This window comes from Rossellomorea vietnamensis, from assembly GCF_008180615.1.
Classification (GTDB): Bacteria; Bacillota; Bacilli; order Bacillales; family Bacillaceae_B; genus Rossellomorea; species Rossellomorea vietnamensis_D.
Genome location: NZ_VTEH01000013.1, coordinates 1 through 55320, shown reverse-complemented (window position 1 = coordinate 55320; position 55320 = coordinate 1). Strand labels below are relative to the sequence as shown.

At 39.6% G+C, this 55320-nt stretch carries 68 protein-coding genes (1 of these 68 only partly in view); 22 read left to right on the top strand and 46 right to left on the bottom strand.

The genetic code is table 11. From position 1 onward, the window contains the following. On the top strand, window positions 1-427 hold the final stretch of the coding sequence (locus FZC79_RS15580; RefSeq protein ID WP_148947758.1) for an NADH:flavin oxidoreductase/NADH oxidase family protein. Its footprint begins 833 nt before the window's first position; 427 of the gene's 1260 nt are visible here — the last part of the coding sequence; the start codon falls outside the window, past its left edge; its stop codon occupies window positions 425-427. A gap of 102 nt (window positions 428-529) precedes the next feature. On the opposite strand, the gene FZC79_RS15575 is transcribed toward FZC79_RS15580, so the two are convergent. The 3 genes from FZC79_RS15575 to lepB form a co-directional block, all read right to left on the bottom strand. Beyond that, window positions 530-1033, bottom strand: a complete 504-nt coding sequence (locus tag FZC79_RS15575; RefSeq protein WP_148947696.1) for a phosphoribosylanthranilate isomerase — start codon at window positions 1031-1033, stop codon at window positions 530-532. 47 nt (window positions 1034-1080) lie between these two features. Then, window positions 1081-1638, bottom strand: a complete 558-nt coding sequence (locus FZC79_RS15570; protein ID WP_148947695.1) for a hypothetical protein — start codon at window positions 1636-1638, stop codon at window positions 1081-1083. A gap of 465 nt (window positions 1639-2103) precedes the next feature. Then, window positions 2104-2646 carry a signal peptidase I gene (gene lepB / locus FZC79_RS15565; RefSeq protein WP_148947694.1) on the bottom strand — a complete coding sequence of 181 codons (543 nt, stop codon included), beginning with the start codon at window positions 2644-2646 and terminating at the stop codon, window positions 2104-2106. Window positions 2647-3234: 588 nt separating this feature from the next. Here lepB and FZC79_RS15560 point away from each other — a divergent pair. Continuing rightward, window positions 3235-4347: an AI-2E family transporter gene (locus FZC79_RS15560; RefSeq protein ID WP_148947693.1), complete on the top strand. Its 1113-nt coding sequence runs from the start codon at window positions 3235-3237 to the stop codon at window positions 4345-4347. A 52-nt stretch (window positions 4348-4399) separates the two neighbouring features. Here the strand turns inward: FZC79_RS15560 and FZC79_RS15555 are convergent, their stop codons facing one another. Continuing rightward, window positions 4400-4762: a winged helix-turn-helix transcriptional regulator gene (locus FZC79_RS15555; RefSeq protein ID WP_148947692.1), complete on the bottom strand. Its 363-nt coding sequence runs from the start codon at window positions 4760-4762 to the stop codon at window positions 4400-4402. A gap of 210 nt (window positions 4763-4972) precedes the next feature. Here FZC79_RS15555 and hxlA point away from each other — a divergent pair, with 210 nt between their 5' ends. The 3 genes from hxlA (at window position 4973) to FZC79_RS15540 (ending at window position 6951) form a co-directional block, all read left to right on the top strand. Further along, the gene (hxlA, locus tag FZC79_RS15550; protein WP_148947691.1) at window positions 4973-5605 is read left to right on the top strand and encodes a 3-hexulose-6-phosphate synthase; all 633 of its coding nucleotides are present in this window, start codon (window positions 4973-4975) and stop codon (window positions 5603-5605) included. Window positions 5606-5607: 2 nt separating this feature from the next. Then, window positions 5608-6165 (top strand): 6-phospho-3-hexuloisomerase, encoded by a 558-nt coding sequence (hxlB, locus tag FZC79_RS15545; RefSeq protein WP_148947690.1) that lies wholly within the window; start codon window positions 5608-5610, stop codon window positions 6163-6165. Window positions 6166-6456: 291 nt separating this feature from the next. Further along, window positions 6457-6951, top strand: coding sequence for a DUF4825 domain-containing protein (locus FZC79_RS15540; RefSeq protein ID WP_187442813.1), 495 nt, complete (start codon window positions 6457-6459; stop codon window positions 6949-6951). 213 nt (window positions 6952-7164) lie between these two features. On the opposite strand, the gene FZC79_RS15535 is transcribed toward FZC79_RS15540, so the two are convergent. Further along, window positions 7165-10230 carry an efflux RND transporter permease subunit gene (locus FZC79_RS15535; protein ID WP_148947688.1) on the bottom strand — a complete coding sequence of 1022 codons (3066 nt, stop codon included), beginning with the start codon at window positions 10228-10230 and terminating at the stop codon, window positions 7165-7167. A 512-nt stretch (window positions 10231-10742) separates the two neighbouring features. Here FZC79_RS15535 and FZC79_RS15530 point away from each other — a divergent pair. The 4 genes from FZC79_RS15530 to FZC79_RS15515 all read left to right on the top strand — a co-directional run bounded on the left by FZC79_RS15530 (window position 10743) and on the right by FZC79_RS15515 (window position 13456). Next, window positions 10743-11615, top strand: coding sequence for a TetR/AcrR family transcriptional regulator (locus FZC79_RS15530; RefSeq protein WP_148947687.1), 873 nt, complete (start codon window positions 10743-10745; stop codon window positions 11613-11615). 284 nt (window positions 11616-11899) lie between these two features. Continuing rightward, a complete protein-coding gene (locus FZC79_RS15525) occupies window positions 11900-12307 on the top strand; it encodes a hypothetical protein (RefSeq protein ID WP_148947686.1) in 408 nt (135 codons plus the stop codon). A gap of 306 nt (window positions 12308-12613) precedes the next feature. After that, window positions 12614-12817, top strand: a complete 204-nt coding sequence (locus tag FZC79_RS15520) for a hypothetical protein (RefSeq protein WP_148947685.1) — start codon at window positions 12614-12616, stop codon at window positions 12815-12817. A 6-nt stretch (window positions 12818-12823) separates the two neighbouring features. Further along, window positions 12824-13456, top strand: a complete 633-nt coding sequence (locus FZC79_RS15515) for an STAS domain-containing protein (protein WP_353733615.1) — start codon at window positions 12824-12826, stop codon at window positions 13454-13456. Between the two features lie 212 nt (window positions 13457-13668). Here FZC79_RS15515 and FZC79_RS15510 read toward each other — a convergent pair whose 3' ends face one another. The 8 genes from FZC79_RS15510 to FZC79_RS15475 all read right to left on the bottom strand — a co-directional run bounded on the left by FZC79_RS15510 (window position 13669) and on the right by FZC79_RS15475 (window position 21536). Continuing rightward, window positions 13669-14130, bottom strand: coding sequence for a hypothetical protein (locus FZC79_RS15510; RefSeq protein ID WP_148947683.1), 462 nt, complete (start codon window positions 14128-14130; stop codon window positions 13669-13671). Further along, window positions 14127-14678 carry a DUF3885 domain-containing protein gene (locus FZC79_RS15505; protein WP_426905293.1) on the bottom strand — a complete coding sequence of 184 codons (552 nt, stop codon included), beginning with the start codon at window positions 14676-14678 and terminating at the stop codon, window positions 14127-14129. The genes FZC79_RS15510 and FZC79_RS15505 overlap by 4 nt, the downstream gene beginning before the upstream one ends. A gap of 384 nt (window positions 14679-15062) precedes the next feature. Further along, window positions 15063-15527 (bottom strand): hypothetical protein, encoded by a 465-nt coding sequence (locus tag FZC79_RS15500; RefSeq protein ID WP_148991519.1) that lies wholly within the window; start codon window positions 15525-15527, stop codon window positions 15063-15065. Between the two features lie 152 nt (window positions 15528-15679). Continuing rightward, window positions 15680-16216: a hypothetical protein gene (locus FZC79_RS15495; RefSeq protein WP_148947681.1), complete on the bottom strand. Its 537-nt coding sequence runs from the start codon at window positions 16214-16216 to the stop codon at window positions 15680-15682. A gap of 236 nt (window positions 16217-16452) precedes the next feature. After that, window positions 16453-19038, bottom strand: coding sequence for an ABC transporter permease (locus FZC79_RS15490; protein ID WP_148947680.1), 2586 nt, complete (start codon window positions 19036-19038; stop codon window positions 16453-16455). Continuing rightward, on the bottom strand, window positions 19035-19718 hold the full coding sequence (locus FZC79_RS15485; protein ID WP_148947679.1) for an ABC transporter ATP-binding protein: 684 nt from the start codon (window positions 19716-19718) through the stop codon (window positions 19035-19037). The genes FZC79_RS15490 and FZC79_RS15485 overlap by 4 nt, the downstream gene beginning before the upstream one ends. A 122-nt stretch (window positions 19719-19840) precedes the next feature. Next, entirely contained in the window at window positions 19841-20848 is a 1008-nt protein-coding gene (locus FZC79_RS15480; RefSeq protein WP_148947678.1) for a sensor histidine kinase, read from the bottom strand. A gap of 1 nt (window position 20849) precedes the next feature. Beyond that, entirely contained in the window at window positions 20850-21536 is a 687-nt protein-coding gene (locus FZC79_RS15475) for a response regulator transcription factor (protein ID WP_148947677.1), read from the bottom strand. A 219-nt stretch (window positions 21537-21755) separates the two neighbouring features. Between FZC79_RS15475 and FZC79_RS15470 the strand changes: the two genes are divergently transcribed. Beyond that, window positions 21756-22136: a hypothetical protein gene (locus tag FZC79_RS15470; protein WP_148947676.1), complete on the top strand. Its 381-nt coding sequence runs from the start codon at window positions 21756-21758 to the stop codon at window positions 22134-22136. Window positions 22137-22554: 418 nt separating this feature from the next. On the opposite strand, the gene FZC79_RS15465 is transcribed toward FZC79_RS15470, so the two are convergent. The 6 genes from FZC79_RS15465 to FZC79_RS15440 form a co-directional block, all read right to left on the bottom strand. Continuing rightward, window positions 22555-22746 (bottom strand): hypothetical protein, encoded by a 192-nt coding sequence (locus tag FZC79_RS15465; RefSeq protein ID WP_148947675.1) that lies wholly within the window; start codon window positions 22744-22746, stop codon window positions 22555-22557. Between the two features lie 667 nt (window positions 22747-23413). After that, the gene (locus FZC79_RS15460) at window positions 23414-23629 is read right to left on the bottom strand and encodes a hypothetical protein (RefSeq protein WP_148947674.1); all 216 of its coding nucleotides are present in this window, start codon (window positions 23627-23629) and stop codon (window positions 23414-23416) included. 234 nt (window positions 23630-23863) lie between these two features. Next, window positions 23864-24211: an NUDIX domain-containing protein gene (locus FZC79_RS15455; RefSeq protein ID WP_252183352.1), complete on the bottom strand. Its 348-nt coding sequence runs from the start codon at window positions 24209-24211 to the stop codon at window positions 23864-23866. Window positions 24212-24259: 48 nt separating this feature from the next. Beyond that, a complete protein-coding gene (locus FZC79_RS15450) occupies window positions 24260-25066 on the bottom strand; it encodes a hypothetical protein (RefSeq protein ID WP_148947673.1) in 807 nt (268 codons plus the stop codon). 12 nt (window positions 25067-25078) lie between these two features. Further along, window positions 25079-25504 carry a hypothetical protein gene (locus FZC79_RS15445; RefSeq protein WP_148947672.1) on the bottom strand — a complete coding sequence of 142 codons (426 nt, stop codon included), beginning with the start codon at window positions 25502-25504 and terminating at the stop codon, window positions 25079-25081. A 2-nt stretch (window positions 25505-25506) separates the two neighbouring features. Next, the gene (locus tag FZC79_RS15440; protein ID WP_148947671.1) at window positions 25507-25710 is read right to left on the bottom strand and encodes a helix-turn-helix transcriptional regulator; all 204 of its coding nucleotides are present in this window, start codon (window positions 25708-25710) and stop codon (window positions 25507-25509) included. A gap of 621 nt (window positions 25711-26331) precedes the next feature. On the opposite strand from FZC79_RS15440, the gene FZC79_RS15435 reads away from it, so the two are divergent. Then, window positions 26332-26562 (top strand): DUF3953 domain-containing protein, encoded by a 231-nt coding sequence (locus FZC79_RS15435; protein WP_148947670.1) that lies wholly within the window; start codon window positions 26332-26334, stop codon window positions 26560-26562. A gap of 163 nt (window positions 26563-26725) precedes the next feature. On the opposite strand, the gene FZC79_RS15430 is transcribed toward FZC79_RS15435, so the two are convergent. Continuing rightward, complete coding sequence (locus FZC79_RS15430; RefSeq protein WP_148947669.1) at window positions 26726-27985, bottom strand: MDR family MFS transporter; 1260 nt, start codon at window positions 27983-27985, stop codon at window positions 26726-26728. 99 nt (window positions 27986-28084) lie between these two features. Between FZC79_RS15430 and FZC79_RS15425 the strand changes: the two genes are divergently transcribed. Both FZC79_RS15425 and FZC79_RS24020 read left to right on the top strand, forming a co-directional pair. Then, window positions 28085-29398 (top strand): ABC transporter substrate-binding protein, encoded by a 1314-nt coding sequence (locus tag FZC79_RS15425; protein WP_353733614.1) that lies wholly within the window; start codon window positions 28085-28087, stop codon window positions 29396-29398. A 122-nt stretch (window positions 29399-29520) separates the two neighbouring features. Beyond that, complete coding sequence (locus tag FZC79_RS24020) at window positions 29521-29724, top strand: hypothetical protein (protein WP_353733613.1); 204 nt, start codon at window positions 29521-29523, stop codon at window positions 29722-29724. A 414-nt stretch (window positions 29725-30138) separates the two neighbouring features. Here the strand turns inward: FZC79_RS24020 and FZC79_RS15420 are convergent, their stop codons facing one another. Continuing rightward, window positions 30139-30645, bottom strand: a complete 507-nt coding sequence (locus FZC79_RS15420) for a DUF1648 domain-containing protein (protein WP_148947668.1) — start codon at window positions 30643-30645, stop codon at window positions 30139-30141. Between the two features lie 411 nt (window positions 30646-31056). Further along, window positions 31057-32145: a citrate synthase/methylcitrate synthase gene (locus FZC79_RS15415; protein ID WP_148947667.1), complete on the bottom strand. Its 1089-nt coding sequence runs from the start codon at window positions 32143-32145 to the stop codon at window positions 31057-31059. A 113-nt stretch (window positions 32146-32258) separates the two neighbouring features. Here FZC79_RS15415 and FZC79_RS15410 point away from each other — a divergent pair, with 113 nt between their 5' ends. Beyond that, the gene (locus FZC79_RS15410; protein WP_148947666.1) at window positions 32259-33137 is read left to right on the top strand and encodes a LysR family transcriptional regulator; all 879 of its coding nucleotides are present in this window, start codon (window positions 32259-32261) and stop codon (window positions 33135-33137) included. 304 nt (window positions 33138-33441) lie between these two features. Here the strand turns inward: FZC79_RS15410 and FZC79_RS15405 are convergent, their stop codons facing one another. Both FZC79_RS15405 and FZC79_RS15400 read right to left on the bottom strand, forming a co-directional pair. Next, the gene (locus FZC79_RS15405) at window positions 33442-33747 is read right to left on the bottom strand and encodes a hypothetical protein (protein ID WP_148947665.1); all 306 of its coding nucleotides are present in this window, start codon (window positions 33745-33747) and stop codon (window positions 33442-33444) included. 192 nt (window positions 33748-33939) lie between these two features. Then, window positions 33940-34374: a cell wall hydrolase gene (locus FZC79_RS15400; protein ID WP_148947664.1), complete on the bottom strand. Its 435-nt coding sequence runs from the start codon at window positions 34372-34374 to the stop codon at window positions 33940-33942. A gap of 353 nt (window positions 34375-34727) precedes the next feature. Between FZC79_RS15400 and FZC79_RS15395 the strand changes: the two genes are divergently transcribed. Then, window positions 34728-34928, top strand: a complete 201-nt coding sequence (locus FZC79_RS15395) for a hypothetical protein (protein ID WP_148947663.1) — start codon at window positions 34728-34730, stop codon at window positions 34926-34928. Between the two features lie 126 nt (window positions 34929-35054). Here the strand turns inward: FZC79_RS15395 and FZC79_RS15390 are convergent, their stop codons facing one another. Beyond that, window positions 35055-35747 carry a polysaccharide deacetylase family protein gene (locus tag FZC79_RS15390; RefSeq protein WP_148947662.1) on the bottom strand — a complete coding sequence of 231 codons (693 nt, stop codon included), beginning with the start codon at window positions 35745-35747 and terminating at the stop codon, window positions 35055-35057. A gap of 213 nt (window positions 35748-35960) precedes the next feature. Continuing rightward, window positions 35961-36434 (bottom strand): hypothetical protein, encoded by a 474-nt coding sequence (locus tag FZC79_RS15385; RefSeq protein ID WP_148947661.1) that lies wholly within the window; start codon window positions 36432-36434, stop codon window positions 35961-35963. Between the two features lie 270 nt (window positions 36435-36704). Between FZC79_RS15385 and FZC79_RS15380 the strand changes: the two genes are divergently transcribed. Beyond that, window positions 36705-36953 (top strand): YueH family protein, encoded by a 249-nt coding sequence (locus FZC79_RS15380; protein WP_148947660.1) that lies wholly within the window; start codon window positions 36705-36707, stop codon window positions 36951-36953. A gap of 92 nt (window positions 36954-37045) precedes the next feature. Here FZC79_RS15380 and FZC79_RS15375 read toward each other — a convergent pair whose 3' ends face one another. Beyond that, window positions 37046-37333 carry a DUF5316 domain-containing protein gene (locus tag FZC79_RS15375; protein WP_148947659.1) on the bottom strand — a complete coding sequence of 96 codons (288 nt, stop codon included), beginning with the start codon at window positions 37331-37333 and terminating at the stop codon, window positions 37046-37048. Window positions 37334-37482: 149 nt separating this feature from the next. On the opposite strand from FZC79_RS15375, the gene FZC79_RS15370 reads away from it, so the two are divergent. Next, entirely contained in the window at window positions 37483-38487 is a 1005-nt protein-coding gene (locus FZC79_RS15370; protein WP_148947658.1) for a DUF3231 family protein, read from the top strand. Between the two features lie 376 nt (window positions 38488-38863). Here FZC79_RS15370 and FZC79_RS15365 read toward each other — a convergent pair whose 3' ends face one another. Beyond that, complete coding sequence (locus tag FZC79_RS15365) at window positions 38864-39172, bottom strand: hypothetical protein (RefSeq protein ID WP_148947657.1); 309 nt, start codon at window positions 39170-39172, stop codon at window positions 38864-38866. Window positions 39173-39358: 186 nt separating this feature from the next. On the opposite strand from FZC79_RS15365, the gene FZC79_RS15360 reads away from it, so the two are divergent. After that, window positions 39359-39949 carry an HAD-IA family hydrolase gene (locus tag FZC79_RS15360; protein ID WP_148947656.1) on the top strand — a complete coding sequence of 197 codons (591 nt, stop codon included), beginning with the start codon at window positions 39359-39361 and terminating at the stop codon, window positions 39947-39949. Between the two features lie 85 nt (window positions 39950-40034). Here the strand turns inward: FZC79_RS15360 and FZC79_RS15355 are convergent, their stop codons facing one another. After that, a complete protein-coding gene (locus tag FZC79_RS15355; RefSeq protein ID WP_148947655.1) occupies window positions 40035-40220 on the bottom strand; it encodes a hypothetical protein in 186 nt (61 codons plus the stop codon). Between the two features lie 164 nt (window positions 40221-40384). On the opposite strand from FZC79_RS15355, the gene FZC79_RS15350 reads away from it, so the two are divergent. Then, entirely contained in the window at window positions 40385-41125 is a 741-nt protein-coding gene (locus tag FZC79_RS15350; protein WP_148947757.1) for a phosphotransferase family protein, read from the top strand. A gap of 200 nt (window positions 41126-41325) precedes the next feature. Here the strand turns inward: FZC79_RS15350 and FZC79_RS15345 are convergent, their stop codons facing one another. From FZC79_RS15345 to FZC79_RS15335, 3 genes are all read right to left on the bottom strand, one after another. Continuing rightward, entirely contained in the window at window positions 41326-41907 is a 582-nt protein-coding gene (locus FZC79_RS15345; protein ID WP_148947654.1) for a histidine phosphatase family protein, read from the bottom strand. Between the two features lie 452 nt (window positions 41908-42359). Beyond that, on the bottom strand, window positions 42360-43073 hold the full coding sequence (locus tag FZC79_RS15340; protein WP_148947653.1) for a class I SAM-dependent methyltransferase: 714 nt from the start codon (window positions 43071-43073) through the stop codon (window positions 42360-42362). A gap of 47 nt (window positions 43074-43120) precedes the next feature. Then, entirely contained in the window at window positions 43121-43297 is a 177-nt protein-coding gene (locus FZC79_RS15335) for a serine kinase (protein ID WP_148947652.1), read from the bottom strand. A 312-nt stretch (window positions 43298-43609) separates the two neighbouring features. On the opposite strand from FZC79_RS15335, the gene FZC79_RS15330 reads away from it, so the two are divergent. Then, window positions 43610-43792: a DUF4083 domain-containing protein gene (locus FZC79_RS15330; protein ID WP_148947651.1), complete on the top strand. Its 183-nt coding sequence runs from the start codon at window positions 43610-43612 to the stop codon at window positions 43790-43792. 34 nt (window positions 43793-43826) lie between these two features. On the opposite strand, the gene FZC79_RS15325 is transcribed toward FZC79_RS15330, so the two are convergent. The 7 genes from FZC79_RS15325 to FZC79_RS15295 all read right to left on the bottom strand — a co-directional run bounded on the left by FZC79_RS15325 (window position 43827) and on the right by FZC79_RS15295 (window position 47333). Then, window positions 43827-44105: a hypothetical protein gene (locus tag FZC79_RS15325; protein WP_148947650.1), complete on the bottom strand. Its 279-nt coding sequence runs from the start codon at window positions 44103-44105 to the stop codon at window positions 43827-43829. A gap of 63 nt (window positions 44106-44168) precedes the next feature. Beyond that, the gene (locus FZC79_RS15320) at window positions 44169-44822 is read right to left on the bottom strand and encodes a hypothetical protein (RefSeq protein WP_148947649.1); all 654 of its coding nucleotides are present in this window, start codon (window positions 44820-44822) and stop codon (window positions 44169-44171) included. Between the two features lie 75 nt (window positions 44823-44897). Continuing rightward, entirely contained in the window at window positions 44898-45131 is a 234-nt protein-coding gene (locus tag FZC79_RS15315) for a DUF3953 domain-containing protein (protein ID WP_187442812.1), read from the bottom strand. A gap of 56 nt (window positions 45132-45187) precedes the next feature. Next, window positions 45188-45511, bottom strand: a complete 324-nt coding sequence (locus FZC79_RS15310; RefSeq protein WP_148947647.1) for a hypothetical protein — start codon at window positions 45509-45511, stop codon at window positions 45188-45190. 74 nt (window positions 45512-45585) lie between these two features. Beyond that, the gene (locus tag FZC79_RS15305) at window positions 45586-46314 is read right to left on the bottom strand and encodes a hypothetical protein (protein WP_148947646.1); all 729 of its coding nucleotides are present in this window, start codon (window positions 46312-46314) and stop codon (window positions 45586-45588) included. Between the two features lie 77 nt (window positions 46315-46391). Next, window positions 46392-46658 (bottom strand): 2-acyl-glycerophospho-ethanolamine acyltransferase, encoded by a 267-nt coding sequence (locus FZC79_RS15300; protein WP_252183351.1) that lies wholly within the window; start codon window positions 46656-46658, stop codon window positions 46392-46394. 57 nt (window positions 46659-46715) lie between these two features. Beyond that, window positions 46716-47333 (bottom strand): hypothetical protein, encoded by a 618-nt coding sequence (locus tag FZC79_RS15295; protein WP_148947645.1) that lies wholly within the window; start codon window positions 47331-47333, stop codon window positions 46716-46718. Window positions 47334-47704: 371 nt separating this feature from the next. On the opposite strand from FZC79_RS15295, the gene FZC79_RS15290 reads away from it, so the two are divergent. Beyond that, window positions 47705-47959, top strand: a complete 255-nt coding sequence (locus FZC79_RS15290) for a helix-turn-helix transcriptional regulator (protein ID WP_148947644.1) — start codon at window positions 47705-47707, stop codon at window positions 47957-47959. Further along, the gene (locus FZC79_RS15285; RefSeq protein ID WP_148947643.1) at window positions 47956-48438 is read left to right on the top strand and encodes a hypothetical protein; all 483 of its coding nucleotides are present in this window, start codon (window positions 47956-47958) and stop codon (window positions 48436-48438) included. Before FZC79_RS15290 ends, FZC79_RS15285 begins: the two co-directional genes overlap by 4 nt. 83 nt (window positions 48439-48521) lie before the next feature. On the opposite strand, the gene FZC79_RS15280 is transcribed toward FZC79_RS15285, so the two are convergent. The 7 genes from FZC79_RS15280 to FZC79_RS15255 form a co-directional block, all read right to left on the bottom strand. After that, window positions 48522-48932 carry a hypothetical protein gene (locus FZC79_RS15280; RefSeq protein WP_148947642.1) on the bottom strand — a complete coding sequence of 137 codons (411 nt, stop codon included), beginning with the start codon at window positions 48930-48932 and terminating at the stop codon, window positions 48522-48524. Then, a complete protein-coding gene (locus FZC79_RS15275) occupies window positions 48922-49149 on the bottom strand; it encodes a helix-turn-helix transcriptional regulator (protein WP_148947641.1) in 228 nt (75 codons plus the stop codon). Before FZC79_RS15275 ends, FZC79_RS15280 begins: the two co-directional genes overlap by 11 nt. Window positions 49150-49293: 144 nt before the next feature. Beyond that, window positions 49294-50454 carry an FtsW/RodA/SpoVE family cell cycle protein gene (locus FZC79_RS15270; RefSeq protein ID WP_148947640.1) on the bottom strand — a complete coding sequence of 387 codons (1161 nt, stop codon included), beginning with the start codon at window positions 50452-50454 and terminating at the stop codon, window positions 49294-49296. A gap of 275 nt (window positions 50455-50729) precedes the next feature. Continuing rightward, window positions 50730-50894, bottom strand: a complete 165-nt coding sequence (locus FZC79_RS23250) for a hypothetical protein (RefSeq protein WP_187442811.1) — start codon at window positions 50892-50894, stop codon at window positions 50730-50732. 112 nt (window positions 50895-51006) lie between these two features. Further along, window positions 51007-51903, bottom strand: a complete 897-nt coding sequence (locus FZC79_RS15265) for a GNAT family N-acetyltransferase (protein ID WP_148947639.1) — start codon at window positions 51901-51903, stop codon at window positions 51007-51009. A gap of 169 nt (window positions 51904-52072) precedes the next feature. Next, entirely contained in the window at window positions 52073-53728 is a 1656-nt protein-coding gene (locus FZC79_RS15260; protein ID WP_148947638.1) for an alkaline phosphatase, read from the bottom strand. A gap of 524 nt (window positions 53729-54252) precedes the next feature. Continuing rightward, window positions 54253-54822, bottom strand: a complete 570-nt coding sequence (locus FZC79_RS15255; protein WP_148947637.1) for a DUF6609 family protein — start codon at window positions 54820-54822, stop codon at window positions 54253-54255. Window positions 54823-55320 lie beyond the last annotated feature (498 nt).

Sequence of the window (55320 nt, the reverse complement as noted above, 5' to 3'; positions counted from 1 at the left end):
AGCCAACGTTAAAGAAAGCACAAAAAAACGAGAAGCCTATTTCCTGGAGTTTGCAGCAAAGGTACGTTCGATTGTCTCTATTCCTTTGGTAGTCACCGGCGGCTTCCGTTCAGAAAAGGCGATGACGGACGCTGTAGCACAGGGGGAAATCGACATGGTGGGAATCGCAAAGCCGCTAGCACTGATCCCTGACCTGCCAAATCAAATTTTCCAAGGAACTTATGAAACTATAAAGTTAAAGCCGATGAAAACAGGATTGAAATGGCTCGATAAGTCTGCTTCCATGCTGGAAATCGTCTGGTATGAGCAGCAGCTTGCAAGGATTGGAAATTCCCAGTCTCCAAAACCAGACCATAGTGTATGGCTGGCGCTGCTTCATACCATAACAACCAACGGAACAGCTGTTTTTAAAAAAAGGCGTGGATAAAAACGATCAAGGCAGGTAAAGCTGGCGAATCTTATAGAAATAGAGCTCAGAGTTTGTTACTCTGAGCTCCTTCATAGATTTTCAGCTTAATGGCACTTTCATTCAGTCAACATCAGTAATGCTTTTTAAAAATTCTATTTTCCTTAAATCTTTATGATTATTTTTGGTTGAACGATAACTATCCTTGGATGAGGCCTCATAAACCTTCAAATATTGCTTAGGGTTCAGTACATAATATACTGCGTCTCCATCTTCGTGTTTTTCTAACTCATGTAATGGTACTCCTGCGAAACTGGGTAAAGTGTCAATTATCCCAAATTCAACCGAAAAACCTTCTTTAAAAAACTCATGTTCGTGCAAATCAATCAGCCTGTATTCCATGGACTTCATGATTTCAACAATGTCACCCCAGTTGTGTATCGATAATTCTGGTGGAACTTCCCAACCCCTTTTATCACCAGGTACATGAATATCTAAATCCTGGGCATCCCAACTCTTTCCTGATAGGACTTCTAAACCGACAGATCCCATTAACAACGGGATAATGTCAATTTCATTTAGCTTTTTTGCAATTTTAATAAACTCTTCGTATTTATGATAATCCATATGCTCCTCCAAGATCTTGCTTAATAAGGGACAGGCCGGCATTCTCCTTAATTCTCAAGCTCCTTCACCTCAATTACGGAGCCTTCCTGATCAAAATACATTAAATCAGCAGGGAATGGTTCCTCTAACTCTTCAGGAAGCTTTTCATACATAACAAACGTTTCTTGTCCTGAAACGTCTATCATGAATTCGAAGTTTTCATAAAGTAACTCCGCACGGATTCTTTCTATTTTCAGATCAGGATTTTTGCCTGTTACAATTCCATATTTTCCTTGATTAGTCTCAATAACGTGATAGGAAGCTATGTTGCTGCCGTGAATGCTGTTTTCTATTTTGAACTTACCATTCCAACCTTTTCTTAATAGAGCGTAGCCTATACTTTCTCGATGGATTTTATATAATACAATAGAAGAATTTGTCCCATCTATTTGGGTTACACTTATGATTTCAGTTTCCATGTTCTCTGAACCCCTGCTTAGCCAGAAATTCAAATTTGTTCTAATATCCTCTTTTCTATTTTCGATATCATACTGAGAAATGTGATATCCTGCAAATCCGGCAAGCAGGACCACTAAGGTCAATAATAGATAAAGCCATTTTTTCATAATTCCTGCCCCCCCCTATATTACCAGCATGGTGAATCCTCTTTTACTATAGTTAGTGAATACAAGCGGATGCACAAGTAATCGACTCATAAAACTATAAAAGACACGGCATTTGGCTTAGTGCCTCATTAAATAGAAGAAACCTAGAACCCCGAATTAAAGGACCAAATGAGAAGAAGCCCTAAGACCGGTGGTAATATGGCGGCTAATATACTGAAGATTATCAAATATAGTCCTTGCTTTTTTTCATGATAATCCTTCTTAATCACCCACCCTATGCCTGCGCCCACAAGTCCTGTGAAAATGGACGAAAAAATAAAAGTATAAATGACAGACGACCATCCAATCAATAATAAAACTTTCTTGCCTTGTTGATCCTTCAAATAAACACCCCTCTGTTTACACTTTTTAATAGAGAAATGGTATTACCAATTCCTGTTAATAACCTCATCCCCTGAAAAAACTTTACTCTTCAATTAACCTGATATTACTTAAAGGAAAAAAAACGACATTTGTTTTGCCGATGATTGTTTCAATGGGTATCGCGCCAATCTGGCGGCTGTCCTTACTGTCTCTTCTGTTGTCACCCAAGACAAATATATGACCTTCTGGAACTGTAGATTGCCCCACAGCTGTTTCCTCTAATTTAAAAGAAGTCGTCAAACTAGTTTCTAATTTTTCTTTTTGGTCATCCAAAAAAGGCTCTTCAACTGTCTTTCCATTAACGTAGAGAGTATCCTCTTTATACTGGATGCGGTCGCCGGGCAGTCCGATAACACGTTTAATGTATTTTTCTTCTGGGGTTGCCTGGAATACTACGATATCAAATCTTTCCGTTTCTCCTAATTTAGAAACAATGACTCTTTCCTGGTCCTCTAAGGTGGTGTTCATAGAGGCCCCTTTAACCATGACAGGTGTAAAAAGGAAAGTGCGTACAACAAAAACGATTAATAAGGCAAACCCTAATGCTTTAATCCACTCTAAAGTACTGTTTTTTTCTTGTGCCATTTTTTTTCTCCTTTAATTCTTAATATGTATTTGTGGGATTGGCAAGTGTTTATCAGCATTTATTCCACTATTTAACTATTAGACGATATTAGGAAACAGATAGTTTCAGTTAGGGATTTTTTATATAGTTTACATAATAATATTATGATATTTTTTTTCCTGGCAGGAACTAATTCAGCTGTAACCTGTGAGTATTTTGAGCTTTATAAACCCTGAAGCCCCCTCATGTTCTATTGCCGGAATATAAGGGTGTACATTGCACGAAATTGGCGGCGCATCGGCAGCTGTATATCTAGTTGTGGTTATTTGTGAGAAGTATTTGATAATACGAGCGGGTTGTCAGGATTTATGAGCGGAGTATGCAGATATACGAGCGGGTTATTCAATTTTACGAGCGGATTATACAAATATACGATCAAATTATACATAAATACGAGCGCACACTATAATTTTGTTCTTCCCGCTGCCCTAATCAAATCCTTTATGCTCCACACCGTCCAGCCTAAAACGCCTGCCAAAGATTGTTAAAATCTCCTCTTCTTGTTATAATCAAACTCTACATAATTGTTAAAAAAAAGAGGTCATGACGTGTCTAAAAAAAGCTTGCAATTCTGGCTGATACAAATCCTGTTGATCGTGACGATTGTATTTGTATCTACGAAAATCTCATTTCTGTTCCAGCCCATCACGATTTTTTTTACAACCTTGTTTTTTCCGATTTTGATTACTCTGTTTCTGTATTTCCTGTTGAATCCGATTGTGAATTTTCTGCAGCGTCATAAGGTCCCAAGAATTGTTGCGATTCTGATCATTTACCTTTTGACTGCCGGGCTTCTGGTGTTGGCCATCGTCAATCTGGTTCCAACGATTTCAAGACAGTTCACGGCGCTGGCCAATGAACTTCCTACTTATGCGACACAGGCTTTTCAATACTTTGAGAATTTGTCCAGGTCCCCTGAGTTAAGAACATTCATGAATGAGCAGGCGGAGCTTTTGGATACGGCACAGCAGAAGCTTGTTGATTTTGCGAACAACCTTCCTACTATTATTACAGGAAGTTTTCAAAATCTCCTTGGTCTTGTTGCGAATATTGCGATTATCCTGGTCACCGTTCCTCTCCTTCTTTTTTACATGTTCAAAGATGGGCACAGATTTCCAGTCGCAGTTTCGAAGTTTTTGCCTGCAGAGTACAGGAAGGAAGCCCTGACTATTCTGAAAGAAACCGGCACCACCCTCGCTGCCTATATTCAAGGGCAGGTGACAGTTGGTCTGTTCGTCGGGATTTTGTCATTTATCGGGTATGTAGTCATTGATTTAAGATTTGCTTTGGTACTGGCCATCACGGTTTCGGTCACGAATATCATTCCTTATGTCGGCCCGCTCATTGGCGGAGCACCCGCAGTGATCGTCGGACTGTTCGACTCACCCGGCAAAGCATTATTGGTGCTGCTCATATTGGTAATCGCCCAGCAGGTCGAAGGAAACATCCTGTCTCCTCTTATTCTAGGCAAGACGCTGGACACCCACCCTGCCACCATTGTGATTTTATTATTAGCGGCAGGAAACATCGCTGGAGTACTTGGCATGATATTGGCTGTTCCAACTTATGCCGTCATCAAGACAATTGTCATTAATCTGGTGAAGTTCTTAAAGGCACGAAAAGAAGCTAAACTTCGGGCCGATCCTGAAATCGTTACTTGATAAAAGCTGAAAAACCCGAATGACACTCGTCATTCGGGTTTTTTGTTCTTCATTATTTAGCTGTATCCTTCTGTAGATCTTCTTCCACAACATCAGTCATATAATTTTTTCCCCATTCATACATCGAATCGAGAATCGGCATAAGAGTTTGGCCTTGTTCTGTCAAGGAATATTCGACTTTCGGCGGGACAACAGGATAGACTTCCCGGTGGACAATTCGGTCTTCCTCCAGTTCACGAAGCTGATTAACAAGCATCCGTTGAGTTATTCCGGGCATGAGAGACTTCAATTCACCGAAGCGCTTTGTCCCCTCTTTTCCTAAATGCCACAAGATCAGCATTTTCCACTTACCGCCAATGACAGATAGCGTTAATTCTTTTTCACAGTTGAACACTTTTTCTTTCATGCGAGACAATACTCTCACCTCCGATTTTTACACTATATCACACAGTATACTTTTTTACACTATGTATGATTTTAATCACTATGTAAAAATAAAGTGCGTACTTTTCTATTTTGAAGCTACCTACTATACTTACATTTGCAAAACATTTTAGCAGCTGAAATTGATGGGGCTTTAATGGCAGATGCACACATAAAAAAACAACTATAGGAGTGAAGAGAAATGGAATTACAATTAGCTTTGGATTTAGTCAACATCCCAGAAGCAATTCAATTGGTGAAAGAAGTCGAAGAACATATTGATATCGTTGAAATCGGAACACCGGTTGTCATTAACGAAGGTCTCCGTGCCGTAAAAGAAGTAAAGGAAGCCTTCCCTAATTTAAAAGTACTTTCTGATTTAAAAATTATGGATGCTGCAGGCTATGAAGTAATGAAAGCATCAGAAGCCGGAGCGGATATTATAACCATTCTTGGTGCTGCTGAAGATATGTCTATCAAAGGTGCCGTGGACGAAGCAAAAAAACAAGGAAAAAAAATCCTTGTAGATATGATTGCCGTTAAGGATTTGGCCAAGCGTGCAGAAGAAGTCGATGCTCTTGGTGTCGATTACATTTGTGTACACACTGGCTATGATTTGCAAGCTGTTGGAAAGAATTCTTTTGAAGATCTTCAAACTATCAAGAATGTAGTAAAAAACGCGAAAACGGCTATTGCAGGCGGAATTAAGTTAGAGACTCTTCCAGAAGTAGTCAAAGCTCAACCTGATTTGGTTATTGTCGGAGGCGGAATCACAGGCCAGGAAGATAAAAAAGCGGCAGCTGCGAAAATGCAGGAAATGATCAAGCAGGGATAACCATGAATTCGACAGAGTACCTAACAAAAATCTTAGAGGAACTCTCCCTCTCCACGGGGTTGATTTCCAATGGAGAGGCTGAACAACTGGTCAACAGCATTCTTGAGAAGAATAAAGTCTTCGTGGCGGGAGCCGGGCGTTCGGGTTTTATGGCCAAGTCCTTTGCCATGCGGTTAATGCACATGGGGATTGATGCCTATGTCATCGGCGAGACCGTCACTTCCACTTTTGAAAAAGGTGACCTGCTTATCATTGCTTCTGGTTCAGGTGAAACGAAAAGCCTTGTCACCATGGGCGAAAAAGCGAAAGATATCGGGGGAACCTTAGCGGCTGTCACCATTTTTCCTGATTCCACTATTGGTAAAATGGCGGACTTCTCAGTAAAGCTGCCTGGCTCTCCGAAAGATCAAAAGAATGGCGTTCACGAAACTATTCAGCCTATGGGATCACTATTCGAACAAACACTCCTTCTGTTTTTTGACAGTATAATCTTGCGGTACATGAACAAACAAGGATTAGATTCCAATAAGATGTACGGCAAACATGCTAATTTGGAGTAAGAGACAGATATTGCAGAAAAAGTCAGGTGAATGACTAACTTCACCTGGCTTTTTTTGTGTTGTACTACCTCCCTTAAAAAAGGCTCAAAACCATGCCAAGTATGTTTTCCTTAGTAGATCATTTTGATGCAATTGAGCTCCACAAGCTATTTTATTTTCTTTTTATCTGAAACCTGGAATGTTGGCTGTACGTATATAGGTTATGCATAAAAGGAATGGTATCACTTCGAGATAATAAGTTGAAAAGCCTGAATCATAGAGCAACTAATATAAATAGAAGGAGCTGGTACTGTGAAGAAGAAGTCGATTTTATTTTTAAGTTTTACTGCACTATTATCTCTATATGGCTGCACTAGCACCCCGCCAAAAGAAGAAACTATTTTTGAATATAAGGATTCCTATGTAGGAGACAGTGGAGCCGTTGGCAATATTACCAGGCCTTTGGCCGAGCCAGAAGGCGAAAACATGGGCGGTCTGGAGCTTAAAACCACAGAGGAACCTTACGGAATCATATTAAACTATTCCCCAGATGACAGCATTGAAAACAGCAACTTGGATTATAGGGAGCTTGCACTTTATAATGCTTCAATTATCCTGGCTCTTGTAAAAAATGCTGAGTGGGTTCAGTTCAATTTTGTCGAAGAGGAAGTAAAAGTTAGCAGAGATGAATTGCAAGATTGGTTTGTGAAAGACCTCCGTGATTTTTCAGAGGAAGAAGAATTGAGAAGCTTCATTCAAGGGCAATTGGAAGATGAAGAAAAGGTGGATGAGTTTTTCAGAGATTGAGCATTCTGGGGGACATAAGTAGTTCGGTCAGGGTACTACTTCTGTTACTCCTGCTCTGTACTACTTTTCTTTATGCCACAATAACCACATTAAGTTTACATAACAATATTATTGACTTTTATGTTTTACTTTGCCTGAAAATTACTGGTAAACACACTACCTCATAAAATAAATCAAAAAAAGAGAGAAGGAATTCCTCCTCCTCTCCCATCGTTATGCAGCAGCTTTCTCTCTTTTCTTCCTTCTGAAACGGTCAAACACCAGATACAGCATCGGTACAATCAACAATGTCAAAATTGCTGAGAATAGGATACCTGAAATGATGGTGACGGCAAGCGGCGTAAAGAGTGCATCCCCGCTTATGGCAACTGGCAGCAGCGCAACAATAGATGTTAGTGCTGTCAGCAGGATTGGGCGAAGCCTTGTGCGTCCCGCTTCGACTACCGCTTCTTTCACCTTCATACCGTCCTTCAGTCCCTGTTCGATGAACTCGATCAGGACTATAGAGTTTCGCACGACGATACCTGTCAGTGAAACCATGCCCATTACAGCCAGGAAGCTGATTGGCGTTTGTGTCACGAACAAACCCAGGATAGCGCCTGCAATAGCTAGATACACGGCCACTAATACAAGAAATGGAAGTGACAGTGAGTTAAATTGCAGTGCAATCAACAGATACACAAGGAAGATGACAATAATAAACAGGATGGTGATTTCAGAGAAGAAATCCTGCTGTGCTTCATTCTCTCCTCCAAGTGTCACACTATAATCGCTGTCCAATCCTTCCTTAACGTTATCGACAATTTCTTGGACATTTTCCTCGTATCCCTCTTCATTTTCAGGGAAAGCCCGAATGGTAATCGCACGTTCACCGTCTTTATGAGGAATTTGCTGAATCTCTTCTTGATTCTCTACAGTTACCAATTCATCCAAGGAAATCAGGGTCGGCGGTCCAGCAGGATTCCCGCCTGCAGCTGGAAGTTCAAGAGCGGAAAGATCGACATTTCCTTCATCCCCTGCAAGTACAATACTTAAATCCCGCTTGGTTACACCGTTATCAAAGGACTTCATCGGTATGCCCTCTGTTGCTAGTCGAATTTGTTCACTGATCTGTTTTATGGTAATGCCGTTTTGTTCTAATGCATTACGATCAGGAACGTATTGGATTGTTGGAGCCAATTCCCCGACATTATCGACTACAAGGTTCGTATCAAGAGAACGGATTTCCTCTTGAAGTGTATCTCTCAGTTGCAGCAGTTTTTCTAATTCAGGACCTGAGACAGTAACGGTAACTGGAGCTCCGGCCGGCGGACCCTGCTGGATGGTTTCCATGAACAGTTCCGCATCAGGGAATTCACTTCTTAGTTTTTCTGTCCACTCATCGATCAATCCTTGTGCTGTTTGATTTTCACGGTCTACACGTGCAACGATCTGTCCTGTGTTTGGACCTGCATTGGATAGTGAGCTGTTGAATAGATTTGGAAGCCCTGTACCAGCAAATACACTGGTTTCGTGAACACCTTCATCATTTTTTAGCATCTCTTCCATCTCGGCAAGGGTTTCTGAAGTCTGATCTAATGTGGTTCCGATTGGCAATGTTACATCGACCGTTACTTCTTCCCTGTCAGCTGATGGGAAAAACTCAAACGGTGTCAGTACCACTAAACCAAAGATTCCGGTTGTAAATACCAAACCAATCAGCGCAGTTATGAATGGCTTTTTTGAAAACTTGGTTAGAACCGTGTCTGCATAGAAATCGGCCAATTTATCCAGTGGCTTTCCTAGAAAACCAGGGGAATCAGAGATTTTCTTGCTTGTTTTGCTGTACAGCAAATACCTCATTACCGGTACGAAAATCAGGGCAACCAAAGTGGAAGCAATGATTGTCGTGATAAGGACTGTTGGCAAGGCACGGATGAACGCTCCATTTCCACCTGATAAAAATACTAGTGGAAGGAAGGTGAAAACTATAGCGAAAGATGAGGTCACGATGCTGACCCAGATTTCTTTTACACCTGTCACTGCACCCTGCAATGCCTTGTCTCCAAGCTTATACCTTCTTTGGATATTATCGTTGACGACAATCGAGTCATCTACAAGGATACCAAGGGCAATGATTGCTCCGATGACGGAAATCTGGTTAAGGTCCACTTCTGCATATGGAAGAGGAATCAAGCCCATCAGAACGGAAATCGGCACTGCCAGGGCAACAACCAAAGCACCGGAACCAGTCAAACCGAGTGAAGTTGTAATGACAACCGCTACAACAGAAATAGCTAATGATAGAAATAGACCATCAAAAATATCTGTCACAAGATTGGCCTGAGAGTAATATGGAACCAGTTCCACCTCTTCAGGCAGTCCTTCAGCCAACTCCTCTACTTTGTCGCTCACTCGCTGGTCGACAGTTGGGATATCTTCACCAGACTGGACGAAAGCTGTAAAAGAAATGGCAGGTTTGCCTTCATACGTAATAAGGTCTTCTGCCGCTTTAGGCTTGGTCTCCACATTGGCGATATCCCCCAGTAAAACTGTTTCACCGCCAGGGGTTTTTCCGACGAACACATCATTCATCTCTTCTATAGAAGAAAAGTGCTCAACCGTTAATTGTACAACTTCATTTTCAATTTCTTGTTTACCAAGAGGCGTAGGATAAAATTCATCATTGATTGCAGATATGACACTGCCCACATTTAACCCTGCTTCTTTTAAGGCATCAGGCTGAAGTTCTATGATGATTTCTTCCTCAGGAAGACCTTTTACCGTTACCCCTTCGACACCTGACAATTCAGTAACTTCATCAGTCCATCGGTCAAGTTCAGGTTTCAGTTCGAGAAGATTTTCACGGCTTTCACTGGTCAACTGATAAGAGACAATCGGCATCTTAACGGTAGATTCATTAATTTCTGTGTCAAATACTTCTTCAGGGAACCCTGTCGAGGCATCCGAAACAGCCTGCCGCACATCGCTGAACACTTCTTTTTTGTTTGCACCGTCTTCAACCTCTACAATAATAGTAGAGAATCCGGCTGCTGAAGAAGAATTCAGCTCCTTGATTCCATCTAGCGACTGCAGTGAATCTTCAATGGGATTGGTGACTGTCCTTTCCACATTTTCAACAGTAGCACCAGGATAGACCGTTGAGATAGTCCCAATATTGATAGTTGTTTCAGGTATCTCCCTTTGTGGAAGCTGTAAAAAGGTAAAGACTCCTATAATGACAAATAACAGAACAAAAATCAGTGTGATCCTGGATCGATTCAATATTGCTTTTAACATGTAAATACCTCCTTTGTTGTTTTTCGACTCACGGGTCAATGTTAATGAATTCGAATTGAAAAATCCTTTAATACTGCTGTTAATTGAGTTGACTCATAAGTCATTCTACAACCTTTTTCAATATAGTCAAGAATTAATATGCTTCTTCACAAAGAAAACATCTTATCGTAATCAGAAGATGTGCATTCAGGGGATTGTGCTTTCTAACAGAGGTACGCTCAGGCGCTCAACCTCAATGGACTGGCGGCTGAACCGATTACCTGCTAGTCCTTCAGGAAACCGCATGCCTTCTGCTTCAATCCTTCTACATAGAAGGATGCATTATAAAATAGCAAATGAAATAATCTTTAGAGAATAGCAATCCTGAATTCCTTTAAGTTGATAATTTAAATGGGAACATATGTTATAATTAGTTGATTTTCAGATTATACATTGTAATTTAGTGATCTATCACCTGACATAAAATAATTTATAAATTTTTCCTAATTTTAATATAAAGGAAGGTGAATGCGATGAATAAACGAAAGGCGATATTGGAAACCGCTGTTGAACTCTTCGGCGAGCACGGATACGCCCAGACCTCGATGCAGCAGATCGCTGACAGTATCGGTATATCGAAAGGTTCGCTGTATTCATTCTTTCAATCCAAAGAAGATTTGATCATTTCGATTTACGAACACTATCAGCAGCTGGTTTTTGAAAGAGCCTATGTTGTAGGCCTTGATGGGAATTTACCGGATGATGTAAGGCTTGCCAAGCAATTTCAGGTTCAGTTTGAAGGCATACTGGAATATAAGTCATATATGAAAATGCATATGAGGGGCGATACTGCTAAAAACAGTGATAAACTGGCGGCGATGGAACACAGGATGCGTGGAAGGCTGTTCAGCTGGCTCGAACATAATCTCCTTCAAATGTATGGCGCGAAGATTCTCCCTTACAAATGGGATTTGATGTGGATGACGCAATCCATCTATTCTTCCTATATGATGCTGCTTATCTCTACGGAAAGCGGACTTCAGCCTTCTAAGCTGGGAGATCACATCGTTAGGCAAATTTCGATTCTTGCACAGGATTTCTTTAATGGTAACAGTACTCCCCTTCTTGATGACGAAATCATGCAGCCTTTTTCGGTGAACATGGACCGGCAAGGTGCCTTCATTTCTTTTGAAAAACGGGAAGCGGCCTGGAAAATGCTCTATTCTGCAATACATTCTTTAAATGGTGATTCTGATGACTTCTTGAAAATGGCTGACCGTATTTCTGAGGAGTGCCGCAAATCGAAACCTGATGAATTGATTATCAAGGGTATGTTCAGACTCCTTGCTGATAAGGAGGAGCTTAGACAGGCGGCAATTGAATTGGAGGATGAATTGCTTCCTTAGTACTGAGAATGCTGGAGCCGTAAACGAATACACTTGGCCTCGTATCGAGCTGAGTGGTTTTCATTGAACTAGGACCTATATTTAACAAGAAACAGAGAGCGCCCGGTCCCCTATGACAATGGAATTTGTCATCTGGTGAATTTGGGTGCTTTTTGGACTGCTTTTAAATGCAGGATTGTAAAAAACAATTCTACGATCATACAATATATTGTAATCTTTTCTTCAATTGCAATTAAATGGCTGCATGAAGGGTTTTGAATTGATTAAGCCTTAGGAGGTAAACGATGATAAAGGAGAAAAGTAATCCTTGGTTTATAATATTTGTTTTTCTAGTGCTGATCATTTTTACCCAGGGCACGTATGATATCGATGAACCCAGTTTTTTTGTGCCTGTTATTATTTTTTCCTTGTTACTTGGAGTTTTTGGAGTATATTTACTCGGTAAAGATATGGATCTCTTAAAAAATTTGTATTTTTTAAGTTATGTGATGACAATAGGAATTGCTTTTGCACCTGCTATTGGCAGTTATATTGAAGATGGTGACCGCTTCTACGGCTTTCCTGCTCAATGGTTCAGCTACTATCATCTGAGTGGATCTGTTTCCTTTAATATAATCGGCTTTTTATTCGATTTTTTCCTGATTTTTTTCCTGCTCCGTTTTTTGAATAAGATCTTCCTGAAGTCTTCTTAGTTTTAAACTCTTCCTATACTTTGCAGCTATTTAGTATGTACTTCGCAGATAACAGCCTAAATCACCTAAAATATCTTTATAGAAAAATAAATTCACACAAGTCCTCCGACTAGATTGCCCAAGTTTTTTGCATTGTTCACTTCCAGTGATTAATGTCATTTTCTTATTAAATCTGCACACCTAATCCCGCAGCCATTTCCCTTTGTTCCTTATTCTTTCTATATAAGGTTTTTTGGTATGAAGACTGCATGTTTTACGTTATACTTGCATGAGCGTTCTGTTATTATCTGTAAGGGGGTGAATGTTATGAGCTTTTCTCATATTTCGAATTATTCTTCCATAGAGGAAGCATCAAAGGATGTACTGGAGCTTATCAGTAAATTTGTTGATGTGAACACCTTCTTCGTGGCTAAAAATGATAAAAAAAATGTTGATATAATACAATCCTTTAATCGGGAAGACGCAGTGCTTGAAGCGGGATTCAAAACTTTTTATCGTGATTCTTACTGACAATTCATCGTCAGGGGTGGTCGGGAACCACTTATCATAGAAGATTTATTAAAGTTTGATGAAACAAGCAACATGGAAGTAACAAAAAATCTTGGAGGCGGTTCCTTAATTGGAATGCCTATCTACTATAGTGATGGAACTAATTTCGGTACGCTTTGCGGAATGGATTTACGGCCGCATCATTTCACCGAGGAACACATCTCTTTATTCAAGGCGATGGCAAAGCTGCTTGAAAATGTCTTGAATCTGGAAAGAGCTAACCATAGAGTACAAGCCCTTTCTGCTCCTCTTGTTCCCATTTCTGATACAGTGGCGATACTGCCGGTCATTGGGGATGTAGATGAAGACCGTACCAATAGAATTATGGAACATTCATTATCTCAGAGCCTTAAACAAGGATTAGAGTACATGATTTTTGATCTATCAGGGTTAGTTACGATTGATGAGTGCAGCGCTTTTAATCTATTAAAGATCGGGCAATCACTGAAATTGCTCGGCGTTCGCATGATAATAACAGGAGTCCGTCCTGAACTCGCCTTGAAAGCCGTTCAATCGGGAAGTGATTTAGACCAAATACATACAGAGTCTAACCTGAGTGATGCTCTTCGTTATATTGGCTATCATCTTGAAAAAATTTGATTATGCACTTTATCTCAATAGGCTGTTAAATACAGACAACAAAACGCTTTGATATAGATCCAAGCGTTTTGTTGTTTTATATTATCTTATCTTGGCAGCTTAAGCAGTCTTTCATGGAAGATCTATTCTTATTCATTGATTTTCCCCTTTCTTTATCAACCTTAACGCTTTCGTCAATCCGAAACCTTCTGCATTGCTTGATGAATACTCAGTCATTCATCTGTCCTTCCGTCCAACGACCAGTACCCTCCCCCTAAGTCACTGTTTTCGGCTCCATATGGAAATGAGGTTCCTCCTATCACCTTGCCTTCCACAACATACACATAGGTATACACCTTCCCTTTGGCTTTAATGCCTCCACAGCACTCCCAGTCATCCAGTGGGTGATTTCGAACAAGGAATTTTTCAACATCGACTGTTTTTCCGATATGAGGACTTGAATCATTTCCGGGCATCATCCAATAAAATTGATAAGGCAATGTTTCCAGTTTCTTTTTTGTGAGGGTATAACTTTCTTGGAGGTTTTCATAAGATAAAACTTCATATCCTTCTTTTTCAAGATATTCTTTAGCGATTGCGGAGGTTTTGGAATCAGTAACGGCAGATTCATTTTGCTGACACCCGCTCGAAATTATAAGAAGAAAAATCAGCAGGATACTATAAATTCGTTTCATGGCTGCAAGATCCCCTTTAGCTCAAATTCTTCTTTTAAGGAATTGAGAGATTGAAGGTCAGCTGCAAAAATTTCGCATCCCCTGTCATCGTAGATAAAAAAGATTAAATTCCTGGTGACATTAATGAAATATACATCCGGATAATAAGGTCGGTTTCCTTTTCCAAACCTCGGCTTTAATGGAAAATCTTCGTTGCATGCGGCTTTGATCAGGAGATGATAAGCCAGATCTTTTTTTAGGCATTTTAACGAAAACTGTGAAATGTAAAATGAAGCGGGTTCATCCTCGTTCCAAATGGGCAGCGTATCCAGTTCCACCTTATACCTCATCTCTTTACCTTTCAAATAACGATCAAAGATTTTCGCTTTCAGTTTAATCCTGCTTTTTTGAGCACCATAGATGTTGCTGGCGAGAAACATTTCATCCTTCTCATCGAACAGTAAGTGAAAGATGCTCAATGACTGCTGGTATACTTTGTCAAAGTATGTCAGATTCAATGCCCCATTTTCCTTGTATGGATAGTGATCCCTGCCTAGTTCAACATGCAAGCCGTATTTCTATTGATGGAAGCATCCTGGTGTTAGAACAAGTCCTGGAAAAGTAGTTTGAAGGTATTCGGTTAATCTCATCAATTCCCCTCCATCCTTACCACACTCTCCGTTATTTTTTGAAAAAATCAGAAGAGATAATCATTATCATACCTAAAATGATGGCAGGAAGTGAATAGTCGCTAAATTGTTCGGGAGCATCTTGGATCGGGCTGATCCTATCATTAAATAAGAATCCCATTATAAATAACAGAAAGCCAATACAGTAGAGTACTTTGCCCATTGTATTATGTTTTCTTATGACCATCAGCTCCTTTTGTTTAGATTTTGAGTGAATCGATAGTAAGTTTAAATGCAGTCATAAACACCAGGTGTTTACTAATTTTATCCTTCAAAATTTTCTAAAGAATCTCCTGTCAGCAGTTCATAGAACACTTCTGCTTCTTCGTGCAGGATGACCGCTCTTTCATTTCCATCTTCACTCTGCCTGAACATTTCGACCGAGTTATTTTTAGAATGAATATGGACGTCGACTTTTTTATTGTCAACGCTAAACATAAAATCTGTTCCCGAGTACAGATCAACTTTCGTCCACTTTTCGTTTTCCAGTGTCGCCATAACACTTTCGATTTCCTCTTGGTTTGTAATTGTATGGACAGTTTCGACAACTTCTCCCTCTTCTATTTTTTCAACGGCTAATTCCTGTTTTGATTCGGGCTGGGTGCATCCGGACAGGGCAAGGAATATAATTAATGAAGCACTACTTAGTTTACGTTTGATGATAATTCCCCCTTTTAATAGATTAAAAGTTAAAATGATCTGTTCTTCTATTATACAAAGATAACTCATTACTAATATTACCATATATAACAATGATTAGATGGATTAGTCTTGATAAGTCTTTCTGCATTGGGTGTTGGCAGATATATGTATTCCCTTTTAATAATATGTATATACAAAAAAGCGGAACAAGGCAGTCCTTGTCCCACTCTAGATCACTTTTATTCTTCACAGCTGGTAGAAAACAAAATCGGCACGTCACAAAGAGACTCAACCATGACATCGGCAAATACATTTGCTGCTACGCCAGTGAAAGTATTGCATAAATTTGAGATGTCATCATTGAAAAATTGAATCACTTCCGGAGTGAATACGGGATATACCGCATCCGGTCCTCCAGGGATTTGAGGTTTCACCACGACTTCCACAAAATAAGGGTTGCCGGATAACGCTGTTTCCAATAGAGCTGCTACAGTAAATGGACTTAAAGGACACGGCAATGGGTCCACAATCTCTTGATCTCCGTTGATAACCACTACATTAACCGTGACATTTCCAAATTCTATAGATGACTTTAAAAGAGTTGCGAGTGCAATAGCTTTCTGGTTATTAGAAACGGTCACCAATGCTATGAAAATTGGGCCGACCGGGATGAGCGGGCCGACAGTCACTTCCGGATCTTCACCGATAGAAAACTTCAGTTCGTTAAAGTAGGTAATCCATGGAGGTGATAATTGTATTTCTGGTGAATTTTCCATATAAACTACTTCCTCCTTACTATACTAGTGAGTGTTACATATTATAGTATTCATAAAGAAAGAAAGAGTGTGGGACAACCATGTAAATTAATAGGTGGAGTCTGACATTGTGTCTTTAACACGTTAAAGTACGAAAAGGGACTGTCCCTTTCAGTACATTAACGTGTTAAAGAATTATCTCTCCTATTTACTATCAAAAAATGAGCCGCTATTCACGGCCCACCCCAATCCATAATTTAGATATTCTCTTGCTTCAATCCTTCGATGATGTTCTGCTTTTTGATTTTGGAGATGGAGTACAGCATGGCCGAGCTGACGATGAGGAAAATTGCTGCAATTACAAACACTATGTCCAGCCATGGGACACTGAACCCATACTCAAAGGTTTCCCTTACAGAGAGATGAATCAGGTACATAATGACGAAGCTGATCGGCAAACCATACAACAGCGCATTTACGCCGTAGAAGATACTCTCGTAATTGATCATTTTGTTAAATCCCTTCGGCGTCATGCCGACAGACTTCAGCATCGCAAATTCTCTTTTTCTCAGTGAAATGCTGGTAGAAATAGTGTTAAAGATATTAGCTATCGAAATTAATGAAATTAGCGCGATGAACCCGTAGGTGAAGACAGATAAAAACATAATCAGCTGCTGTTCACGTTCTCTATTTTGTACGACATTGTAAATATAAAGTGAAGAGGGGGCAATTTCTTCTAGTGCTTCCTGGGTTTTATCAGCATCACTGCTGTTAAGATAAAGGCTGGCGTCCACTTGATCCAGCGCCTGCTCGTTTACAATCTTTTCCAAAGTCTCCACAGGCACCACAATATCCAATCCGCCGAGGCCTGCTGTATTGCTGCCTATAGGCATTTCTCCTGTCATTGCTCCGATCTCAACATTTCCTAATGAGGTGTCTTCGTTTGTTTCGTAATTCGTAAAGAGGAGTTCAATTGAATCTCCTGGTTTTGCATTTATAGAGGCTGTTTCAATAAACCTGGAAGTTGCAAAGTCCTGATAGGCTAAATCCTCTATTATAATTGCCTTGGGATCCTCTAAATTCCTATAAGCTGCCTCTTCCGTCCCTACTTTTTCGGCATACTTTTTAAAACTCTCTTCATTCAATCCATACAGATTGACGTAGTATTGGTACTTCCCGTCCTGTAGTTCGATTTGCTCATCCTGCTTTATTAAATCTTTCAACGCTTCAGGAAATTTATCCTCTTCTACCAATGATGTGAGCTGCACTGTTTTTTGAATACTATAATCCGTCACAGCTTCCAAGTCCACTAAAGGTTCTAATATGGATGTATCCCCTTTGCTTCCTGCCACCAAAATATCGTAGTCAATATTCATCTGTGACATTTCAACCGACCTGCTTAAATTATCTGTAAAAAATGAAACAGATAGGAAAAGAATAATACTGATGACAAGCGAAAAGAGAGTCGCATAGTATCTCTTTTTATTCCTTTTGACATTTTTCATCCCGATTTCAGCTTCCAAGCCGAATATCTTCCTTACAAGCTTCGATGTTTTAACTGTTTTCCGTGATAATTTAATATCCTGTGTCTGGCGGATCGCATCAATTGCAGAAACTTTTGATGCCTTTCGTGCCGGCACGTACGTAGAGATAAAAATAGTGCATATCGAGATTAAGCAGGCTGCGAAAATGGAAGATGGTGTCACTACAACCCCAAGCTTTTCCGTTGTCCCTAATGCCTCTTCTAAAAAAGAGTTGATGAACATGAATGTCAACGCAATACCGCCTACACCAGCCAAGACACCGATCGGAATACTGATAAGTCCGATTACTGCACCTTCAAAAAAGACTGAGTTACGCTTTTGCTTCTTGGTCGCCCCAACACTGGAGAGCATCCCTAAATGCCTAGCTCTCTCAGAAACACTGATCGCGAACGCATTATAAATCAGTGACACCGATCCAATAATAATCACCGCAATAATAATGCCTGCCAAGGAAAACATGGTAGTTCTCAGATTACCACTATCTGTTACACCATAGAAACGTAAAAGCTCATCATTGAAACCGATTTTCTCCACACCAATTTGCTCCGCCAGTTTTTGAGCCTCTTCGAATAGTGAACCGTTAATTTTATCTAACACAACAATGGCATCAGCTTCTGAAGATTGCCCTAAATTTTCAGCGTCAATATAATTAATTACTGTATACCCTGGTGACCATGAATTTTCCCAGGTTGGCATTTCGATTGTTCCAACAACTGTGAAGGTTTCCGTGGAGGTTACTTCCAGAGTTTCACTAATCCCGTTCTCATCCCTCTGAATCGAATATTCTTGTGACAAGGGTTCACTCTCGCCTCCCAAGAGCCTATTACCGATATTTACAGTCATTTCATCGCCGATTTTATATTCGATTTCAGTGTCTGAGGCTATTTCTTCAGAAATGACAACTTCTTCTGCAGCTTGGGGAAGCCGGCCACTGCTTAATTCAATCGGAAACTGTTCCATTCCTTGGGTGTTATATGCTTTAAAAAATAGATAGGGCTTGTCTGTTTCTTCTGCCCCTTCCAGCTTCGCATATCCAACGTCATTAGCAAGAATCAAATCTTTAGTATTCTTATCCTTTTTTATCGCTTCAACTTGTTCGCTAGTGACATTTTTATATTGAACATGCCATTCACCATTGTCTGCAATGGACTGCCTCTGAAGCAGATCAAGAAATGAAACACCGAGCGTAGCGACTGCCGTCACCATTGCAACTGAGATGATGACACCAATGATCGTTACGAGTGTTCTTCTCTTGTTTTCCTTCAAATGCCTCAATGTCAGTTTATTGATGATGTTCATGGACGGATCACCTCGTCCTTGGCGACTTTTCCATCGTTGATTTCTATGACGCGGTCGGCCTGCAGGGCAATCCGTTCATCGTGGGTGATGACGATCAATGTCTGGTTATATGTCTTATTGAACATTTTTAAAAGTTCCATGATTTCATTGCTGTTTTTACTGTCGAGGTTGCCTGTCGGTTCATCCGCCAGTATGATCGCCGGATTGCTGATCAAGGCCCTGCCGATGGATACACGCTGCTGCTGGCCGCCGGAAAGCTGATTCGGCAGATGACTCAGGCGGTTCGTTAAACCCAGAGTGGAGGCAATGTCATTGAACTGCTTTTGATCGACTTTGTGTTCGTCCAGAAGCATCGGCAGCGTCATGTTTTCTTCAACAGTCAGAATCGGTATCAAGTTATAAAATTGATAGATTAAACCAATCTGTCTCCGCCTGAAAATCGCCAGCTGTGTTTCGTTCAGTTGATAAATATCCGTGTTATCGACCAATACCTTTCCTGAGCTTGGCCTGTCCACCCCGCCGAGTAAATGAAGCAAAGTGGATTTTCCAGACCCTGATGGACCAATGATGGCAACAAACTCCCCTTTTTTCACTGAAAACGAAACATCATCCAATGCCTTTACTGTTGTTTCTCCCTTGCCGTAAACCTTAGACAGATTTTCTATTTGTAATATACTCATCGCAAACCCTCCATATTTTAAGTGTTGACCTCAGTATATCTGTCTAAGATGACTTTAAAGTGACTTTCAAAGTGACAATTTAGTCACTTAAGGGGATAGGAACGTCTCCTCAATGGACGACCCTATCCCCTTTCTGTTCTGTAAAATTTGATGGTAAATTCAGATCCAGCGCCGGATTTGCTTCTGACTTCGATATCTCCCTGCTGACCGGTAATGATGCTGTAAGCCATTGCAAGGCCGATTCCCACACTATCTTCACCTGCATTTCTTCCTTTATAAAAACGCCGGAAGATATACGGTAGATCTTCTTTGGGTATCCCCTTCCCAGAATCTTTTACCCTTATCTCGGTAAAAAGAGGATTCTCTGAGAACGAGATGGATATACTGCCGCCATTAGGAGTATGCTCCACGCAGTTCTTCAATATGTTGATAAGTGCCTCTGCTGTCCAATGGAGGTCTCCTGTAAAAGTGACATGGTTATCTCCTTCTATTAAAATTGCCTGTTCCTTTATATCCATTGGAATAGATACCGGCTGTAACGCCCTGTCGATGAGTTCGCGTACATGAATATTATTCTTCTTAAATACTACGGTCCCGGCGTCAATTTTCGATATTTTTAAAAGAGAAGAAACCAGCCATTCAATCCTCTCCAATTGAACTGTTATATTCTTGGTGAATTCAGCTCGTTTAGACTCATCCAGGTTCCTATCACTCAGCAAATCAGCCATCACCGTCATAGATGTCAACGGAGTTTTCAATTGATGAGAGATATCCGAAATCGCATTCGTTAATTTGATTTTATCCTGTTCCAAATGAGAGCTCTGCTCTGACAGCATCAAAGTAACTTTATAGATATCACTTTTTAAAATACTTAGTTCTCCTTCGTAATTGTCCCGGACATCCAAGTCGTAATCCCCATTACTAATGCGTCTTAAATAACCGGAGAGATTTTCAATTTCACGGTATCTCCATTTGGTGAAAACTAAACTGCAGCCAACAAGCAGGGCAGAAGCGGCCAGCACTACTAAAGCGGCAGCCTCCGATAGAAAGAAAGCTGCTGCTCCACTGAAGACCGCTGCAATCAGGATCATGACAGTAATAAATAATTGTATTTCTCTATTACGCCACATATCATTGACCTGACTTATATCCCAAGCCCCTGACGGTCCTGATGATCATAGGACTTTGAGGATTGTCTTCAAGCTTTTCCCGCAATCGTTTAATATAGACTGTCAAGGTATTGTCGTTCACAAAATCACCTGCCACATCCCATATCCGGTCAAGAAGCTGGGCTCTCGTCAAAACCTGCCCGATATGGTTGGCAAAAATCATCAGCAGCCTGTATTCCAAAGCAGTCAGCATTACCTCTTCCCCGTTTTTGAACACTTTTCCTTCCAGTGTGTTTATCCGGATATTTTCAATATCTATGTAGGATTTTGCCTGTTCCGGCTGCTTATGATAACGGCGAAGCACCGATTTAATCCGTGAAAGCAGTTCGCGTACCCGGAATGGCTTTGTAATATAATCATCCGCCCCCATGTCCAGGCCCATCACCACATTGACCTCATCATCAAAAGCTGTCAGAAAAATGACAGGCTTGTCCTCGTGCTTCTTCACCAATTCACAAAGATCATACCCGCTTCCATCAGGCAGTGACAAATCAAACAAACATAAATCAATCTCAGCGATCCTGTCACTTATCACATCCCTTGCCGACTGGACATCATGACAAAGAACCGTCATATACCCCTCCTGCTTAAGAGAATACTCCAAACCAGCAGCAATCGTCCGATCATCCTCCACCAACAAAACTCTCATCTTATACACCCCAACCGAAAACCATTTTCCTCTATCATATTTTATCTCTCTCATTCCGTCAAAACGGACTTTACCACGCTAAAGCGTGAAGAGGGACTGTCCCTCTTTGTGCGTTGTCGCGTTGAAGGGATAAAGGCTTCAACCCTTTTTCTGTTTTCAGTCATTTTCTGTTCGGACAAACCATATTTTATATATAGAATGTGATGGGAGGAAAGCATTATGAAACAATTCCTGATATCTGTGGCAATTATTCTCTCTGTTGGTACAGTCCTTATGCTAAATGGGTTCACAGATAATGTTCAAGAAGTGAATTCTTCTTTTGTAAATGAATTATCTGAAGAGGCAGCTGCTCAAACGCCAGCAGAACCTCTCCTCTTACCCGCAGAGTTAAAGAATTTTATTGAAGAAGAAAACAAACCTGACACAGCACAGACTGAGCTGATTCCAGCGAATCTGGAATATCTCTTTGACGCGAAATTTGAGGAAGACGGCTATATTGTTGAGATCTACAGAGAATATGAAATTTACCGAGATGCTGATGGAAATGTGATCAAAGAAGTTCCGACAAGCAATTTTGAGTATATGAGATATAAAGAGTAAGATCTCGTTTTCTTCTTCTTTTGGGCAGACAAGTTAACTTTAACCTGCAAAAATCTAAAAAAACACACTGGATTAATATTGGAACCGGTGTGTTTTTTATATTTCAACAGTATTTTCAGTAAACTAACGTATCGGTAAGATAATACTCTTAAAGTTTAGGGTAAAATTAGAAGAAAACGCACCATTAACTCTGAGGAAGCCAAAGAAAACGGTACGTTTAACAAGGAAACGTACCATTAACTTTGAGGAAGCCAAAGAATACGGCACGATTAACAAAGAAACGTACCATTAACTTTGAAGAAGAAAAAGAAAATGGTACGCTTAACAAGGAAACGTACCATTAATTCTGAGGAAACCATAGAAAACGGTACGAATGAAAAGAAAACGCTCTTCTTAAACTCACTTATCCAAAACTAATTCAAACATTAGATGAATCATCGTAGTCATACCGGAAGCCGTCTTGGTTTGCAGGTGCCTGGCTATTCTCGCCGGCTTGCAATTTTTCAAGTACTCCCTGATACAATTTCAACTCTTCTTGATCCGTTGTATGACCAAAGGCTGACTTCAATGCCTTCTCGATAACTGCCTGTTCCTCACTAGATAACTTCATAATGTTCCCCCCTCGTTTCTCTTCAATCACTTTATATTTTTTGCAGCTTTCCATGTAATTATGTGTGATTTTGCCACTAACGCATAGAGATTATGAAATGAAACTCAGCTTTATAATAGAAACTTTCCTCCAGCTAATTCGTATAACCATTAAGGAGGCGTTCTGTGTTGGAATATGGGTTACTTGTGATTGATATTGCCCTTTAAGGGGGTTCCTCCTTGATTGGGATAAAATACAGACGTGGTTACTCTCTGGTTTTTATGAAAAGATGATAAATACAAACCATTATTAGGAACAGTTACAGAGATGGGATTATTCCTTCTACTTGGACTGCTTGTGATTTTCAATAGTATGGATGACTAAACCTATGAGGGAACAGTGCTATGTAGGGGCGATGCTATTGCTCCTGACAGCCATGTATATTTTATTAATAAAAAACTGCTTGACTGAGTCGCAGTTCTTAAGGAAGTGAAGTTTTGGAAGAGAAATTCATTGAGGTAAATGGTAAATATGAAATAGTAAGTCTCACCCGTCCACCAATGAAATCCTTGTAAAAGGGAATTCCATTTACAAAAAAGTGTAATCCCTTTCTTACATCCCGCCATATCTTATCAAGCGAACCAACAGGAAAAGACCGGACAAAAGTGTCCAGCCTCTTTATCTAAAATCAGTATTGATAACCATAACCAGGCGGGCAGCAAGGTCTTGGCGGACCAGCCCAAGGCGGTGGCGGTGGCGGCGGTGGCGGATATCCGTAAAACGGTCTGGGACCTATAAGCGCCGAGCCTAACAATCCTCCTGCCAACCCTCCTAAGAATGGCAATCCGAAACCAAATCCAAAGAAACGTTGATTTTGCGGTTGATGAGGGCCTCTGTAGTACATACATTCTTACCTCCATTTCCTATATACATCTCTACACTATTTTATATGTAGGAAATTGGGTTTGGCTTGGGCATCTGTCCCAAATGTATAAAAGCTGCTCCGCAAATGTCTTTTATCCTCTCCAGCTTTTAGGATTTTATGAACCAATCAATAAGTATTTTGATGGGTGCTTTTTGACAAAATGCTTCTCAATGAACCTCAGCACATCATCGTTTCCGGGTAATGACGCTGTTTCTACTGCTTCTTCAAATGAGAACCATTTAAAATGACCTCGTGCTCTTGATCCACAAACCCCACGAAGACCGGTGCCAAGTAAATGTAATTCTCTGCTGGTAAATAAAACTGGTCAAATTTATTGGAAGTATAAAGCACTACACCTTCAAGTCCGGTTTCTTCACGAATTTCCCTTAAGGCTGCTTCCCAAGCTTTTTCCCCTTGTTCTATCCTGCCGCCAATATAACACCATGCCTCATCAAGAACTTCTGAATCTCTTTTTAACAATAATACCTTGTATCCGGTATCTGATTTCTGCAGCAGCACCACCGCAATCCCTAAACACCTAATAGGTATGTTATTCTCCAATACTTTTCCCTTTCTAGAAAGAAAATTTATCTGCTATCCACGGTCCGATTACACTTTCCAATTAATGAGAGAAGGTCTTGTTTCCTTTACTTCAATGTAAGCAGCTTCCTCTTCACTATCCTTACCATGTGCCATTTGATTCTTTAAAGCGTCAATGAAATCCTCCGGTTGACTCATATAAATCAGCGCTTTTGTTACCTCTTTCTTTTGCCCGAAATACCCTCTTGCATACAGAGGTTTCTTGAATACAATTTCATATTTCAGCTCATCTGTCACACCGAATATCCTGGTGAGCACCCTTGGAAGAGCTCCTGCATGAAAGACCTTCTTTTCATGGACCATTCCCCCGCTTTTATGGTACTGCGTGCGGGCAGGCTGAATCTTTTCAATATCCTTCACATGAAAGGTCAATTCCCTCCTAGCGCCAATTCTCATTCGTACCTTCTTTCCTATGAGCTCGATCGGTGAATTTCTGACGTAGTTATAATCACCCATGATATAAAGAAAGCTATATACATGTAAAATCAAAAGAATATTTGCTCGGAGAGGATCCACTTCCTTTAAATAGATATGAAAAACGGCTCCTTCAATAACTTGTTGATGAAGGAGAGCGATGTACAACCAGAAATAAAGGGATCCTTTATGATAATGAAATCGTCGTACTCCGGGTACCTCTCTCTCATTCTGTTTCCATCGAAAAATGCTATAATAGAGCAGCAGTCCTTCTTTTTTTAAAAGTGAAATAAAAGGATTTTCTTCGATATCTCCCCGCCTGTATTTAATAAACAGGACTACCGCAAGGACTTCAATTAATGTAATTATGATCGCAACCGATACAATAAGCTGAGTATCCACAGGCCCACTTCCTTACTGGAATTTCTTCATCTGCAGCCAATAAATCAAGTACTGAACCATCCCCATAACAGCGAGTAGAATAATAGAAAAATAAGGTAAATGATTAAGATAGGCCGTTAAAGCTATGCCTAATGGAATGGCAAAAGCATAAAAGATATAAACCTTTCTTGTCGCTTTGAAAGTCAGCCACTGCATCCCTTCATCCTCTTCCCTGAGTTCCATCGGGATAATACTTGGCTTGATTTTGTCCTCGGGATTCCTTCTATTGTAAAAAGGGATAACAGCGATGATGATTAATATCGGAATTCCCAAAACCATTGGATCAATGACCAGCCAGGATGGTATGTGGGCTGCATAATGTTCGCCGATCATAATGAGGCCTAAGAAAAAAATCAAGAAACAATTAAACAATGGTGACTGATACGTTCTCTTTAACAAAGCTATCTCTCTCCTTCTAAACGGAAAATTTCCTCTACCGGAACCGCAAAAACATGAGCAATCTTCAGGGCAAGCGTGATGGACGGCGCGTAGTCCCCTTTTTCAATGAGTCCTATGGTTTGTCTCGTGACACCTACGCACTCAGCCAAATCTTGTTGAGTCAAACGAAACCTTGCACGTAACTCACGAACAGAATTTTTCAGCATTTCCAAAAATCTCCTTTGGTATTTATATCCTTAATGTAAGGTATCCTTTGCATTTTGTATAGGATTATTGTTTTTGTTCATACTTTAGTAACCATTTATTGTATAATTTGTTAAATCTCTTCTTTTTCATTGACAAAGAGGGGCTTTGGGTTAAAAAAACGCAATAAAAAACCAGAAATCGACTCTAATTGGTCAGTTTCTGGTTTGTTCACCTAATTACTGTTCAAGAAACTTAAACAAGATTTACTTTTGAATTTACAACTGAAGAAATCTTTCCAAAATCAGTTTCCTTATTATGTTCCAATTATTTCAAAAATTCCAAGTGGCGTTTTGACAAAAAAGATAAAAAGGTTGAACTCAAAATCGGTCTCAATGAATCCAGTTTCACTTAATATGAAAGACCATCACCCATGTAATTGGCCAATTTTGATTGAAAGCTCTCCATTCACATTATTGGAGGGGATGAAGATATCAGCGAAAAAAGTTCCAAAAGATATGTTGACATATAGATAATTAAAAATTTCTAAATATTATAGTAATTTTCCATCTTCTTTAATTCCACCAATTAATTAAGGATATAACTGAGTTGAGGGTTCATAATGTTTTTTTGGAGGTAATCGATTGAATAAATATTTAGTTCTTTTTGCTTTAATAGTAACAGTGCTTTCATTCTTTGGACTCTTAACGAATAATGACACGCTGCTCCCCTTCGTATTGTTTGGATCAGGAATCCTTACACTAATTTCAGGGATAAGTGAACTACGGAAAAAACAAGAAAGAACTCTGGGAATCGTCTATATTTTCACCTCTTTGATCGCTATGAGCTGGGGAATTGACTTGGTCATTTTTTAGTGTGAAAAACAACAATAACACAAAAGGACTGACTCTGATCGGAGCCGGTCCTTTTGTGTGGAGAAATACTGTGGGTGATCCTGATAGTTTCAATGATTCTATGCGGGATCGGTTATCGCTTCACAAGTAAATCAGTTGTATAAAGAACGTTTTTAAAAAATATTTATTCCGCAGCACGTACATTTTCGCCAATTACTTTTCCAGCCTTCCAATTCCGCGCAAACAGTCCTGTGTAAATTAAAACAATCCCAAACATGATGATGACACCTATATACACAGACATCATCGTCGGCATCAGGAACGCCCCGATGATAATGGTGGACCTTGCAATCAAATCAGCTCCGCTGAACGACAAATTAGAAAACGCAGAGTAGGATCCCCGCTTGTCATCTGGAATCATATTGGCTTGTTCAGCATTGCGGATCGGTGAGTAAATTAATTCACCCAGCGTCGCAATCAGATTGAAGGCAATAAGCATGTACCAGGTGTTAGCTGATGTAACGGTCACATATCCGATTCCATATAGAATGAGTCCAATAAGCAAGGCGTTTTTCTTATTGAACTTATCAGTGAAGCGGTTCACGATGAAGGTGAAGCATACGACCAGAAGCATGTTCTCGATATTCAAGATACTCAGCATTCTGACGCCGGCAATCTCAAAGCTGCCTATATTCACAGCGTTAAACGTTTCGGCAAGCCGTATGCCGATATAACTGTTCAAAGAAAATTCCGCTGCAAAAATGAATGTGGAGCCAGCGACCACCTTCACAAAGGCTGAATCTCTAAAAGCGATTCGGTAATTGTTCACCAAATCAATGAACACATTCTTGTGCTGCTTTTTCAGCTGATCCTTAAAATTGTCCTGCAGCCAAATGCCATAAGCTATCGGAATCGTAGTGGATGTAAAGGTCAGCATCATAAAGAGCTCTATCTGATGATTCATATACAGAAGTCCGCCAAGCGCAGCTCCGATGGCCATTGAAAGGTTAATCAGCCAGTAATCCAATGCGTAGACCGCTTTTCTATTTTCCGGTGTAGTCGAATCTATAATAATCGCATGCATCGCCGGACGCCCGAGACTGCTTGTTATGATAAAACCTATGTAAGCAATAGCAAACAGCAGGATGAGTTTACTCTCTGGAAATAAGCTGATCGTCATGATGAGGAAAAACAATGCATTCAGCCATGAGGTCGCAAGCAGCACCTTCTTACGCGGAAAGCGATCAGAGATATATCCGCCAACCAGGTTGATGAGAAACCCGACCACTACCGTAATGATCAAGAATGCTCCTGCCCATACCTTTCCTAATTCCCCAGCAAAAAATAGTGCCATGAACGGCATGACCGCTGAGGAAACAGCTCTGTTGAAAAATGATGTAATCATCCGCACTTTAATATTTCTAGGTAGTTCCTTCCATTTCATGTTGTTCCCCTCCCCTTGTATACTGTATATTAAACTAGACTACTAGTTTTAAAAATAGACAGTTCAACAAATGATGTCCCCTTTTAGGAGGAAGAATTAATGGATGATAAATTACTCACTCTCTGGAGACATTTCCCGAGTGGAAACATCAGTACTGTAGAAATCTCAAAAACTCTTCAACTCAGCCCAAAACAGTCGGGCCGTTATCTGAAAAAGTGGGATGAAGAAGGCTGGTTTACTTTTACACCTGGCCGCGGCCGTGGAAATGTTTCCAAACTTAAATGGATAAAAGATGTAGAAGTTATTTTTGAAGAAAAAGCACTGAAGCGAATCGACCAGGAGCCAGTTGAACGGAGCAGCCGCTACTTGATGTATGATTGGTCGACCGACAGTAAGCTTCGTCTGATGAATAAATTTCAAACAAAACTTGGATTTGTACAAGAATCTCAGGACAAACTAATCGTCCCCAAACGGTACCCTTTCTTTTCCGTCCATCCTCTCCAAGCTGCAGATGTACTAAGCGCCCATCTAGTAGCGAACGTTTTTAACAGGATGGTCTCATTGACAGAAACTGGCGAAATAGTACCTGAGCTGGCACATAGCTGGGATTCTTCACCATCCATGCTGCGGCTTTATTTAAAAAAAGATATAAAATTTCACGACGGCTCCCTTTTTACTGCAAAGGATGCAGCAGTTTGCCTGGAAAAACTACGCCATCATCATCGCTACAAAGAAATTTGGGAGCCTGTAGAAAGAATCGAAGTGAAAACACCGCTTATCCTCGATATCCATTATCCCGGAGGCTGCAGTTATATCCTTCCTCTTCTAAGTATGATGTGCGCCAGTATGTATCGAGAGACTCGAGAAGGAATCCTGGGAACAGGTTGTTTTTCGTTGGAAGTAAACAAACCCGAGAAGACAACTCTTGCCGCATTTAAGGACTACTTTCAAGAAAGACCTCTTCTCGATACGGTAGAATTCATTCAGGTGCCCCACGAATTCCGCGGCATCTACCACTCGCCTTTGGAACAGGATCAATCTTTTGAGGTGGAAAGCGATTCAGGGTTTGGTATTGTCGTGATGAATACCTGCCGTCAAAGTGATATCAGGAGAAAAGAAGTTCAGCAATACCTGCATTGGGTCATCAATAAAAACATCAAAACCATTGGTGACTGCAGTCCGCGGCTCACACCAAACAACAAAAGCGTAATGGCTGGTAAAAGTCATGAATTAACAATGCGAGAGGTGGATCGCCCTGAATTTAACGGGCCGATAGTAATCCGCGGAGTCAACTATACAGCCAGCACTACTCAATGGCTAGCCGATATCTTTGAAAAAGAAAATATCCCAGTTGAAATTCAATGGTTCTCTTTTGCAGATACATTGAACAGAGAGGTCCAACCCTTGACGTAGACCTTTTCATTCATGGCGAGATCTTTGAATCAAATCAGGATTTCTCTTTCTATTACTTTTTGAAAAATGGTTACTCGCCTCTTCATCAAATTGTCAGGGAAAATCAAGAGTTAAATCTCCAATTGGAGAAGTATCCTCATATTCCTTTTGAAGAGTGGGATTCCCTTAATATGCAGCTGGAAAGGAAGCTCATTGAACAATCGATTATGATTCCCCTCTACTACGAGAAGAGGTTTATACCCTTTTCATCGGATATCATGAACATCAAAATCAAGCACTTTGGGTACGTAGACTTTTCCAAGTTGTGGGTTCGTCCAAGGGTGTGAGCGAGTGGATGGTTACCTGAAGGTATGATGGATGGGCGGACCAACTTTGAAGGGATTAGTTTGTTGCTTTTTAACCATCTCAGGCATGGCGGGATATAATCTTGCTTTTTCGTAACTTTTGATGTATCTCGCTCTAGTACCACATTACCTATTTTTGATTGCTCTCACCTATAAAAATACTGAGGGTAATTAGGTTTAAGGTCATAGCGCTTTGGAGAAAGGTTACGGGCTGTTGAGATAAGAAAAGCCCTGGATATTGGCCCGTAAGTGAAGTTTACGGGCCGTTAAGATGAGGAATAGCCCTGGCTGTAGGCCCGTATGCCCGTAAATGAGATAAGCCAGTAAAACCGATGAAATCCCCGAATGAAGGCCCCACTAAAGTAACTTGGCCTTAAACAAGAATTTACCTAACCATTATTTTATCTTCCTCTGCTGAATCAAGTATGAAACAATCGGATAAACAGCACCCAATAGGGTCACCGGTAAAAACCATACTCCGAGCCCCTCACCCCAGCCAAGAGCGATAGAAACAGATTCAAATAGAATGCTAGCAAAAATAATCAAACAAATATTCTTCAATCTATTCATCATTTTCCGGCTGAGCAAATAAAATTGTTTCGCGTTTCTCTCATTAAATCGCTGAGGATAATTATGCGATTCCGGGAACTTTTCAAACAGCTGCATAAAAATAATTATGAACACACCCACTGCAGGTAAAATGAACAGTTCCGTTTTAGATCCCCAACGGTCAATTTCCCCTAATGCATTATAATGTGCGGGTACTTTATCGGGAATGCTGCTCCAATGAAAGAGCATAAAGATGATTGAGCCAATATACATGGCATAACCGGCTATGTCCCACATCCACTCGCTTTTTGTTTTCGGGATATTTATTTTAGGTCGATTTGGTGAAGTTAACATTTAATTCTCTCCTTCCTTTACCAAGGGAACTTAGACGCTTCACATCTCCATGCTCTGCCAACTCAAGAAAATGTTTCAAAAGAGATCTTTATATTTTCTACGGATGAAATACAAGGAGGTTTCACTCATTTCAGACAAAAGGAATCGCCCTGTTTGAAAGTACAGGATGATCTAAAATGACAGCTATTACTTGGAAGGAGTAACTCCAACAGCATCTATTCTCTTAATTAAAGAATTTAAAGAATCCTATTTCATGATGTGAATTATCGAGATTATTTGAAAAAATCATGATGTAAAAACCCTCTTTTTACATCTTCAGCTCCTTAGAGAGAAAGACTTCATGCAGAATAAATCCACTCTCAGCAGAACCAATCCACTTTTTAAAAAGGAAGAAAAAATTAAGTTAGTACATTACTCTAAAACCTCTCCAACATACTCAGACTGCGGTCGGAAGATGACATTATTCTCCGCCTGCTCCAACACATGTGCAGTCCAGCCGACGATTCTGCTGGCAGTGAATGTCGGGGTGAAGAGTTCGGCTTGGAAATTAATCGATTTCATAATAGCGGCTGCGTAGAATTCTACATTAGTGTACAGCGCACGTCCCGGTTTCACTTCTTTTAACACTTCTATGGCTGTTTCTTCGACATGAAGAGCTAGATCCAGCGAGTTGTCGGCGCCGCTTTCTTCTATTAGCTTATTTCTCAGAGTGATGGCGCGGGGATCATGGGTCTTATACACTCTGTGTCCAAATCCCATCAGTTTTTCGCCTTTTTGCAGCTTCTCTCTAATCACGCTTTCTGCTCTGTCAGGTGTCCCTATCTCTTCTAATAAATCAATGACTCCAGAGGGGGCACCACCATGAAGCGGTCCCTTCATTGTACCGATAGCAGAGGTGATGGCGGAAACCAAGTCAGATTCAGTTGAAGCTGTAACTCTGGCTGAAAAAGCTGATGCGTTCATGCCATGTTCCATGGTCAGAATCATATAAGTTTCCAGCGCATTGACCACTGCGTTCGATGGAGTGCCGCCCGTAAGCATATACAAATAATTTGCAACATGATCCAACTCTTTATTTGGTTCTTGAAACGGCTGTTTACCAATCAAACTGCTTCTAAAAGCGATGATCGAAGGGATAACAGCCGTAAGCCTTATTGCCTGGTCGATTGAGGGCTTCCAAGAATACACTGCAGAACCTTCTGCTGAAATGGCGGTCCTCAAAACACTCATCATATCCATGTTTTCTGGAAGACTGCTTATAACATTCTTCATAGTCTGTGATAAACTACGGTGCTGGACGAGCTGAGTTTTTAGTTCCTGCAATTCGGCCGCATTTGGCAAAAACCCTTTCCATAGCAGGAAAGCTCCTTCTTCAAAGGAAAGTCTCTCTGCTAATTGACGGATTTCCCTTCCCCGATAAATCAAAATCCCTTTTTCACCGTCTATATGGCTGATTTTCGTTTGTGCTGCCACAATTCCTTTTAATCCCTGTTGATACATTTCATCTCATCCCCTTATTCATTGAATTACCTTTATTGTATAATGGCTATATAATTAAGAAAATTAAATATATTTAAAGAGGTTAATTAATTATATTAATAAGGAGTGCTTCAATGGAGCTCAGCTGGTTAAGGACATTTATAACAGCAGCACAATTTAATAATTTCAGAAAGGCATCTCAAAAGCTTTTCATTTCACAGCCCTCGGTAACCGTGCATATTAAGCTGCTCGAAAAAGAATTGGGAGTATCTCTTTTTGAACGAAAAGGAAAAAGCATCAAACTAACTGAAGCCGGCAGATTATATCTGAAGCATGCACAGAAATTGATCAGCCTTTATGAAGATGGGATTACAGAACTGCAATCATACAGCCAGGGCTATACAGCAAAACTGACTATTGCCATATCTCCTTTGATTGCCGACAATGTGCTGCCGTATGTTCTTAAGCAGTATCTGAAAAGGCATCCAGAGGTAGAGATTTCAGTCAAAATCATTGAATCACATGAAATTGAAAGAGCTGTGCTGGAGGAAAAAGTAGATATTGGTTTATCCTGCCTTCACAGTTATCATCCTCAAATTGAGAGCACAAAGCTGTATTCCGACAAGGTCATCCTGGTGGCTCCTCATGATGGCAGGGATTCTGAATCCGCTTATCCCCTGGAGGAAGAAGAACTTCTGGAATCCAACTATTTATTGACCCATAACCATCCGGATTACTGGGATGATTTATGCTCCACGGTAAAAAGGTTCTACCCTGCTGCACGGATGATGGAAGTTTCCCAGATTCATATAACCAAACGGTTTATAGTTGAAGGACTTGGGGTTTCCTACCTTCCTTCGTCGACGGTCCGAAGGGAATTGCTCGAAGGAAGGATGCTGGAAGTGAGGAGGAATACTTTCGATTTACCAGAGGCAAACATTTACTCAATTATCAAGTACCTGCATAAAGAGCAGAAGGAATTTCTTGAGTTTTTGTCGGGATTCAGATTGTGATAAAGAAGATTTCAGTAATATGAGGATGAAAAGGGAACCGCAAAATAGCACTCCCCTTTCTTCCTTGCAGTTGTCTTCCAAACTAGTCATCCTTCAGAAGCGGATTCCAAACGGCTGGATTCTTTACTCCAGGTGGAGATTAGAGTTGCAGACAGAATGAGAGTCAACAAGAACTAAGCAAAACTCTATTGAAAAATGACCAAGTCGCTTGCTGCTTTTTTCAGCTTAACTTTCGTACGACATATCCTCTTACTTGCTGAGTCAAAGTATAACTATTCTTCTGTAACCTGGTCCACTCACCTCATTACGACAGCTCTTCTTTCGTTAAAACTCTCCAGCCATGATTTTTCAGTTTTTCTATGTAGGCTGTGGAAGAAATGTCTTCTTTTTCAATCAGGAGCGGCGAAAGGGAGACCCAGCACTCATCCGCTTCATAATCGATGGTTACTTTCACTACTTCATATCCGTTATGGAAATCAGCGTCAAATCCCGGATCCGCAATGATATCGCCATTGAAGGGCCGGATTGTTGACTCAAAGGTTTTCACAAGGGCTTCCATCTGGCTTTTCTCTTTCACAGAAGAGACAAACACTAGCAGGTTGATCTTCATAAACATTCTCCTTTCTTCGATATTATTTCTACATTTTATCATCGAATGGCTGCCAATCACACCTTGCGATTGAAATTTAGAATTTGGCTGCAATACCTTTTGGCTGAAAGAAAACTTTGAAAGCAGAAAAAAGGACCCCCTGATTCCTCAGGAGGTTCCTTCTTTAATATTGACTCTTTTCTAAGACTCTTATCAATAAACACTGTCACACGTCCCGCCTACCGGTTCATAATAACAATGATTTTTAAACTGTCCGGCAAATGGCTGCCCATACCAGGTGGGAGGACAAGGGGCATAAGGATTGAAGTACCATAGTGCATATTTTCCGGGGTGCTGGCGCCAATAATCTAAATTCTGTTTTGCGAGTCTTTTCTCCACTGATCTGGCTCTGTTATAGAAGAGGTTCCCTTTTTGGACTGCTTCGAAGGAATAATTTCCTCCTTGTACTTGATATATTACATCATTAATAGTCCTCACATCTTTGAAGTCCAAACAATCTGCGATCGCACGATTAACGATTACATTTCCAACATACAGCATGCCCTGCTTTCCTTCACCTTCAGCTTCAGCCCGCATCATCCTAGCCATTAAGGCAATGTCAGAATCTCTATATTTCACTCTTGGCATATTTTTCACCTCAGAAATAGTGTATTGAAAAAAGGCTGGGTTCATGTCAGGAAATCTAAAATTTTCTGCCTGATCTTTTTTAGAATAGAATGCTGAAGTTATTTCTAAAAAATTTTTAATTGGACTTTAACAGTTGTAATTTTATTTTTTTCAATTTTTGATTCTTCTTAATTGCGTACCTTGATCTGCAGCTGCACCTGTACCCCTTACCTTATCCAAATTTTCCTTAAAAATAAATTCAGCCACCTCTTCTTTCTGAAACTTTTAGTCATTCTAACCGTATGAGTGAGAGAGGGTTAGAATTTCGTCGACTGTATCTAACTGAAGTTTAGTAAGGCAGGAGGTCATTAGGAATGAATACGAAAAAAGAAAATCCCTATGCTTATAAATGGATCGCCATTTTTACTCTAGCTTTAATTCCGATTTCTGGAGGCATTGCTTTTATTTTAGAATTGAACAGAGACGCCTTTCAATTTCTCCTGATGCTTATCGGATTAAGCGCAGTAAGCTGGAGAAGCTGGGACAAATACAAACAATTAGTAAGACAGAGATGATGATTACCAGGTTGAAAATATGGTAATCATCATAATACCTTTAGGTCATTAGTACTTGTCTGAGTCTCCCCGCATAATATTTAACCAACGAATGCATAAAATCATTCCCGGATTGTATCTATATTATTATTGTTGTAATTCCTGCAGTTCGTTCACCGTAACAAAGTTATATCCTTCTTCTATTAATAATTTTATTATACTTTCGAGCAGTTGCAATTGTTCCCCAGACTCATCATACATAGGATGCAGAAGGATGATCGAACCATTCTCTATATTTCTCTTTACATACTCCACTTTATCAACCGCATGATCAGGTTCAATATTCCAAGTAATCGTTTCCTTACCTTCTTTCTGTAAATAAAAAGGTAAAAAGGCTAATTTCTTGCCATTTGGCGGACGGAAGTCTATTTCACCTTCGTATCCAATGCTTTCTATTAGCCTATCTGTTTTTTCAATTTCTTCTTTAATAAAGGAAGGAGATTTAAAAATCATCCGTTGATGAGAATAAGAATGATTTCCAACCTGATGTCCTGCTGCGGCAATCTTTTCAGCTTCTTCTTTCCTCTTTTCGATTTCATTTCCAACAAGAAAAAAAGTTGCTTTAATATCGTACTGGTTTAACACAGCTAGAATATCGTCAACATTATCAGTTGGACCATCATCAAAGGTCAACGCAACTGCCTTCTGATTTGTTTCTACCTTATTGGTTAGTCCGCCAAATAGTTGAAAAGTTCTGGAGTTCATTAATTTATAAGTACAAAACAATAAAATAATAAAGAATAGAACGGCTATGCTAATGAGTAGCAGCTTCTTTTTCATGACTTTTTTCTCCTTAAATTTCGCAAATTCTTCTTGTTCTATTATAATAAAGTATGAATTTCTATTTGGAAACGTTTTTTATGCTTTAGTATTATATTCAGATGATTAGTATGTTAAATCCGTTAGTGAAATGATAAAACAACAAAACAGGAACATGATTCACGAGTGAATTTGCTCCCATTTTCTCGTTTAATTTCCGCCAGTAATACTTTTTTAAAATTCTATCTCAAGATGATCTTTAATTTTGTCCAAGAGTTCCTTTTCTGCATTAATTGTTATTAATGGTTTTTCTCTTAATGAATCAACTTCCTCAAAAGTAAACATCATGGTACCGTCCTCTAATACATAGAAGGCATAGGGTATCATCCCCGAAGTATCTTGCTCTGTTTTAAAAAAAGAGAAAGAATAGCTGTTTTGCGATTTCAGCTTATTGACAAACTCATCGGTGCTGAGTTCTTTTACTTTTAATCCGCTTACCAATTTCAATGTCTCCTCTACCTTAGTTTCATCAGTAATACTTTTGGTTAATGCTTCATCAGAAGTATCATTCTCCACTTTTTGTACAACGAGCATCTTAGCAAAGGTTGTATCCCCTATTTTCAATACTTCTTCACCCGAAGCACAAGCCCCAAGGAAAAAAGCAGTGAGCACCACAAATATGGTGAGAAAACTGATTGTTTTATTCATTCCATTCACCTGCATTTTCTGCGGATTGTCCTTGCTTCTACCCTCTTTAAAAAATATTTCTTCTTATCGCTTCAATTAAAACAAGATGAGTTTATACATGATGCATTTCACAGAGCAGTATTAAAGATTTAAAGATTGAATAATAACTTACTTTCAACTTGGCTACTTTTTACTGTCTAAACAGCATATTAAACCTAGGTTAATAATTCTTTTCTGAAAGGAATTTTGATATAATATGTCCATACATAATATCGAAATGAGTGATGAAGAATGATTACCTCTTATGAAAAGATAAATATATCTGGAAATAAGACGGCTGAAGTTTACCTTCACCTGACACCTGACAAGCGATTCATCGTTTCCATTCCTGCCATACACTGGTCAGCTGAGTTTAACAAAGAGGATGAGTTCAGTTTCCAAGATGACCAGTTGAAGTCCTCCCTTAACTTTCACTTATTTGAAGGAAATACTGATGAATTAGTCAGTGCAATAAAAGAATTAGCTAAAAAGCATTCTTAAAATAAAAAGCCCACTTACTGCCTGTTTTACTGCTGCTTTCCTAAGTAGTAAAACAGGCAGTAGTTTTATTTGTTTTCCTAATACCCAGCATTTTAAGACAGCAGAGTCAACGCAATCGCAGCAGCAAAGTGCGGAAATCCAAGCAATGCAAATGTAGTCATCAGCCTAACTCTCTTCTTCCTCTCCTCTTTCGATTCAGTAGAAGTATTTGCCCTGATTTGATTTCCGCTTATAAAAGCTCCGGAAAAAATCCCGGAAATGGCCAGGCCGAGTAAGCCAATTCCTCCACAGACAAATGTAATCACTTCGTATCCCGTCAGTGAGCCAGCCAAGAAGAACAGGAAAGCCGACAAGATACTTATGAAGAAAACTTTTTTCATGTTATTCATCTCCAGTCTATACCATTAATTACGTATCAGGAGATAAAAAGTTTCGAAATAGTCGGTTAACTTTTCGAGTTTCCCTTTCAGGTAACTGAGCACAATAATAATTTTTCTATTATAGGGAAAGATACTTTTGAGGTGATACCGTGGAAAAAGAGGATATTAAGCTTACATCCGGTGAAATAGGAACCCTTTGGGGAGAATACATAAACGGAACTGCTGTGGATGTTGTGAATCAATATATGTTGTCGATCATTGAGGATGACAGAATTAAATCCCTTTTTGAAGAAGCCTTGAAGTTATTTAATAATCAAAAAGTGCAGATCATCTCTTTCCTTGAAAAAGATGGCTTCCCCATTCCAGTTGGTTTCAATGATTCTGATCTGAATAAAGGAGCAAAACGGTTATTCTCGGATGTATTCTGTCTGCACTATCTTCATATCATGACGCTGCATGGTTTGCTGGGACATACTACGGCCTTGAGTTCATCCGTTCGCAGGGATTTACGGCAGTTCTATGATGAATGCAATAATGACGCCAAAAAGATGTATCATCAAACAACCGAGCTATTGCTTGAGATGGGGCATTTCCAAAGAGATCCCTATTTTTATCCGGAAGACAGGCCAACCTTTGTTAATGGTCCTGAATTTCTAGATGGATTCGGTGATAAAAAAAGGCCTCTCGCAGCTACTGAGATTATCGCATTATCCCTAAATATTAAAAAGAAAATATTAGCGAAGGCCCTCTCCATGGGTTTCAGCCAAGTGACTCAATCGACAGAAATCAGGAAATTTCTAAAATCGTCTCAAAAGACATCAGACGAACAAATTCAATCACTCGGAAACATCTTGTATGAAGATAATTTGCCAATTCCAATGTCTTGGGAAACAGAAATAACGGATTCTCAAGACCCTCCGTTATCCGACAAACTGATGCTCTATCATGTAGGCTTCCTTTTACAAGTTGCACAAGCTTATCATGGTACTGGACTAGCATCTGCTATGAGAACAGATCTAGTCATGACATACGAAAAAACCATCCTGAAAAATCTGAGTGTAACCAAAAAATGGTTTGATATTATGACTAAATACAAGTGGCTTGAGCAGCCTCCCTTGGCACCTAACCGAAAAGAGATTGCGGAAGATGTATAAGAATCCAGCTCAGTAAAGCGATTTTTTAAAGTAAAGGTACAGGTCTGGGATTGCACGATAGTCTAACTTTTTTAAAATCTGCCGGGTAATGAGCTATAGCGTGCCGGAAAACAATTTTTTAAAAATAAATAGGCTGGAAACTTGGTTCACTTTCTCCATGTGGAAGGCAGTGAACCTTTTTGTTATCCTAAAGAGATACTAGTGAGCAGCTTCTTAAATATCATTTCCTCTAGGCGTCTTCCATTCAAAACCGTTTGCGAATACATTGTGACTTTTGAGAAAACCAGAGACATTATCTCTTAACAGGTTATTAAGGTTTTTCAAGATTTGTCTCATATAGAAACAAAGTTTACGAAAAGAGCTTTTAATAAATACTTCATTGTTTTGGAAGGACGCCATTCGTCAGTTTTTCTAACACCTTATTCAAAATAGAGATACTTATTAATAGCGAACTAAGGATGACTGCGGTCGAAATGATGAATCTAATGATGCTGTTAAGAGCGAACCCGGCAATCCAATTACCAAAATAATAGATAGAAACAAACGCTAAAGAGATTGCTGCTAAATAAGATAGCGTAATACCGATTATCTGTGTCTTTGAGAACTTCTTTAAAAGATCCCTGTTTTTATAAATTTTATAAATAGCTAACACTGGAAAAGCAGCGATCATTTTATAGTCGAACATAATAATTCAACCTCTCTCGTTCATATGGTTCTTTATGTTTACTTCACCTTAACATATTTTCCCTTTTGTTAGTGTGCAAAGTTAATGTCAAAGATATTGTAATTCTGAACCATTTTCTCCTTTAATGAAGGAGTCAGCCTTGAATTGGCGAATTAATTATATTATTAAACTAAAAAGGATGATTCTATGAATATTCTATGGGACTTCGATGGTACCTTATTCGACACCTACCCTGCGTACACCAAAGTGCTATCAAAGGTACTAGGAGATGATTATGACCAAAAAGAAATCTATAAAAAGCTGAAAGTGTCCTATTCTCATGCAATGGACCATTATCAGGTTTCACAGGAACAGCAGGATGAAATGACCGTATTAAGGAAGGAATTGCATCCGAGTGAGATGAAGCCTTTTGATCATGTCGAGGAAATACTAAAGTACGCTGATAAAAATGTGATTATGACACATAAAAGCAGAGCAGGTGTTTCAGCTATTTTGAACCACTATGGATGGGAGAAATATTTCTCAGATATCGTAACGATTGATGACGGTTTCGCACGTAAACCGCATCCGGAAGCTTATAATTACTTGCATGAAAAGCATGGAATCGACTTGGCCATCGGAGATAGAGAACTAGATTTGCTGCCAGCCAGGGAACTGGGGATTGCGACCTGCCTTTTCCAAGCCCGCAGCGATATCGCGGACTTTCATTTAGAGGATTATTCGAAATTTTTCACTTTGGATTGGGATTCTATAAAAAGAGTTACAGAGAATGGTTGAAGACAAACAGAGTGTATTATAGCAAAAGACACTCCTTGTTCTTGTAAACAATCATAGAACCCTGCACTTACAAAAAAACAGGATTCTAAGAGGACTTCTTATTTACTCTTCTATCAGTGAAAATTTCAAAACCCCTGTACACAAACAGCGTCAAACCCAGGATCAAAATGATCACTGATGGAAAATAGCTGGAATCAATGAAAAAATGATAAAAGGCGACACCTAAAAACACCAGCCCGATTATTGCCATCAGCACTCGCAAAATTTTCAACACTTCCCCTCTTTTCGTAAGATTATACTACCAGACTATCAGAAAATTGGCAGTGTGAAAATGGACAGATCTTTATAAGGTCTAAGTGCAGCGAATAAGCAAAAAGTTAAAATCGATTACTTCAATTCCAGTATAGAACTGACAGGAGAACTGCAATGAATTCAATTTACCTGGGAAATCCGATAGCGAGCGGTAACACGGCAGATATCTTTCTGCATGAAAACAAGGTGATTAAAATTTTTAAAGATCACCTGCCAAGCTCAGAAGCAATGAAGGAAGCCTCTAAGCAGAAACTTGCTCATTCAGCAGGCATTCCTGTACCAAAAGTGCTGGATGTTTCAAGGATAAACGGAAAACAATCAATCACCATGGAATATGTCCCCGGAAAAACTTTGGGCGAATTATTCTTTGAAGATAAGGGGCAGGCTGAAGAGCATTTGATGATGTCCGTCGACATCCAGCAGCAGATTCATCGCGTTATTCCGAAGTCCTTTGAGCGGATGAGAGATAAATTGGGCAGTCAAATAGCATCTGTCTCACAGCTCGATAAAAGGCGAAAATCCAACTTGCTCAGCAAATTAAATTCCATTAAGTTCGAAGAAAGGCTGTGCCACGGGGACTTTCACTTATTTAATCTGATTCTCGCAGATAATAAAGTGGTCATTATTGACTGGGTCGATTCCAGTGCAGGTGACATCCGGGCAGATGTCTACCGAACCTATTTGCTCTACTCTCAATTCTACCCAGACTTAGCTGAAATATATGTGGATCTGTACTGTCAAAAAACCGGCTTATCAAGGTCGGACATTTTCGAATGGGCTCCCATCATTGCGGCTGCCAGATTATCTGAAAAGGTTTCTACGGAGAATGAGGAAAGGCTATTGAAAATTATCAACCATTACTGATAAATCTGCTTCATTTTTATGTCAGCTATCTGCTTGAGACCCTTTACCGAAAATTATTTCTTTACTTTGGTCTCAAGCTTCAGTAAGCCCGTTCAGCTGGGTACTTATTCAACTTGGTTTCTAAGCTGCTTCTAAATACTCGAATTTCAGATGGCAATTTCCTCACTTACTGAAGCTGATAACCAGATCTATTGAACATTTTATCCTTCGAGATGAGGCCACAACCGGTCCACCGCCACCAGTCTCTCTCCCTCAAACTCCATCCGGTAAATGTCCGGCTTGGTGGTACTATGTAAAAATTCCAGACTATAATACTTCTCATCAAAATAGCCCATCATCAACGTCATGACCGCTCCATGGGTTCCAATCGCTATCTTTTGCCCACCGAATGTACTTACTATCTCTCTTAATGCTGCGACTGCCCTCAGCTGGCAATCCTCATTAGATTCTCCGCCTTCAAGGGCATAATTCGAATCTTCAAATGACTTCTCTAACAAGGGCATTAATTGCTTATCGGCCACTCGATTTTCTTCAGAAGAGAACACCCTCTCTTTAAGGTTTTCAAAGATAACAACCTCTTCTCCTATTATCTTGGCAAGCGGTTCAACAGTTAAAACAGCTCGTCTATAAGGACTGGAAACGATCATTTGAATTCCTTCCTTTTTCAAAATCTCTGTAATCCGCTTCACATCTGTCAGCCCTGTTTCCGACAATCCTCGTGACCTTTCACTGCCTTTCTTGGGTGAATCTCCATGTCTGACCATATAAACGAATGTTTTCATTCCCTTTCCTCCAAAGCAAAAAACTTTCAATCTTAATAACTCTACCATCTCTTAAGAATTATCTAGTAAACTTAAATTAAAAAAAATTGAAATTATTTGAACCGAAGATGCCTTTTTGTCTCTAATGATAAAGGACATGAATACTGCTGGGAAGCGTTTTCTTTTTGCACCATGATTTAAGGAAGTATAGCTGACTCTTTCTTTGTTAAAGAGAAATTGCTACTTCTTTTGGGATTTTCAGTGGCCTTGTTCTGTCCTTTTTACTCTTGGCTCTTTTCGTAAGCTTTGTTGCTATTTCAGACTAAGTCCGAAAAATAACCATAATTCACCGGAATAACCTCGTAAACTGGAAAAGAAAAGAGCTGCTCTCTCAGATTTGAGAGAAAACCCTTAGTATACGGAAATATCCGAAAGCAGCAATTTATGCGAAAACGGCCTCTCTTTTAGAAGAGTCAGGTCTCATCCTTCATTGCTTTCATTATGAGGAAATTAGGCCTTTTCATAAGTTTCTTGTAGCTTTCGGGTGCTCTCATTTTAAAATTGTTCGTTGGAGTGGGTTCAATCATTTCTTTTAACATGAAAAAGGAGGCCGTTTTCGTCACAATCTCCTGAAGAGGTCTGCGGTAAAAAGCAACTTCATAATCTTTCCCTTCTTTATTCCAGGTATCGATAATCAATTGTGTTGAAAAGTAGTTAGTATCTTCAAGAATGGTGCTGTCCATCATAGGATGGTGAACGGAGAACAAGAAAATGCCCCTAGGTTTCAGGACTCTTTGAAACTCACTGAAGATATGGTTCCAGTCTTGAAGATAATGCAGAGTTAAAGAACTGATTATGTAATCGAAAGAGTCGCTTTCGAAAGGCAATGCTTTTTCTAAGTCCAGGCACAGTACCTCTGCCTTATTTCCAACCCGCCTTTTAGCAGAAGCAACCATTTCCGGGCTTAAGTCAACAGCAACAACCTCTGCTCCACGGTTTATCAACTGATGGGTATACCAGCCGGCGGCACATCCTGCATCAAGGACCCTTTTGGAGTTAAGGTCTTCTGGAAATTGCGCCATCATGGAAGGTCTTTCATATTCACTGTTGTATATACTGTTGGTATCGATGGCCTTTTCATAAACACTTGCCAGCTCATTAAAGGTCTTCTTTACTTTTTCTTTCAAACTTTCACCTCTATTTACTTAATTTATTTTTAAACGAATACTAAATATTAACTGAAGAATTCCCGGGTTCCTTTTTTCTTCTTTCCTATCATTACACCAACTCCAAAGATGACTACACCAGTGAACTTCAATAATAAATGGGACGTACGGCTAATTTCATCAATCGTCAATCCAATTAATACTGCTCCAACCACAATAAATAAAAAGGCAATGAACAGTCTCATTACTATCCCTCCTCCTATAATTTCTGGAATATCACCACGAAGACATTCCTGGAGCTAGGTAAATTCTCAAGACTTAGATCCTTCTCTTTTCCCTATACTGTACCCAAGCGAGATACCCAGTACAAGCAGAAGAACGGGGATAAAATTAAAATCATCAGTGATAATACCCACCCCTAAAATGGCCAAAAATAATGCATTCAATTCGTTTGCCCCATTCCCCAGCAAGTTCTCACTTGTTTAATTTTACATCAATTAACCAATACAAGCACCAACTATGGTATGATTATCCAAAAACGACAAGGGGTTGCAGGTATGTTAATAGGTGACTTTCTTTATTCAGGTATCTTTATATTCTTATTGATTTTAGGCGCTGTCTCATTCTCTCTTTTTGTCCGCAGATTGCTTGTGAACAGCAGCAGAAGTCATACTAATAACGAGGATATCAACAGGAAATTAGATAGAATCATTGAATTGTTGGAAAAACAATCTAAGTGATTACAGCATTTTGACCATTAGCTGCACAGTGAAATTATTTTTCAGCAGCTTTTAATGCTTCAATATACTGTTTTGCTTCCACTAATGAAAGGCCGAGTGTTTCTCTGACTTCTTTTACAGCTTGCACCTCTTGGTCTTTCCTTATCAACTCTCTCAATTCATTATTGATTGGTTTTTCTGGTACGCCTGCCTTCTTTGATATTTGATCTAAGGCATATCTTATTCCTTTAATACGACCTTCAAGTCTGATGACTGTGATGAGCACATAGATGAGGATTGAAACTATTAGAAAGTCCATGAAATTATATTCCAATCGAAAACCCTCCTTTATCATTTTAATTCTTACTTAAGACTAAGAAAACTTGAAATACTGAACTTATAGGACACGTTGACTCTCCCCATCGGTAATTTTTATATGAACATTGGAGGTAGATCCCCCGTCTATATGCGTAGATATCTCAGACAAATCAAGCAACTTCTCGATCTGGACAGACTCTTTGCTGTTTGGTGCAAGTGTTACTAAATTCGGACCACTTTCATTCATTATTGACTCTATTCGTATATCCTCTTTTAAATACGGTGACTCCATGAATACTACCTCAAAAGTAACAGGCTTATTGCTGCGATTTTGTAAATTGAGGTTGCATTCACCTTTTAATAAGCCCTCACTAACAGATTCAAAATCACATGTCCCTTCATCATCATAAGAGACAGCAGCAATTCCTCTCGCAAACGTTTCCTGGTATAGCGGTATAAGAACCAGAGGCAGAACTGCGTAGGCAAAGGCAGTAAGAATCACTGCCCTGAAATGGTATTTCTCCAAACCCTTCACCAGTAAAACCATAGCAATTATAAATAAAATGGATCCTATAATGGCAAGGGGATTATACCCATCAACATCTTTGATAGGAAAGGACATAAAAGAGGAACGTGAATCAATCATCACATTATTTGGATAAGGAAAATATAAAAACATACATATAACTAAAATGATTCCCGAGACTATGAGTGCCAGCTTATTTTTAACCATGAGCCACCCTCCTTTCAATCAATATTTACTCGAAAGCTTGCTTAATACATTGAGCCTGATTAGATATAGATACCTTCAGCTGATTAGAAGTCCTTGAATGGATGCATAACCAGTAAATAGAAATGCCCCCAAAAGCAGAAAGCCTATCCCTTTATGATTTCTTTCAAACTCTTCTAGTCCCATGGTCAACATTAAGAGACTCAAGAAAAGCATCATAATATGGTTATAGGTATAATCTCCGGTGATAAGTCCGTATGCTGCAAAAATCAGTGCTGTAAGGGACACTATGTAGCGAATTATTTTCAACAATACTTCCACCTTCTTTACCTATTTTTTTGTTTCCAAAAGTATTGTGGTCTATCCTTTTATGAACTTTTAAAACTTAACGCCATTCGATGCTGGAAATATCCAACAGCATTCAGCAGGATGGTTACACTTACCAGCACAACCGAAACGAATACCAAAGCACCACTAGTGTCCATAATTGCAGACCAGTCCTCAATATTCACAAGATGATTTTGGTAGATAATTTGAAAGCACAGAGAAATTGCGCATGCACTGATGCTCAGCACGGCACTTGTTCCCCATTTTTTCAAATCCTTCTTTCTATACCCCATAATAGTTATAATGGGAAGAATCCATGAAATGCAGCCAAGGATTAGGCTCCCCAGATTGAGCAGACTGAACATATTATTTGTCCTCCTCTTTTTGCTGCAGACTAGTGAAACCCACAGAATCTATGTACATTGTATTCTAAGTTGTCTTATTCTCTCGTATAAAGACTAATCCGTTCTTTAACCTTTTTTGATTTTTCTGTATCAAACCATTCAACATCCATATATATTTTGTCTATGTCCTCCGGCTTTACAGGAAATCCATTCTCATGAATGAACGATCCGCCTTCAATCCCTAAATTATGTTTCTTGTTGATATTCGTCGTATCATCAGGACCACCGATGAGGGAGCCGCCAAAAATTTCTCTGTCTACATTAGAGATGACAACATGCGCATCGTAAGAAAAGTACTGAGATTGATATTCCTCAGCATGTTTCATTTCTAAACTGCCTCCAGCATCGAAATGGTTTGAACCGCCTTGAAGTGTAAATTCCTTCACTCTCCAATTGTCACTTTCTCCTTCCAAAGACCATTTCACCATGACTTCTTTTTCCTGTTGTATTAATTCCTCCCCACTCCAATACTTGAGAATGGCTGTTTGCAAGGAAAGGTTTTGATACTTCTTTTTACTGAAAAGGGAATCCATAGATTTCTGTTTGCCTGTTATAGTGTTATCTTCTCGATCCAGCCAATAACCCATTTCATTTTCCTCAAGAACCGTTTTCACAATTTCGATCTGACTTCTTTCAGACATTTCACCCCAGTGCTTTACAAGCAAGTCAGCTTCGGGTATATTATCAGCTTTTTCTTGTGCTCCACAGCCAGCTAAACTTAGTAAAACCATAGTGAAAATCCACAAAAATACTTTGTTAATCATTTAAATTAACCTCTTTCTATTTCATTGGAAGGGGGACCAGTTCAATCAGCCCAGTTTAACTTTACCTCTAGCTCTTCCTACGGTGCAGCTCTAAGAAACTCGTCAATAAACTCCATTACTAATGCATAGATTACAAGGCTGACAGGCAAAAGATTACCTAGCAATGCAAAAATCCTTTTTGCAATATGTTCCCTGCTGAACATTGAGAGGATGCTGAGGGGAATTCCAACCATCGTCAGAAAAAGGACAATAGTTAAAACCCTGAGTGGTGTCAAAATGGTGAGCAGCATACCCGCAAGTGACATTAAAGCTATATAAAAAGAGATTTCTGTAATTATTTTCAACGCTTCCCTTTTCAGACTCCTCACCTCTTAAAGTAATGTTCAGCATTTTTAACATGATTAATTAGAATAAAATTCCGATTCTTTTTCTTCGACTTTAATTTTAAGCAAAAGGACAGTTTCTCCTTCTTCGATTATGCTGGTAACCGACTCTTCATCTTGATAATCAATCGTTCTCATGGAATTCCCCGCAGATTTCCGATAGGCAGCCAGAATCTTCGTTTCTCCGAGCTGTAACTCTACTTCCTCTTCACCAATTGCATAATCCCAAGTTGCCAACAGTCCTTGATTAAGTTCTCTCTCCACTTTTTCAGGGGCTGATTTTACATCTGGTCCATAAAGAAAGACCATGGAATCTTCTCCATCTGGATTAATTATTCCAAACCCCAAATTTCCTTTTTCCACCTCTACCGGGTTGTTTCCATAAGATAATTGGGTTAAAGGCTGGGGATCCCTCTCTCCATTACTGTAGCTTTCGACCCAAAGCGTTACCCACCTCTTATCCGCCTCAGGCAAGTGAAAATTAAAGTCGAATAGCATGCCTAACGCCAAGTCATTAAAGGTTTCCTCATAAGCCGACTCTGTATTTTTAGAAATAGTTGGATGGTCTATATTAGCAGAACACCCGGTACTAATGAGGCCTGCCAAGAAGATGATACTTAAATAAACCTTTTTCATAACAATCCTCCTCTCTAGCATCCATAGTTCAGTATGGCGGTTGTGTATCTCTTCTTATGTTGATCAACTATGTTTACTGCCGCTGCTAATTTCACAGGAGATTGTAAGACTTCCACTCCATTAAGGTCATCTATCCTGATCAAGCAGGGGAACATATTATGTAGAGATTTATATACCTTCCCATCTATTAATTGACGAATAACTGAAGCAAAAAGTTTCATTTATCTGACAAAAGAGTCCCTTTTATTAATATGGGATAGTTTATGCAGTTAAACTTGCTTCTTCCTGAGAGCTTTAATATGGAGATTTCTTGTTAATTGAAGCCATGAAAGTAAAATTAACTATACAATATGACAAGTCAACTTTACAAAATGACAAGCAGACTGTACAATAACCATGAAGAGATAGGAGTGGTGAAATTGCTGGTGAATCGTGTGAAAGAATACAGAGCCCGGTTTGATCTTACACAGGGGCAGCTTGCCGAAAAAATCGGGGTGACCAGGCAGACCATTGTGTCATTGGAGAAAGGAAGTTACATTCCTTCCTTGCTTCTTGCCATGAATATTGCAGAGGTTTTCAATGAACCAATAGAAGTGATTTTTTCGAAAAAGGAGGAAGAAAAATGAAGTTATATATGATTGTTTTACTAAGATCTTTGCTTTTCGTATCCCTGGCCGTAATGGTTTATGATGTAGTTTGGATACAACAGCAATTTGAGCTGATGGGAAGAGGTTATATCGAAGGTTTTTCAGCGAACGTCAGTACCCTCATGGGACAAGTATTCATTGTTATTACCATTATCCTGGTCATACTGAATGTAATACAGATGTTCGCCATGAAGAAAAAGAGACAAGCCAAAGTCGAAGATTATATCCTGCCAGAATATGATGCTTCTGATGAAAGATCAGTGGAAATCACCGGGAGGGCCGTACGTATTGCTTTTGGATTCATACTACTTTTTTCATTTTTACTACTTGGTTCTTATATGCTGGTTCCAACTTACTTTCTTGATTTCGTCTGGTATCCAATGTTTACTACCGCTGCCATTCCAATTATCGGACTTGCCGCTTATCTTATATCGTTCAAGGTGCTTTATTCACGATGAGATCAATGTATCCTCCGCATGCTGGAAGAAGCTGAAGAAGGGAAGGAAACTCTGCCCCTGCTTCGGCTTCTTCCTTTTGATATTCATAATCGCTTTGTAATAAGAGCACCTATCCCAATGACAAAATAGACGCCCATCAAACATACGATCAACATTCCTGTTTCTATCATCTGAACGCCCAGCGCGTATAATGTAATCAGGGCCGCTCCACTTCCGATAAGCAGAGCATAAAGGACTATCATCAAGTAACGCTGCATTAAGATTAAGCTTCTTTCATCAAAACTGGGAACATTTCGTCTCCTCTTCTTCATTACTTTGGAATAGAGCAAAAAGAGTAGAAATCCCCCTGCTGTCCCGCCAACGACTGAATAAGCCAGAGAGTAGTCATACTCTCCTGTTTCTTTTCCGATTAGATAGATTCCTATTAATCCACCTGTCATAATACATCCCATAATAAAAACCCATCCAAAATATAAGGCTTTTTTATTTTTCATCGGTCCTCCCCTTTTCTTGTTCCTCTAGATAAAACATATCTTCAACCGGCACATTAAAGTACTTAATCAATTTCAGTGCCAATTCCAAACTTGGATTATATTTATTCTTTTCAATGGCATTCACGGTTTGCCGCGTTATCTGCAAATCTTCAGCCATTTTAACCTGCGTTACCCCATTTTTTAACCTGATTTCTTTTATGTGGTTAATCACTTTCATGCAAAGCCCTCCAATAGGAAGTAAAGATATCTTTACATCCTTGTTTCCGTATCATTTTGAGTTTAGTTTCAGAGGGGCATTTAATTCAACGCCCGGTCAATACAAGTTTCATTCTTTATCAGAGTAGAAGAAGCCGTCTTTTTCTTACCCCTCCCGGCTGCTAAACATGTATTCTTTCGTCTTGGCAGAAATGTTATTCACCAGACTGAGCGCAAGCAGTGTTCCGAGCACAGAGCTTCCTCCGTAACTTAGTAATGGCAGAGGGATTCCCGTGATGGGAACAAGCCCGATGACCATTCCGACATTCTCAAATATGTGGAACGTCAGCATCGCAACCACTCCTGAAACGATCAGGCTCTCAAACTCGCCTTTATTCCTCAGGGCAACAGCAACAATTTTGAAAATGAGCAGGAAATAAAGACTAAGTACGATAGATCCGCCGATGAATCCAAATTCCTCTCCTATTACGGTGAAAATGAAGTCAGAGTGGGCTTCCGGCACAATGACTTGACCTTCGTTAAACCCTTTTCCATAAAAAGTTCCTGATCCTGTGGCAAGGATCGATTGTTTAAGCTGATATCCAATTCCCTGGCCGAAGCCGAATGGATCCAGCCAGGAATGAATTCTATTCATTTGGTAGTCATCCAGTACCTGTAATAAAAGCTCTGTTTTGTAAATGTACGTGTAAACTAAACCAGAAAGCATAAGAAGTGAGACCATAATTAATAACACAACCAGCTTCCAGTCTATCCCGGATAGAAAAAGCATGCCTGCCGCAATACACATGACGACCATTCCTGTTCCGGCATCCGGCTGTTTCAGGATTAAGGCCAGTGGAACCAAGGTGATGCCAATTGTCTTTAAAATTAAGAGAAAGTCCGATTTGATTGTACGGATCTCGCGGCTTTCATTATGCCTGCTGATGACACTCCCTAAGAATAGGATTAGAAAGACCTTCATAAATTCGGATGGCTGCAGTGAAAATCCAGGAATGGAAAACCAGGCTTTGGTCCCTTTTATCTCAGGAGCAATCGATTCAGGTGCTATCATAAGGACAAACAGAGATAGTACACCCAAGAGGTACAGATAGGGAGATAATTTCCGAAGTTGTTCAAAGTCAAACAGGTAGACGACGGAAGTTATCACCAAACCAGCAAAAAACCAAATTCCTTGTTTGATTGCAAAATTATCTTCATAGGGGAGGTATTTTTGAGAACTGTATATAGCAGCACAGCTGATGATCATGAAAAGCATGATTAGAAAAAGTAAATCCAGATCCATATTTTTGAAATCGCGTTTTTCCATTATAGCGAGATTCTCCTTGTAAAAGTGATTCTTATAAGAGCCCGTATACTTGTATGTATATCAGCATCCAACTGAATAAAAAATTTGCTTACATACTATTAGACGAAAGAGAACGGTAAGAAGTTTCGACTAATTTTTCTTTATGGAAATGAATTGACACTTTCTTCTGCCTAAGAACTTAGAAAAAAACCGGAACATAGTAACTGCCCGGTTTCGCTTTTTCTTTATATTTATTTTCAGCCCTATAATTTACATACAATTAGGTTAAGCTTGGATTAATACCCTAATATAAATAGAAGAAAAAAGATCAAGGCAATGAAAGACCAAACGAAGATTGATACCTTCCTCTTGCTTCGATTATTCTTAAACAGTCTTTTTCCTGCCAGTTCAATGACTGCACCCATAATTAACAAGATAATAAAAATATACCACGCCGTCATTTCTCATCTCCTAAACTATAAAAAAATAAAATTTACTACAGAAATATCTAATAAAGACCATACTCATTAACATACACGTACCTGAATGTCCTTCAGATTTATAAGAAATTGCCTAGTCATTACCCTTCTTCCAAACAAACCGATTGCCGACCAATTGAAAGCCTGCAGATTCGTACAATCTGTTTGGTGCCGGGTATTTTTCCGGCATAGCTGTGTAGACAGTCGCTTTGCTTACTCCCAATTCTTTTGCGGTGTTTAATAGGTGTGCTAATAGCGCTTTGCTGATACCTTTTTTCCTGTATTGGTGAAAACACGATACAGCTTCTATGGTGACCAGTTTGTTTTTTTTCTCATATCTTCCACTGCAAAGTGCTGCGACTTCATTTTCATTGTCCAATACGACTAGATCCAACTGCGGCCGGTAGGTAGACGTTTCGTACATTTTCTTAAATATTTTTTCATTGAACTCGATCCCATAACAAAGTTTGTAAGCTTTATAGACCTTTTGAGCATCCACAAGCTCTGGAACGGTTTTAATAAAAAACCCATGAGGTAATATTACCTGAAGAGACTTAGAATCAGTAAGGTCAAACTCCCTCCTAACCCAATACTCCTCCGATTTCAGATAACCCTTGTTCAAAAGCACATCTTCAAAATCAGCATCATTGTCGTAAACTTCCCATTCTCGAGAACCGCTGCAGGCAGCATGACGCTCTCCTGCTTCAACCATCTCCTTAAAGATATGTCTATAACCAGGCGCTGCACAAAATGCATCTTCCTCTAGTAAGCCGACTACATTTTCACCGTGAAACCACAGCAGCACATTCTTCAATGCATCGTCAATGCTTTTTACTGGTTCTGCCATCCCCCTCGAAAGAGCAGTTTGAAATTCAAACAGCGATAAATTATCATCGAATCTTGTTCCGTAAAATTCATAACTCTCTTCCAGAAAAGTTCTTATTTTTTCGTAGTCATTGATATCTTTGCAGGGTCTATATGTAATTGACACAATCTCCCTCACCTTTCTATTCTCAAAACCATCACACTAATTATTTCAAAATATGGAAGATCAAGCAATGTTTTATAGCAGGACCTAACATCTTTGTTTCCTTTCTTATGTGCATTTTTATATAATTCAAATAAAAAAAGAGACTCATCTGAGCCTCTTTTTCACTAAATTATTTTCCAGCTAGTCTCACAGCATCCTGCGGAACATAAAAGTCCTTGCCATTATAAACAGAGACTCCGTTAAGTGTTTTGGTAATAGTCTTTCTATTTTTAACTGAAACGGCGATGTTTTTATTAGCAGGGATTTCGATTCTCTCATTGCCTTTTTCAGCAATGAAAACTGGATTATTGATATCAGAAACATCTACCTTAGTCTTATAGCCTTTTTTCTTAAACTCTTGTTGAGCATTGAGAAATAGCTTGTCTGTCATTTTTTCTAGGTTAAAGCCCATGAATGAGGCCATTGATTTGGCGATATCCGAGTTGTCAATCAAGCCTGTTGGACGCTCAGGACCATAGGAATAAAGGAATACATCTTCTCCTGTGTGGCCTCCTGTGGAATATCCGATGTTAGCTCGGTCGGCCAGCATTTTAGCCATTTCAGCTGGAAGGGATTTGGAGCTCTTCATGCTCGCAATCTGATCGTTTGTCAGGTTGTCCAGACCATAAAGTTCAGCCACTTCCTTCATGTTTGAGCGGTCCGGCTTCAACTGTTTCAAGGCACCCTCGAGTGTCATAACCGCCTTTTTTAGGGGATCGATGTAAGCGGAAACAGGGATCTCCGGATAGTTGCTGTTGGTATTAACATTCCCCATCGTTATCCCGCTGTTTCCGTGGTCACTAACTGCAATGACCATTGTGTTACCATCTTCTTTTGCAAACTTCAGGGCTTCTTCTACAGCAGAGTCGAATGCCAGAACATCACTGATAATTCCGATGGTATCATTTCCATGGGCTGCCCAGTCCGGCTTGCTGCCTTCCACAAACAAGAAGAACCCGTCTTCATCTTTGTTCAATGTGTTAATCGCTTTCTTCGTCATATCTGCAAGAGAAGGCTCTTGGTTTTTAGAAGCTTGTCTGTCAAAATCGTATGCAAGCGCGCTTGGGGCAAAAGAACCCCAGATTTTATCTGACTTTGACTTCATTAATTCGTCACGGCTTTCCACAAAATCATAGTCATTGGCTTCAATAACCTTCAACAAGTCTTCGCCGTCTTTACGGGCATTCTTAGTCGTTCCAGGAGAAAGCGCCTCTTTTCCGCCGCCAAGAACTACGTCGATTTCTTGGTATACCTGCTGTTCAGCGATATCTCCATAGTTGCTTCGATGGGTAACATGGGAGGAAAATCCTGCTGGTGTGGCATGCTGAATTTCAGAAGTGGCAATGATTCCTGTTGCCTTGCCAATCTCTTGAGCACCTTCTAACACATTGGCCACCGGTTTGTAAGCATCTTTCGATTTAACTTTATTCACACCTGGAGTATTGACTAGAGCAGGAAGGACACCGATAAATTTATCATTGGATTTATGTCCGGTTGATAGAGCTGTAGCAGCCGGAGCTGAGTCAGTTATGGCTGATTCAGCAGAATGAGTGCGCACTCCGCCAGTAACGATCTCATCCATCGCGAGATTCTCGCCTTTATACCATCTTGCAAGAGAAGTTGCACCGGCGCTTGTCCCATCCATCACAAGCATGATGACATTTTCAGGTTCTTTTTTGCTCCCTTTGGCGTCAGCCTGCTCTACCTTACCGGCAAATCCCAATGATCCTAAAGCTACAGCACCAGCAACCGTAATACCTGCAATCTTCTTTTTCATCTCCAACATTTCCTCCTCTAAAATCTAGTTAATTACAAAATTAGAATAATAGGGAAATGTAAAGATATAACAAGAAAAAAGTAGAATAATTGTAAATGAACTTGCAATATTTGAAACATTCAAAAATAAATAGTTCTTTAGCCCTTTACCGTTTTTCATCGATTGCTTTCCCTTTGATTCTTCCTTTATGGAAATTTGTCGAAAGAATAAGGTATTAGACCTAATTTAAGATGTAATTAGGTCTATAGAAGTTTTTTACAAAAAAGTGAGCTTCATAACTTTTATTTTTAATACAAGCCCGGCAGTTCTTTGATCTATAGACGTTATGTCCCCTAATTTCCTTTATTCCTATCTTTAAAAAATTGCACGAGAACAAAGACTAACCCCAGCACGTTTAGAATAAACATTGTTAAGTAGTAAACAGAAGAACTTCCTTCTATCAAATAGGAAGAGTATCTGCTTGCATTGAGGAGTAAAAGGACGATAAGAAAGGAATACGTGAATTTATTAATTTTTGATCCCTCCAATCGACTTTAAAGGTCTAATCCCGGTGTATTTTTATCAGGCTCCTGTATTGCTGCTTCTTTCCTCTTGCTCATCATCTTCACACCAATGAGTAACTTTAACAAGCCATCTATTAATGCAAAAATTATGAAGGGAATGCTGATGAGGATTAAGCCCAAAACTCCATTTAAAACTGTCAGTATCCCCAGCAGGACCATTCGTTTTCCTTGTGAAAAATAAAATCCGAAAAAATGGATTCCCACAGCAATGAATATGGAACACCATAGGAGCCTTAAATCCTCAAAGCCTATAATTAATCCGCATGCTGTGCAAAGTACCACATTCAATACAACAGAAAAATTGTTTATTGAGTCCTGAAATTTAGAGTTTTTTCCATATGCGAGCTTGCGGTTCACAAAAGGAAGCCCTAAGATCAAGACAAATCCAGCGAAGTAACCAAATCCAAGCAGAAAAGGCTGAATCAATAACTCTCCTCCTGTCAGAGCAGAAAGGATTATGAGGGCCCCTATATATACCAGCCAGACTCCACAGGTTCTTTGCGTATTATACTCTCTTTCTTGAAGGATGAAATTAAGCACATGACTCCACCTTTCATTTTTTTGTTCGCGGCTTCCTCCCGGGACCTTCAACCAAAAACCCGCCAGCAAAAGTCATTGAATTTAGATGTTCTTCTTCCATCACATCTGCTTTATTTAGAAGGCTGTTTTCTCATATATTGTTGCTATCAGATTTCCATGGATATTACCGTATTTTTTCCTCTTGAGATTGATATTTCTTCGTAAATAGCAACAAAGTTTACGAAACCCCCATGTCCTTCCAGACACCACAATTAATGAAAATGGAAGGCTTAAACGTTTAATGATGTATCATCCCGTTCATCCTGTTAATGCAGGTCCGAGGTCGTCTCTTTTTTGGTGGCTAGACCCCGTTTACGAAACCGACCTAATATATTCATGAGAACCGCCGATTGTTGCCAAGAGCACGTGTATAAAAATACTCGCTCAAGAATGTATGACCTAGCAATTTATACAAAGGATGAGATTGATGGATGCTATTTTTTGATGGATGCTATTTTA

Excerpts from the sequence above, each read along its gene's own strand:
- FZC79_RS15525 (WP_148947686.1), top strand. The coding sequence starts at position 11,900 with ATGATAAAGGAGAAAAGTAATCCTTGGTTTATAATATTTGTTTTTCTA.
- FZC79_RS15320 (WP_148947649.1), bottom strand. The coding sequence starts at position 44,822 with ATGGTTAAAAATAAGCTGGCACTCATAGTCTCGGGAATCATTTTAGTT.
- FZC79_RS15570 (WP_148947695.1), bottom strand. The coding sequence starts at position 1,638 with ATGAAAAAATGGCTTTATCTATTATTGACCTTAGTGGTCCTGCTTGCC.
- FZC79_RS23250 (WP_187442811.1), bottom strand. The coding sequence starts at position 50,894 with ATGACGGCGTGGTATATTTTTATTATCTTGTTAATTATGGGTGCAGTC.
- FZC79_RS15475 (WP_148947677.1), bottom strand. The coding sequence starts at position 21,536 with ATGAGAGTTTTGTTGGTGGAGGATGATCGGACGATTGCTGCTGGTTTG.
- hxlA (WP_148947691.1), top strand. The coding sequence starts at position 4,973 with ATGGAATTACAATTAGCTTTGGATTTAGTCAACATCCCAGAAGCAATT.
- FZC79_RS15375 (WP_148947659.1), bottom strand. The coding sequence starts at position 37,333 with ATGAAAAAAGTTTTCTTCATAAGTATCTTGTCGGCTTTCCTGTTCTTC.
- hxlB (WP_148947690.1), top strand. The coding sequence starts at position 5,608 with ATGAATTCGACAGAGTACCTAACAAAAATCTTAGAGGAACTCTCCCTC.
- FZC79_RS15345 (WP_148947654.1), bottom strand. The coding sequence starts at position 41,907 with ATGAAAACATTCGTTTATATGGTCAGACATGGAGATTCACCCAAGAAA.
- FZC79_RS15485 (WP_148947679.1), bottom strand. The coding sequence starts at position 19,718 with ATGAGTATATTACAAATAGAAAATCTGTCTAAGGTTTACGGCAAGGGA.
- FZC79_RS15425 (WP_353733614.1), top strand. The coding sequence starts at position 28,085 with ATGGATGATAAATTACTCACTCTCTGGAGACATTTCCCGAGTGGAAAC.
- FZC79_RS15490 (WP_148947680.1), bottom strand. The coding sequence starts at position 19,038 with ATGAACATCATCAATAAACTGACATTGAGGCATTTGAAGGAAAACAAG.
- FZC79_RS15305 (WP_148947646.1), bottom strand. The coding sequence starts at position 46,314 with ATGATTAACAAAGTATTTTTGTGGATTTTCACTATGGTTTTACTAAGT.
- FZC79_RS15415 (WP_148947667.1), bottom strand. The coding sequence starts at position 32,145 with ATGTATCAACAGGGATTAAAAGGAATTGTGGCAGCACAAACGAAAATC.
- FZC79_RS15365 (WP_148947657.1), bottom strand. The coding sequence starts at position 39,172 with ATGTTCGACTATAAAATGATCGCTGCTTTTCCAGTGTTAGCTATTTAT.
- FZC79_RS15295 (WP_148947645.1), bottom strand. The coding sequence starts at position 47,333 with ATGAAAAAGGTTTATTTAAGTATCATCTTCTTGGCAGGCCTCATTAGT.
- FZC79_RS15460 (WP_148947674.1), bottom strand. The coding sequence starts at position 23,629 with ATGTACTACAGAGGCCCTCATCAACCGCAAAATCAACGTTTCTTTGGA.
- lepB (WP_148947694.1), bottom strand. The coding sequence starts at position 2,646 with ATGGCACAAGAAAAAAACAGTACTTTAGAGTGGATTAAAGCATTAGGG.
- FZC79_RS15270 (WP_148947640.1), bottom strand. The coding sequence starts at position 50,454 with ATGGAAAAACGCGATTTCAAAAATATGGATCTGGATTTACTTTTTCTA.
- FZC79_RS15385 (WP_148947661.1), bottom strand. The coding sequence starts at position 36,434 with ATGAATAAAACAATCAGTTTTCTCACCATATTTGTGGTGCTCACTGCT.
- FZC79_RS15480 (WP_148947678.1), bottom strand. The coding sequence starts at position 20,848 with ATGTGGCGTAATAGAGAAATACAATTATTTATTACTGTCATGATCCTG.
- FZC79_RS15400 (WP_148947664.1), bottom strand. The coding sequence starts at position 34,374 with ATGCCAAGAGTGAAATATAGAGATTCTGACATTGCCTTAATGGCTAGG.
- FZC79_RS15495 (WP_148947681.1), bottom strand. The coding sequence starts at position 16,216 with ATGGAAAATTCACCAGAAATACAATTATCACCTCCATGGATTACCTAC.
- FZC79_RS15395 (WP_148947663.1), top strand. The coding sequence starts at position 34,728 with ATGAATACGAAAAAAGAAAATCCCTATGCTTATAAATGGATCGCCATT.
- FZC79_RS15420 (WP_148947668.1), bottom strand. The coding sequence starts at position 30,645 with ATGTTAACTTCACCAAATCGACCTAAAATAAATATCCCGAAAACAAAA.
- FZC79_RS15335 (WP_148947652.1), bottom strand. The coding sequence starts at position 43,297 with ATGAGACTGTTCATTGCCTTTTTATTTATTGTGGTTGGAGCAGTATTA.
- FZC79_RS15290 (WP_148947644.1), top strand. The coding sequence starts at position 47,705 with ATGACAAGCAGACTGTACAATAACCATGAAGAGATAGGAGTGGTGAAA.
- FZC79_RS15535 (WP_148947688.1), bottom strand. The coding sequence starts at position 10,230 with ATGTTAAAAGCAATATTGAATCGATCCAGGATCACACTGATTTTTGTT.
- FZC79_RS15405 (WP_148947665.1), bottom strand. The coding sequence starts at position 33,747 with ATGAAGATCAACCTGCTAGTGTTTGTCTCTTCTGTGAAAGAGAAAAGC.
- FZC79_RS15520 (WP_148947685.1), top strand. The coding sequence starts at position 12,614 with ATGAGCTTTTCTCATATTTCGAATTATTCTTCCATAGAGGAAGCATCA.
- FZC79_RS15575 (WP_148947696.1), bottom strand. The coding sequence starts at position 1,033 with ATGGATTATCATAAATACGAAGAGTTTATTAAAATTGCAAAAAAGCTA.
- FZC79_RS15510 (WP_148947683.1), bottom strand. The coding sequence starts at position 14,130 with ATGAAACGAATTTATAGTATCCTGCTGATTTTTCTTCTTATAATTTCG.
- FZC79_RS15280 (WP_148947642.1), bottom strand. The coding sequence starts at position 48,932 with ATGAAAAATAAAAAAGCCTTATATTTTGGATGGGTTTTTATTATGGGA.
- FZC79_RS15260 (WP_148947638.1), bottom strand. The coding sequence starts at position 53,728 with ATGTTGGAGATGAAAAAGAAGATTGCAGGTATTACGGTTGCTGGTGCT.
- FZC79_RS15465 (WP_148947675.1), bottom strand. The coding sequence starts at position 22,746 with ATGAAGTTATCTAGTGAGGAACAGGCAGTTATCGAGAAGGCATTGAAG.
- FZC79_RS15500 (WP_148991519.1), bottom strand. The coding sequence starts at position 15,527 with ATGAGTTATCTTTGTATAATAGAAGAACAGATCATTTTAACTTTTAAT.
- FZC79_RS15285 (WP_148947643.1), top strand. The coding sequence starts at position 47,956 with ATGAAGTTATATATGATTGTTTTACTAAGATCTTTGCTTTTCGTATCC.
- FZC79_RS15360 (WP_148947656.1), top strand. The coding sequence starts at position 39,359 with ATGAATATTCTATGGGACTTCGATGGTACCTTATTCGACACCTACCCT.
- FZC79_RS15275 (WP_148947641.1), bottom strand. The coding sequence starts at position 49,149 with ATGAAAGTGATTAACCACATAAAAGAAATCAGGTTAAAAAATGGGGTA.
- FZC79_RS15530 (WP_148947687.1), top strand. The coding sequence starts at position 10,743 with ATGAATAAACGAAAGGCGATATTGGAAACCGCTGTTGAACTCTTCGGC.
- FZC79_RS15430 (WP_148947669.1), bottom strand. The coding sequence starts at position 27,985 with ATGAAATGGAAGGAACTACCTAGAAATATTAAAGTGCGGATGATTACA.
- FZC79_RS15330 (WP_148947651.1), top strand. The coding sequence starts at position 43,610 with ATGTTAATAGGTGACTTTCTTTATTCAGGTATCTTTATATTCTTATTG.
- FZC79_RS15470 (WP_148947676.1), top strand. The coding sequence starts at position 21,756 with ATGAAACAATTCCTGATATCTGTGGCAATTATTCTCTCTGTTGGTACA.
- FZC79_RS15310 (WP_148947647.1), bottom strand. The coding sequence starts at position 45,511 with ATGTTCAGTCTGCTCAATCTGGGGAGCCTAATCCTTGGCTGCATTTCA.
- FZC79_RS15380 (WP_148947660.1), top strand. The coding sequence starts at position 36,705 with ATGATTACCTCTTATGAAAAGATAAATATATCTGGAAATAAGACGGCT.
- FZC79_RS15440 (WP_148947671.1), bottom strand. The coding sequence starts at position 25,710 with ATGCTGAAAAATTCTGTTCGTGAGTTACGTGCAAGGTTTCGTTTGACT.
- FZC79_RS15410 (WP_148947666.1), top strand. The coding sequence starts at position 32,259 with ATGGAGCTCAGCTGGTTAAGGACATTTATAACAGCAGCACAATTTAAT.
- FZC79_RS15390 (WP_148947662.1), bottom strand. The coding sequence starts at position 35,747 with ATGAAAAAGAAGCTGCTACTCATTAGCATAGCCGTTCTATTCTTTATT.